Genomic DNA, 43,824 nt, shown 5'->3' with positions numbered 1-43,824 from the left:
CGACTCTTTAAGGGTCCTAAAGGAACGTTTAAGACTAAGACGTTGATAGGTTGGGTGTGTAAGCGTAGCGATACGTTGAGCTAACCAATACTAATGAACCGTGAGGCTTAACCTGACAACACCGAAGGTGTTTTAGAGAGATAAAGTTGATTTTCAATAGCGAGTGAGAAGCCGAAAGGTGAAGGACACAGCAGCTTGTTCAGGATTGATGTTCTGGTTTAAGGATAAAAGACTTAAACGGGAACAAACAGAATTTGTCTGGCGGCAATAGCGCGGTGGTCCCACCTGACCCCATGCCGAACTCAGAAGTGAAACGCCGTAGCGCCGATGGTAGTGTGGGGTCTCCCCATGTGAGAGTAGGGAACTGCCAGACATTAAATTAGCCGAGAAGCCACCCATTGGGTGGCTTTTTTGCGTTGGGTACTTGGTGAAAATTGAAACATAGATTTGTATAAATACAGGTTATTATTAATAAGTCACTCTACTTCCTAAAATTACTCTCGCTATGTTTGATATACTACTCTTGAATTAATTAAACCAATGCTAGAATACAATTGTACTTAGCAACTATGTAGGGATCCGGTACGTGGCAAAAAGAACTTATTCCGTTCGATACATTGCAGGTGAGCCGGCAATGCGTATCCAGCCTATGCCAATACATATGCTAGGCGATTCACTTCCTATCGGTTTACCCCTGTTCCCTGCGGGTGAAACATTGGATGTTGTGACATGGAATATCTATAAACAGCAGCGACCTAATTGGAAAGCGACCTTAGCCGAATTAGTGCAGGGGAAAAAGCTGTTATTGCTGCAAGAAGCACAAATGTCTCCTGAATTAATTTCCTTTGCAGCATCCCACCAATTAATTGCAGATCAAGTTCCTGCCTTACCTTTTTCGCCACATCCTTCAGGTGTGATGACACTGGCTACTTCCCATCCTATCTATTGCTGTCCATTGAGAGAAAAAGAGCCGCTATTACGTTTAGCTAAATCGGCCCTGATCACGGTTTATCCATTGCCTAATGGACGTCACTTAATGGTGGCAAACGTACATGCAATTAATTTCAGTTTTGGTGTTGATGTATATACTAAACAGCTAAATAAATTAGGTTCCCATATTAGTAAGCATGTTGGGCCGGTGATTTTAGCTGGCGATTTTAATGCATGGAGTCGGCAGCGAGTTAACGCATTGAAGCGTTTTATACGCGCGGTCGGTTTAAAAGAAGTATCTTATGATGTTGATTTAAGAACAAAAGCGTTTGGACGACCACTTGATTTTATGTTTTATCGAGGCTTAAAAATAAAAAATAGTCATGTATTACAGACAGATGCTTCCGATCATAATCCAATAATTACTCAATTCTCTCTGACGAAATAAAAAATTTTTAAGACAATATCACCTTATTTATCTCCGCAATTATTGTAGATTTCATCATCAACATATATGGAGATAGCCCTCTTGAAACAATTACTTCCAGTTTTATTCTTATTATTTACTCCCTATAGTATGGGAGTAAATAATCTCACATTAGCAAAACATGCTGAGCAACTTCCTCGTTTAGTGGCTTATGACGCTTCTTATCAGCGGATAGATTACCCTAATGGGGATGTACCTAGCCATTATGGTGTATGTTCAGATGTGGTTATTCGTAGCTATCGAAAAGTTGGTATCGATCTACAAAAATTGCTCCACGAAGATATCAAACAGAATTTCAGTCAGTATCCTAGCCAGAAAATGTGGGGATTACGTAAGCCTGATACAAATATTGATCACCGAAGAGTTCCTAACCTTGAAACTTTTTTCTCTCGAAAGGGGATAGTTAAGCCAATAACTAAAAATAGTGCTGATTATCTTCCTGGAGATATTGTTTCATGGCGTTTAGATAATGGTCGCCCTCATATTGGAATTGTGACCTCGATCAAATCCTCAGATAGTCAATCCTACTTAGTCATGCATAATATTGGTTATGGGCAGGTCCCTGAAGATGTTTTATTTAAATGGAAGATTGTGGGTCATTATTCCTATTAATATATGTTTTTCAATAAATTAGTTAAGGTTTTTCTATAATATAAATAAATGAAATATTACTAAAATGAATTAATAACGTACATTTTTTTAGTTAATATATTAGGGTGATTAGTTTTTTTTATTGTTTTTTAAATTACATGCAATTTATTGTATTAGTAATAATTCTGATTGAACTATATTTATTAAGTGAAACGTATTGCGATGCAAATTTTATTTATCGATTTGTTTCTTAAGGACTTAATGTTATGAAAAATATAGTTATTGTTGGTGGCGGTACTGGTGGAACTATGTTGGCAAATATTTTAGCTAGGAAATTAAATAAAGATATTTTTTCAAAAAAAATTAAAATAACGTTAATAACAGACAATCCTATTCATTATTACAAACCAGCCTTTATGTATGTTGCATTTAATATGTTTTTAAAAGAAGAACTAAGCCGTAACGAGCGAGAATTATTAAGGCCAGAAATTGAGTTAGTGATTGATAAAATTGACTCATTTGATTTTAAAAATAAAGAGTTATATTCAAAGAATAACCAAAAATATCATTATGATTATTTAGTTGTTGCTACAGGCTGCATTCCTAGACCTGAACGTATTGAAGGTTTAAAGGAAATGGGAAATCATTTTTATGCCTACGATGCTTCGCGAAAATTGGCAGATCAATTAGCCAAAATAGAAAAAGGTCGAATATTTATTACAGTATCGTTCCCTGAAACACCAAATGTTCCTCATCAATGTGGCATTGCACCGATGGAAACGACGTTAATGATCGATGAGTTTTTACGAAAACGTCGAGTTCGCGATAATATTGAAATCGTGTATACCTACCCAACTGTCTCCCAATTATTACGTAATTGCCTTTTCATGCAGCAGCCAGTTTGTGAAGTCATTCCTGAAGTCTTTAAAATTAAAGATATTAAAGCTCAGCGTGGATTTACGCTCAGTAAAGTTGACCCTGATAAAAAAGTGGCTTACTCAAAAGAAGGTGATGAACAGCCTTTTGATTTATTGATTAGTACTCCGCCGATAACAGCAGTGGAAGCGGTGATTAATACGGGATTGAGCGAACACAATAATGGGGAAGGATGGCTACCAACTGACCATGAAACCATGCAAGTCTATGGTGTTGATGGCGTTTATGTTATTGGTGATACGGTAGATCTGCCTATCAGTAAAGCCGGAGGAAGTTGCCATAATCAAGCGGCTATTATTGCAGATAATATTTGTGGTGAACTCATTTATGGCTACCCAGCAGCGATTTATGATGGTCGCGTACAAGCAGTTGCACAAATGGGATTAACCGCGGGAATGCCTCTGCAATATGACTATAAACATGATGTGATCCCAACACCACCAACGAAGCTTGGCGGATTACTCAGAAATGGCTTCAATAGAGGTATTTATTGGGCTGCCATTCGCGGTTTAGTTTAATAAGGAGTACAGAATGTCTAATAATGAAACTCAAAGTAAACTTGTTGAACTACTCGCTTCTGAATCAGGTAATCATTTTGCTGAGAAATTAGCGCCGTTATTACAGCTAAATCGACTCGATAATATCGTGGATTTGCTCTCATTAGTTTCCGACTTAGTCGATATTCTCGATAACAGCACAGTAGAAAGATTATCCAATTCCTTTGAAGATACCTTAGTTCCTGTGTGGGAACTTGGTACGGCGTATAACATGGCGAAAATGGAAGCGCTAAATGACAGTAAAAATCCCAATTTCCGCTCTGTTTATAGCTTATTAAAAGACCCAAATACATTACGTGGAATTAGCACCGTTTTGCGAACATTACAAATTGTGGGTTCACGATTATCCCAATCTCAGGGAGAGTAATTTTTCGGAGGTGGTATGAGTTTAAATCAGAAACGTTCTTTTGAAACACGCGCAATACACAGTCACTATAATGCAAGTGAACATTTAGGATCGTTAGCTTCACCTATATATCAAACATCAACTTATGTGTTTAAAGATGTGGAAGAGGGAGCGGATTGTTTTAGCGGTGAAAAAGAGGGCTATATTTATACACGTATTAACAATCCAACGTTAAATTTATTAGAAAATAGAATTGCCTCGCTTGAGGAAGGAGAGGCTGCAATTGTTTTCGCCTCTGGTATGGGGGCTATTACATCGACATTATGGGCATTATTAAACCCTGGTGATGAGTTATTAGTGGATCTCACTGTTTATGGCTGTACATACTCTTTTTTCCATCATGGTTTAGCGCGATTTGGTGTCACGGTTCGTCATATCGACATGAGCGATCCACAAATAGTGGAGCAGTCAATTACAGATAAAACGAGGATGATTTTTTTTGAGTCTCCGGCAAATCCCAATATGCGCTTAGTTGATATTGCTTCCGTCAGTGAAATTGCACATCGGCACAATGTACTTGTTGCCGTAGATAATACCTATTGCACACCTTATATTCAGCAGCCGTTAGTACTAGGGGCTGATATTGTATTGCACTCTTTAACTAAATACATGAATGGTCATGGTGATGCTATGGGAGGGGCTGTTATTGCAACGACTGAATGTGCTAAGCAAATTAGGTTGGTTGGGTTGAAAGATATGACAGGGGCTTGCTTGTCTCCTCATGATGCCAGCTTAATTTTAAGGGGAATGAAAACGTTATCAGTGCGGATGGAGAGAGTAGTCCAAAGTACCCATAAAATTGCGAAATATTTAGAATCTCATCCCCTTGTAGAATCCGTGATGTATCCCGGCTTACCGAGTTTTAAGCAATTTGCATTAGCTCAAAAGCAGATGAAATTAGCAGGGGGAATGATTGCATGTGAGTTAAAAGGTGGGTTGAATGCGGGAAAATATTTTTTAAATCGTCTCAACTTATTTTCTAGAGCAGTCAGCTTGGGGGATTGTGAATCATTAGCCCAGCATCCTGCAAGTATGACACATTCAACTTATTCTCCAGAAGAAAGACAACGATATGGTATTAGTGATGGGCTTATTCGGCTTTCTATAGGCTTAGAAGATGCTAATGAACTGATCGAAGATATCCAACAAGCATTAGAAACATAGCCATAAAAAATGCCCTATATCCATCAGGTATAGGGCATTTTATTGTATTGCCAGTTTCTATTTAACGTTTTTGGTAATAACGCATGGCATAGAAAGCAATACTGAGCAGAGCCACCCAGACAACTCCCACAATCAATGCGACTTGCGTATTTTCAAAGAAGCCTAATAGTGCGATAACAAATACCATGAACGCGATGGTAATCGCTGGTCCGATAGGCCAGAAAGGCATCGGAAACTTGATATTTTTCACTTCTTCCTTGCTCATCTTTAAACGCATAGCGACGTGAGAAAGCAGGATCATCAACCATACCCAAACTGTTGCGAAAGTTGCAATCGACGCAATGATCACAAAGATTTTTTCTGGTAGCAGATAGTTGAGGTAAACACCTAACAGCATAATTACTGACATCACAACAACGGTGACCCAAGGCACACCATTTTTGGTCAATTTAGTGAAGACTTTTGGCGCTTGCCCATCTTGAGCCATACCATACATCATACGACCTGCACCAAAAATATCGCTGTTGATAGCAGAGACGGCCGCCGTGATCACCACGACATTTAAGATATTTGCCGCAGATTGAATCCCAAGGCTATCGAAGATTTGGACGAATGGACTACCATTTTGTCCAATTTGATTCCATGGGTAGATAGACATCAGGATAAACAGTGTTAGCCCATAGAATAATAAAATTCGAATAGGTACTGCGTTGATGGCTTTAGGAATGGTTTTTTCAGGATCTTGCGCTTCACTCGCGGTGATACCGATGACTTCAATACCACCAAATGCGAACATGACAATAGCTAATGAAGCTATCACTCCTTCAATGCCATTTGGCATGAAACCGCCATGTTCCCACAGATTTTGAATGCCTACCGCATGGTCAGTCTCTTGCCCAAAGCCATAGAACATTAAGAAAGCACCACCGATAATCATGGCAATAATCGCACTGACTTTAATAATCGAAAGCCAGAACTCCATCTCACCAAAGATTTTAACGTGGCATAAATTGAGAGCGCCAATAAATAGCACGATACTTAGTACCCAAATCCATTGGTCGACATGGGGAAACCAAAATCCCATATACATCCCAAAGGCGGTAATATCCGCTAAACAGACGACCAGCATTTCAAACACATAGTTCCAGCCGGTTAAGAAACCAGCAAGCGGCCCCATATAATGGCTCGCATAGTGAGAGAAAGATCCAGGAACAGGATGATGGACTGCCATTTCACCAAGTGCGCGCATGACCATAAACACGGCTGCGCCGCCGAGCATATAGGCGATTAATACAGCGGGGCCTGCCGCTTGGATCGCGGAAGCAGAACCATAGAATAGACCGGTACCAATCGCTGACCCTAAAGCCATAAAGCGAATGTGCCGAACACTCAGTCCCTTTCTGAGTTGATTTTGTTCACTACTTTGCATGTCTTTTCCTGTCTTTGTCGTTATCACTAAATATGGTACCGAATATTGTTTCGGTTTCGTTGATTTAATTGACGAACTTTCTTGAGTGCAAGTCGACTAGATTATCACAAAGTGCATTGCCCGTGAGATAGATATCTGCAATATAATGTACGCCTAATGGATCATTTTAGGAGCGATATGAAATACCCAATTAATGAAATCTTTCAAACGTTACAGGGAGAAGGCGTTTTTACCGGTGTTCCTGCGGTATTTATCCGCTTGCAGGGCTGCCCAGTCGGATGTAGCTGGTGTGATACCAAACAGACTTGGGATAAGGAACCCGCAAAGGAATCCACATTGGGTGATATTGCGTTAAAGACACAAGATAATGATTTATGGGCGATGGCAGATGCTGAAGCTTTAATTCAGTTAATGCAGCAAAGTGGTTATACGGCGAAGCATATTGTGATTACGGGGGGAGAACCTTGTATTTACGATTTAAACCCATTAACAGAGACACTAGAAACCAATGGTTTTCAATGCCAAATTGAAACCAGCGGAACTTATCCTATTCTCTGTACGGAAAAAACGTGGGTCACGGTATCGCCAAAAGTAGGGATGAAAGGGGGATTGAAAGTACTGAACCAAGCGGTAGATCGTGCTAATGAAATAAAGCATCCAGTTGCCAGAGAAAAAGACATTGAAGCTCTTGACCAATTATTAGCAAGACGAACAAATAATGCGCCTCTCATCGTAGCATTACAGCCCATTAGCCAAAAAGTATCGGCGACAAAATTATGTATTGATACCTGTATTCAACGTAATTGGCGTTTATCCATTCAAACGCACAAATATTTAAATATTCAATAGCCGAACTGCATTATCTAGCTGTCGGTTTCCCCCACAGCTAGATAAACTTATTGCATATTATTTATCACAATAAATTATTCACCACGATAAACGCAGCCGGCATTACAGGTTTCTTGAACGGTTACTGCGCTTAATAATGGCAGCAGCGGTTTAACTTGTTGCCAAATCCAGCGAGATAATACTTCACTGGTTGGATTTTCTAACCCTTCAATGTCATTCAGATAATGATGATCTAGTCGCTCATAGATAGGTTTAAAGGCACTTTTCACATCAGCGAAGTCGATAATCCATCCCGTATGAGCATCAACGTCTCCGGTAATTTCTAAGCGCACCATGAAAGAATGACCATGTAGGCGGCCACATTTATGACCCGCAGGAACATGTGGAAGTTTGTGGGCGGCTTCGAATTGAAAATCTTTATAGATAGTTGTGCTCATAAGTTTCTCCTTACTCATATTTAGTAGCGTATTCTACTGTTATTTTCATTCAATATGTCGTTATTTATCGATTTCTTATTAACCTTTTTAATAGATATTCATCATCGAATATTTTCTTTAGGATTTTTAGCTATTAGTTATGGCTAGAGTTTCTTATATTCCTGTCAATAGCTGTTATAACCTTTATCAATATATGGAATAGATAAAGGTTTTGATTTTACTTTTAGGCTATTCAATGACGGATCACGTTGGAGTGACAAAATAAATGCAAAACAAGCAACCTCCATTATCGGCATTACCGATTTCTACTGAACAATTGGGACGTTTACAAACTGTCGTGGGGGATTTCTCTACTCATCAACTTGCGTGGTTATCGGGTTATTTATGGGGAATGGTAAATCCAAATAATGGCGTTAGTGAACAAGCTCAAGCTATTATTCCCCCTCAAGAGACCGTGACAATTATCTCGGCATCCCAAACGGGGAATGCTCGCCGTTTAGCTGAACAGCTCAGAGAGCGACTAATCAATGAAAAAATCAATGCCAATCTGGTAAATGCTGGGGATTATAAATTCAAGCAGATTAACCAAGAAAAAGTCTTGATTGTGGTGGCTTCAACCCAAGGTGAAGGGGATCCTGCGGAAGAGGCTGTTGCGTTACATAAATACCTATTTTCGAAAAAAGCCCCGAATCTAGGAACTACCCAGTATGCCGTATTTTCACTCGGTGATTCTTCTTACGAACATTTTTGCCAAGCAGGTAAAGACTTCGATACGCAATTAGCGCAATTGGGTGCTAGTCCATTATTGGCTCGAGTTGACGCAGATGTAGAATATCAAGCGGTAGCAAATTCATGGCTTGATGAACTGACCCACATTCTCAAAGCCAGAGTGCCCGCTCAATCTGAAAGTCAGTTAGTGAGCGCACAGTCTGGCAGTATCAATCAGCTAGATTCCTCCCCTTATACAAAAACGGCGCCACTGACGGCGACCTTATTAAACAACCAAAAAATTACCGGGCGTGGTTCGGATAAAGATGTTCGCCATATTGAAATTGATTTAGGGGATTCAGGGTTACGCTATCAGCCCGGAGATGCGCTGGGCGTTTGGTTCGATAATGACCCAGCCTTAGTCGATGAAGTGATTGAGTTGCTATGGTTGAAAGGAAATGAAGAGGTTTTTATTGGTCAGCAACGTCATTCCTTGCGTGATGCGTTAACGTACCAGTTAGAGCTAACTCAAAACACCCACTTGATTGTGGAAAAATATGCACAACTATCTAAAGATGACAGCTTACTGGCATTAATTAGCGATAAATCCGCGATGATGCAATATGCGCAAACTACACCGATCGCCGATATGCTTCGACAAGCAGCCGCTCAGCCAAAGGCTCAAGAATTTATCGATATTCTGCGCCCATTAACCCCTCGTCTATATTCAATTTCCTCTTCGCAAGCGGAAGTGCCTGATGAAGTACATGCCACGGTGGGGGTTGTTCGTTATGAGATTGATGGTCGTCCAAGAACCGGGGGAGCATCAGGATTCTTAGCTGATCGCCTAAATGAAGGTCACGAACTGCGCGTGTTTATCGAACACAATGATAATTTCCGTTTACCAACCGACCCTAATACGCCCGTTATCATGATTGGCCCAGGAACTGGAATCGCACCATTCCGTGCATTCTTACAGCAGCGAGATAATGACGGCGGTGAAGGCAAAAATTGGCTGTTCTTTGGTAACCCTCATTTTGTGGATGATTTTTTATATCAAGTGGAATGGCAGCGCTACGTTAAAGACGGTTTACTGACGCAGATTTCGTTGGCGTGGTCTCGGGATCAAACACACAAAGTATATGTCCAAGATAAGCTACGTGAACAAGGTCGCGAGGTATGGGATTGGCTACAAGAGGGTGCGCATATTTATGTGTGTGGCGATGCCAATCGCATGGCAAAAGATGTCGAACAAGCGTTATTGGATATCATCAGCGAACACGGTCACATGGATGAAGAGCTGGCGGATGATTTTTTAAGTGAGCTGCGTGTAATGCGCCGTTATCAGAGGGATGTTTATTAATGAGCAATCAATATAAAACAGATGCGTCCAACCCACCGTTAGTGGTTGAGGGAAAACTCGCAGACAGCGAGCGCATGAAACAGCAAAGTAACTATTTGCGAGGCACCATCAAAGAGGACCTGAAAAATGGTTTAACGGGTGGCTTTGAGGGTGACAACTTTTTACTCATTCGCTTTCATGGCATGTATCAGCAAGATGATCGCGATATTCGTGCCGAACGTGCGGAACAAAAATTAGAACCTCGCCATGCCATGATGCTGCGCTGCCGCTTACCGGGGGGAATTATTAGCCCCAAACAGTGGCTCGATATTGATAAATTTGCCACTGAACAAACTCTGTATGGCAGCATTCGCATTACTAACCGGCAGACATTCCAATTTCATGGCATCTTGAAAGGGGATGTGAAACCGGCTCATCAAATGCTCAGTCAGGTTGGATTGGATGCGTTAGCAACGGCAAATGATGTGAACCGTAACGTTCTATGTACCTCAAATCCGGTGCAGTCGGAGTTACATCAGCAAGCCTATGAATGGGCAAAAAAAATCTCAGAGCATTTATTACCGCGAACCACCGCTTATGCTGAAATTTGGCTAGATAAAGAAAAAATCGTCACCACAGATGAAGAGCCCATTCTCGGGGAAACGTATCTGCCAAGAAAATTCAAAACCACGGTTGTGATCCCACCGCTTAATGATGTGGATCTTCACGCCAATGATATGAATTTTGTTGCTATTGCGGATCAGGGGCAATTGGTTGGATTTAATGTGCTGGTGGGTGGCGGTTTAGCCATGACGCATGGGGATACCAATACTTATCCACGTTTAGCCAGTGAATTTGGTTTTATCCCACTGGAGAAAACCTTAGCGATAGCCGAAGCCATTGTGACGACCCAGCGAGATTGGGGAAACCGTACCGAACGGAAAAATGCCAAAACCAAATACACCCTTGAACGTGTTGGTGTCGACGTATTTAAGCAGGAAGTTGAGCGACGTTCAGGGGTAACATTTGAACCGATTCGCCCCTATCAATTTACCCATCGAGGGGATCAAATTGGCTGGTTAAAAGGCATTGATAACCGCTGGCATTTAACCTTATTTGTGGAAAATGGTCGTTTGGTTGATCTGGCGGATAAACCGTTAAAAACGGGGGTTGCTGAGATTGCTAAGATCCACAAAGGTGATTTTCGCTTAACCGCCAATCAAAACTTAATTGTGGCAGGTATCGCCGAAGAAGATAAAGTAGTGATTGAGCAGATAGCCCAAGCCCATGGATTAATGAGCCCGTCAGTGACTCGCCAGCGGGAAAATTCAATGGCATGTGTTTCTTTCCCAACGTGCCCATTAGCCATGGCAGAAGCTGAACGCTTTTTACCTGAATTTACGACGCAAATTGACACTATTATGGCGGCGCATCAGGTGGCAGATGAGCATATCGTCTTGCGGATTACGGGATGCCCGAATGGCTGTGGGCGCGCCATGCTAGCGGAAGTCGGGCTGGTGGGTAAAGCCAATGACCGATATAACTTACATCTTGGCGGTAACCGTATTGGAACCCGTATTCCACGGATGTACAAAGAAAATATTACGAGTGCAGAAATTCTCTCAATTTTGGACACCTTAATTGGACGCTGGGCTGTAGAGCGCCAGTCTGGGGAAGGCTTCGGGGATTTTTTAATCCGCGTAGACGTGATCAAGCCGGTGATGAATTCTGCGGTGGATTTCTATGAGGTTAAGGAGGCGGTATGAGCCGACTTCAATTAGCGCAAATTCAAGCGTTAGCACCAGCAGAGCAAACTGCGTATTTAGCTAATTTCAATCAACAGCTGGAATTAATGAATGCCACCCAGAGGATCGAATGGGCGGTAGATCATTTACCGGAAGAATTTGTTTTATCTTCCAGTTTTGGGATTCAGGGGGCGCTCACCTTACATATAGTGACCCAAGTGATACCCAATATTCCGGTGATTTTAACGGATACTGGCTATCTATTCCCTGAAACTTACCAATTTATTGAGCAACTGACTGGGCGGTTAAATTTAAACCTTAAAGTGTATCGCGCTCCACTCACGCCCGCATGGCAAGAAGCGGTCAATGGGCAATTATGGACTCAGGGTGTTGAAGGTATTGAACGCTACAACCAACTCAATAAAGTGGAGCCAATGGAACGAGCATTAAGAGAGTTGCATGCCCAAAGCTGGTTTTCGGGATTGAGACGGGAGCAATCTACGAGCCGCTCATCGTTACCTGTGCTCAATATAGGGCGCGGCATTTTCAAAATTTTACCCGTGATTGATTGGAACAATAAGGATGTTTATCAGTATTTCACCCAGCATAATTTGCCTTATCACCCATTATGGGAAAAAGGGTATTTATCTGTCGGTGATACACATACCAGTCGACCGTGGGAACCCGGAATGAGTGAGGAAGAAACGAGATTCTTTGGCTTAAAGCGCGAATGCGGGCTTCATGAGAATTAAAATCTGTTAATGAAATTTTGAGTATTTCATTAAAATAATTAGTTACTTGCTTTACTAATAAATAGAAATCAAATTTATTTGTGTAATAACAAAGGGATACTTTTATTTAAAACAAAAGTATCCCTTTACTGTTTTTTATTATTAATTATTGGTTTTTTATTATCAAATCATGTTTGTTTTACTGAAAATAAGCCTGATTTACGTGATTTTATCGATTTTATTTAGCTTATGCCTTTCCGTTCCTATTCATGCCTTTTTGTCATTTCAAAGGCGCTCATTCAAGCCATATAGTCAATTTCAATACGCTTATAATTAAAAAGTCAGATGGAAGTGATATATGGATTACTTACCCTTATTTGTGAATTTACGTGATCGCAAAGTCGTGCTAATCGGTGGTGGGCATGTGGCTGAACGCAAAGCTGAGCTTCTACTCAAAGCGCATGCATCGCTGGTGGTGGTTTCCATTGAGTTATGTGAGTCATTGCAAACCGCTTATCAGCAACAGCAGCTGGAATGGTTACAAGCTTCATATCAACCAGAGCATCTTGATGAGGCTTATTTGGTGATTGCCGCAACGGATGATCAGGCTTTGAATGAGAAAGTTTTTCATGATGCGCAGCAACGACGAATTTTTGTCAATGTTGTGGATGATCAGCCGCTGTGTTCATTTATCGTGCCATCAATTATTGATCGTTCGCCAGTGGTCATTGCTATTTCATCCGGTGGCACAGCCCCTGTTTTAGCCAAATTAATTCGAGAAAAACTGGAAGCCATGTTACCGCCATCATTAGGCAAAATGGCAGAAATTGCTGGGCGTTGGCGTCAGCGAGTCAAACAAAGCTTAACAGGGTTAAGAGAGCGCAAGCGTTTCTGGGAGCACAGTTTTAGTGGGCGGTTTGCCTCCCTTGTGGAAAGTGGGCAACTGAGTGAAGCCGAGCTGCAACTTGAGAAACAGCTTTCTGAGGCAGATAGCCAAGGAGAGTTAGTGTTAGTGGGCGCAGGGCCTGGAGATGCGGGATTATTGACATTGAAAGGCTTGAGGGTATTACAAAGTGCCGATGTGGTGCTGTATGACCATTTAGTCAGTGCCGACATTCTCGATTTGGTTCGCCGTGATGCCGATAAAATTTGTGTGGGAAAACGAGCTGGAAATCACAGTGTTTCCCAAGAAGAAACCAACCAATTGATTGTGAAATATGCGCAGCAGGGCAAAAAAGTGGTGCGCTTAAAAGGTGGCGATCCCTTTATTTTTGGGCGGGGTGGTGAAGAGTTACAAGTAGCAGCGCAAGCGGGGATCCCATTCCAAGTCGTTCCCGGAATAACCGCAGCGATTGGTGCCGCGGCTTATGCAGGAATTCCGCTGACTCATCGTGAGCATGCGCAAAGTATTACCTTTATTACAGGGCATTGCCGCAGCGAAGGCGCTGAATTGGACTGGCAAGCATTGGCGCGCAGTAATCAAACGTTGGCGATCTATATGGGAACGGTCACCGCGGCCAATATTCGCCAACAACTTATTCAGTATGGACGCCATCGAGAAACCCCCGTTGCGGTTATTGGTTGTGGTACCCGCCAAGAGCAAAAGGTGGTCACCGGACAATTGCACGAATTGGAGTCCTTAACGTTACAAGCACCGGCTCCCGCTCTCATCGTCATTGGTGAAGTCGCTGCATTACATCAACAGCTTGCGTGGTTTGGTCCGCAATCAGAAACCATCCAATGGCGCTCAGCCGTGCTGGAATTGGCTTAATCGAGGAGTATATTGTGAACGAAAAAACATTAACCCACCTACAGCAATTAGAAGCGGAAAGTATTCATATTATTCGGGAGGTTGCTGCCGAATTTACTAACCCTGTGATGCTGTATTCAATTGGAAAAGACTCTTCGGTCATGCTGCATCTTGCACGCAAAGCATTCTATCCGGGGAAAATTCCATTCCCATTATTGCATGTGGATACCGGATGGAAATTTCGTGAAATGTACCAATTTCGTGATGCAACGGCAGAAAAATACGGTTTTGAACTGTTAATTCATCGAAATCCGGAAGGGGAACGCCTCGGTATAAATCCATTTGTTCATGGTAGCGCCAAGCACACAGACATCATGAAAACAGAAGGATTAAAACAAGCGTTGGATAAATACGGTTTTGATGCAGCTTTTGGTGGTGCAAGGCGCGATGAAGAAAAGTCACGAGCCAAAGAGCGAATTTACTCTTTCCGTGATCGCGCCCACCGTTGGGATCCTAAAAATCAGCGCCCTGAACTGTGGCACAACTACAACGGCCAAATTAATAAAGGGGAAAGTATTCGCGTTTTCCCTCTCTCTAACTGGACGGAACTCGATATTTGGCAATATATCTATTTAGAAAATATCGATATTGTTCCGCTCTATTTTGCAAAAGAACGCCCTGTGCTGGAACGCGATGGCACATTAATCATGGTCGATGATGCGCGTATTGAACTAAAGCCGGGAGAAGTGATCGCTAAGAAGAATGTGCGCTTTAGAACCCTGGGCTGTTGGCCGCTAACGGGGGCGGTGCGTTCGAATGCACAAACACTCCCAGAAATTATTGAAGAGATGTTGCTGTCCACAACCAGTGAGCGCCAAGGGCGTTTAATTGATAGCGACCAATCCGCCTCCATGGAGCAAAAAAAGCGCCAAGGCTATTTTTAATCACAGGGTTAAGGAGCAATATCATGGCTGAACTGGCTTATAACGACACTATCGCCCAGCAGATACAGCAGCAAGGTGGGGTTGAAGCATATTTACTGGCTCAACAGCATAAAGGGCTTTTACGCTTTTTAACCTGTGGCAATGTGGATGATGGGAAAAGTACACTCATCGGGCGTTTACTCCATGACACACAACAGATTTATCAAGATCAACTCTCGGTTTTACAAAGTGACAGTAAACGAATTGGAACACAGGGCGAGAAGCTCGATCTGGCTTTGCTAGTGGATGGTTTAGCGGCTGAGCGAGAGCAGGGGATCACCATCGATGTGGCTTACCGCTATTTCTCCACGGAAAAACGCAAATTTATTATTGCCGATACGCCGGGGCATGAACAATATACCCGCAATATGGCAACCGGAGCCTCAACGTGCTCGCTGTCTATTTTGTTGATCGATGCTCGAAAAGGGGTACAAGAACAAACTCGACGCCACAGTTTTATTAGTACGTTGCTCGGTATTCGTCATTTGATCGTGGCGGTAAATAAAATGGATCTGGTGGATTATAGCCAGCAGGTATTCGATAAAATCCAACAAGATTATCAACATTTTGCCCAGCAACTTCCCGTCGATTTAAACGTCTGGTTTGTCCCGATCTCTGCACTGGATGGGGATAATATTGTTAACCCAAGTCGTCATTTACCTTGGTATCAAGGGGAAACGCTACTTTCGTTACTGGAAAGTGTACAAGTCACTCAAACAGCCGCAGAGCAGCCATTACGTTTCCCTGTTCAATATGTTAATCGCCCAAATTTAGACTTCCGTGGGTACAGTGGAACCCTTTCCTCGGGAATTATCCGCGTCGGACAAAAAGTGAAAGTGTTGCCATCGGGTGTGGTTTCAACGGTGAAACAGATAGTCACTTTCTCCGGGGATCTTGCTAGTGCAGTGCCCGGGGAAGCTATCACGGTAGTACTTAACGATGAAATTGATATCAGCCGTGGCGATTTGATTGTCGCCGAAGATGAAACTCTACAAACCAGCCAGCATGGGTTGGTTGATGTGGTTTGGATGTCAGAGCAGCCTTTAGTGCAAGGCCAACAATTGGATATTAAAATTGCAGGTAAACGCAGTCGCGGTAAAGTCGAAAATATTCAATACCAAGTGGACGTCAATAATTTGACGCAAAAAGTCGCAACCGAGCTGCCGTTGAACGGTATTGGCTTAGTGGAGTTTTCTTTTGATGAGCCTTTATTGTTAGAAAACTACCAAAGTAATGGGGATACTGGTGGAATGATCCTGATTGATCGACTGACAAATGTCACGGTGGGGGCAGGGTTAGTTCGTGAGCCTCAATCTTCTGATCAAGTTTACCCTAGCGAATTTAGTCAGTTTGAAATTGAACTGAATCAGTTGATTCGTCGACATTTCCCACATTGGGGCGCTAGAGATGTGCTAGGTGGGAAATAAAGCCATGAACTCGATTAACCAAATAGTTTGGCATCCACATGTTGTAACCCGTGAATTAAGGGAAAAACACAATGGACATCAAGGGGCTGTTTTATGGTTTACGGGGCTATCAGGCTCAGGAAAATCAACACTAGCGGGAGCGGTTGAAAGTCAGCTAGCCAATCTGGGAGCTAAAACGTATTTATTGGATGGCGATAATATTCGCCATGGATTGTGTCGTGATTTGGGGTTTAGTGACGCGGATCGACAAGAAAATATTCGCCGAATTGGTGAGGTTGCTAAATTAATGGTTGATGCCGGTTTAATTGTTGCGACGGCATTTATTTCCCCTTATCAATCTGACCGTCAAAAGGTGCGTGAATTGTTCCAGCCAGAACAATTTTTTGAACTGTATGTGGATACGCCAATTGCGATTTGCGAGCAACGGGATCCTAAAGGCCTGTATCAACAAGCGCGAGCAGGGAAAATTCAACAATTCACAGGAATCGATTCCCCGTACCAAGCACCAGAAAATCCGGAATTGCATCTCGATGGTCAGCAACCGATTGACACGTTACTGATGCAGGTTTTGAGTCTACTTCAACAGAAAAATATCATTCCAGAGTTAAATTGATTTTACTTAAATATCATCCTTTTCTACATTTAAAGGAGATTTGGATGATATTTAATCTCTTCTAGCGCGAACAATTCTGACTTTTTAAGACAATATATGCATCGCAGTAGCGTCACGCGCTCAGTTATGGGATGATTAGCAAATCATTTCAGGGGGCAGAATGGGTAAATTAACGCTACTATTAATTGCGATATTAGCATGGTTACAATATTCCTTATGGTTAGGTAAAAATGGCATTCATGATTATGTCAAAGTTAAGGATGACGTTGCCGCACAGGAGATTGTCAATTCGCGCTTAAAACAGCGTAATGAGCAGCTATTTGCTGAAATCAATGATTTGAATGATGGTCAGGATGCTATTGAAGAACGCGCACGTAGCGAATTAGGCATGGTAAAACCTGGGGAATCATTCTATCGAATGGTCAAAGAGCGCGCCAACCCACCCTCATCCCAATAATCATCATGTTGGATGGGCGATACCCATGAGCCTGATAATTTCTGATGTAAGATTCGAATAATGACAAATCCAATAAGTTCAAGCGCCACTTCCATTGTGGCACTCATTCCCGCTGCTGGCGTGGGAAGCCGCATGAATGCGGACTGCCCAAAGCAATATCTCACTGTGGCAGGGAAAACCATTATTGAACACACCATTGATACCTTGCTACGTAATCCCCACGTGCAGCGTATTGTGGTTGCATTGAGTGCGGAAGACGATTATTTTCAGCACCTTGAAATCGCTAAAGATCCTCGAGTAATTACCGTTATTGGAGGAAAAGAGCGAGCCAATTCTGTTTTAGCGGGGTTGAACTACCTTGCTAAGCAAGCCGATTGTATGAATGCTTGGGTATTAGTGCATGATGCCGCTCGCCCATGTCTTCACCAAGATGACTTAAACACGATTATCCAGCTAGCAACCCAACGTGATTGTTGTGGTGGAATATTAGCGGTACCTGTCCGCGACACGATGAAACGCGGGGTAAGCGGAGAGAAAAATATTTCTCATACCGTTGAACGAGATGCGCTTTGGCATGCATTAACGCCACAATTTTTCCCATTATTGTTATTACGTGACTGTCTAGATAAAGCCTTGAAAGAGAATGCCGTGATCACCGATGAAGCTTCTGCGCTTGAACATTGTGGTTATCAACCTATGTTAATCGCAGGACGAGCCGATAACTTAAAGGTCACCAGACCTGAAGATTTGGCTCTTGCGGAGTTTTATCTTTCAAGAATGAAATCATAAGGAAAAAAAATGAGAATCGGACACGGTTTTGATGTACATAAATTTGGTGGTGAAGGCCCGATAGTGATCGGTGGTGTAAGAGTTCCTTACGAACAAGGGCTTATCGCTCATTCGGATGGTGACGTAGTATTGCACGCCATTACTGACGCAATTTTAGGCGCAGCAGCATTAGGCGATATCGGTAAATTGTTCCCAGATACCGATCCTGCGTACAAAGGTGCCGATAGCCGTATTTTATTGAGAGAAGCCTTTTGCCAAGTGCGCAAAAAAGGCTATTTGATCGGTAATATCGATGTGACGATTATGGCACAAGCGCCAAAAATGTTACCTCATATCCCGCAAATGCGCGTCAATATTGCAGAAGACCTTGAATGCCATATGGATGACGTCAATGTCAAAGCCACCACCACAGAACAGCTAGGTTTTGTCGGTCGTAAAGAAGGGATTGCTTGCGCAGCGGTCGTTCTACTCATCAAAGATAATAGTAATGAAAGTTATGAATGTTCAGTACCTGCATGGTAAACCTCTCTCTTCAGGGGTTTTAAAAAGTATTCCTGAAGATTTCGTGGTTAAAGAAGAACTCGGTTTTGAGTTAGATGGTGACGGCGAACATGTGATGGTTCGCGTTGAAAAAATTGGATGTAATACACTATTCGTTGCGGAACAATTGGCAAAGTTTGCTAAAATTTCTGCAAGGGCGGTCAGTTATGCGGGATTGAAAGATCGGCATGCCGTTACCGAACAGTGGTTTTGTTTGCAAATGCCGGGGAAAGAAACGCCCAATTTTGCTCTGTGGCAATTGGAAGGTTGTCGCGTATTAGCGGTGACGAGACAGAAACGTAAATTGCGTATTGGCGCCCTGAAAGGGAATCAATTCGAAATCACGTTGCGAGATATTTCGAATTCAGATGATGTGGAACTCAGGCTACAAAAAGTGGCTGAGTTTGGCGTACCCAACTATTTTGGGGAGCAACGTTTTGGCCGTGGTGGACAAAACTTGGTGCAAGCACGTCGTTGGGCAAACCAAGAAATTAATGTGCGAGAAAGAAATAAGCGCAGTTTTTACCTGTCTGCCGCGCGTAGTGCTATGTTTAATGAAGTTGCCAGTGCAAGAATCGAAAGCAACAGCGCTCAGAATGTCATGTTGGGGGATGCACTTCAATTGACTGGGCGTGGAAGTTGGTTTGTCGCAACCGCAGAAGAGTTAGCGGCATTACAGGGAAGAGTTGAATCCTCGGAGCTCAGTGTGACTGCGCCACTACCGGGTGATGGTGAGCTAGGAACTCAAGACGATGCGCTTGCTTTTGAAACTCAATGCTTGGAAAGTTATCAGCCGTTTATGGCATTAATGAAAAGTGAACGCGTTTCGCCAGCAAGAAGAGCGGTGCTTATCAAGCCTCAAAATTTACAATGGCAGTGGCTGGATGCGTCTACCGTGAAATTACAATTTTTTCTTAATTCCGGTAGCTTTGCGACCAGCGTAGTGCGAGAAATTATCAATCAGGATTGTGTTGATGCTGAAAATATTATTGAGTAATGACGATGGTGTTACTGCACCGGGAATTCAAACATTGGCTGCTGAATTGCGCAAATCTTATGATGTGCAAGTGATTGCGCCTGACCGCAATCGTAGTGGTGCCTCAAATGCATTAACATTAGATAAACCTCTGAAAATTCAAACATTAGAGAATGGTGATTTGGCAGTTCAAGAGGGAACACCGACAGACTGTGTTTATATCGGCGTGAATAAAGTCGTGCGTCCACGCCCTGATATTGTGGTTTCCGGTATCAACTGTGGCCCGAATTTAGGGGACGATGTTATTTATTCCGGTACGGTAGCGGCAGCCACAGAAGGACGTCATTTAGGCTTGCCTTCGATTGCGGTTTCTTTAGATGGTGATGTGCATTATGAAACGGCAGCTAAGGTCACTAGCGATGTTCTGAAAATGCTGCAAAAAAATCCACTACGAGCAGGAAATATCTTGAATATCAATGTACCGGATATTCCTTATGATGAAATTAAAGGCATCAGAGTGACCCGCTGTGGTAGCCGTCATGCCGCATCAGAGGTTTATAATCTCGAAGATCCTCGTGGAAACATGCTGTATTGGTTGGGACCTGTAGGTGAAATTCGTGACGCGGGACCGGGAACAGACTTTGAAGCGGTACAAAATGGTTATGTATCAATTACCCCATTGCAGGTAGACCTGACATCCTATAAGGCTCAGTCTGTAGTGGAAGAGTGGTTAGATAAGTCAGGAGTGAAGGTAAAATGAAAATTGGGCTCATGAAAGAACTGCTGGTACAACTTCGCCAACAGGGAATTCACGATGAGCGCCTATTAGACGCTCTCGCGCTCGTTCCACGTGAACGATTCGTTGATGAAGCGCTATCTCATAAAGCCTATGATAATATCCCATTACCGATTGGTCATGGGCAAACCATTTCACAACCTTATATTGTTGCCAAAATGACCGCCTTACTCTCAGTTAAACCAACAGATCATATTCTGGAAATCGGGACAGGGTCGGGATACCAAACGGCGGTGCTTGCTCACCTTGCAGAGCATGTTTATTCAGTCGAAAGGGTGAAAAGCTTACAGTGGACAGCTAAGCGTCGCTTTAAGTTGCTCGATTTACACAACATTTCAACTCGTCACGGTGATGGCTGGGAAGGCTGGCTGTCAAAAGGTCCTTTTGATGGCATCATTGTGACAGCCGCACCTAGCGAAATTCCTTCATTACTGTTGAGCCAATTGAAAGACGGTGGGCGGTTAGTATTACCTGTAGGTGATAAAGATCAGGCGCTGAAATTGATTACTCGTCGCGGTAACGATTATCACACTAATGTCATCGAAAAAGTCCGTTTTGTTCCCCTGATTGCCGGCGATCTAAGCTGATAAATCATTAATTCAAATCTGATGTCTAACAGGCTAGAGTCACCTTGAAAATAAACGTCACCAATAGCCGTTTATTGATGAGTTTATCTAGCCTAATGATATTTGAATTACTCTTAATATGATATTTTACCTATTTAAATGGGATGATTTCGCTCACATGGTTAAGTGATAATCTCAATTTGTTATATTTTTGATACATTTAACTTGTCCATTATTTTATATTTCTGCTTTAATAAGCGAAATATTTTAAGATACCTATATCTATTAGGCATTATTTGCATTTAGTCCTTTAGCTTCAGGTCAGACTTTTCTTCACGGGAGAAGAAATATGAAAATTGTTAGCCCTATAAGTAAAATTCGATGGGCGGTTATCTTTTCATTTAGCGGTGCTTTATTAGCGGGATGTTCTACGCCATATCATCCAGCAGCACCGATTTCGAGTGTGAATGATGGTGGTTCTAGCCAACAATCAGCATCAAGAACTGTACCTAATTCTCCGTCTAATAACGGAATGAGTACGGCGATGCCTTCAGACAGACCTAATTTGTCCTCTAATGGCTCGATGGGGAATTCAGCTTCCCGCACTGTGTCGACTAACGGTGAAGGTCGTATTGTTTATAATCGTGATTATGGAAGTATTCCGAAAGGTAGCTATAACGGGAATACCTATACCGTTCAGCGTGGAGACACATTATTTTATATCGCCTATCTAACGGGTAATGATTTCCGTGAGTTAGCATCGAAAAACAATATTTCGGAGCCTTATAGCTTAAATGTTGGTCAGGTGATAAATATTGGTAACACAAATGTGAACTCGAACACGCAATTGGCATCAAATAGTCAGCAGAGAGCGGTTGATCTTCAACCAACTAGTGGGTATCCTGAAAATAGTAGTGGGCAAAGTTCAGGTAAGATGTTGCCAAATAATAAGAAACCAGTATCAACGGTTTCTACGACAACAACTAGCCCAACTACGACTACAACAACCGCAGCAACTGGAAGTAGCACCAATAACTCGTCGATAAAATGGCGTTGGCCTGCTGATGGGAAGATGATTGAAGGCTTCTCTGATTCACAAGGCGGGAACAAAGGTGTTGATATCGCAGGTACTCGTGGCCAGTCGGTCATAGCGTCTGCTCCAGGTAAAGTTGTATACGCAGGCAACGCACTGCGTGGATATGGAAATCTTATAATAATAAAACATAACGATGACTACTTAAGTGCTTATGCACACAATGATACATTGCTTGTGCGCGACCAACAGGATGTTGCTGAAGGTCAAAAAATAGCCACGATGGGTAGCACCGGTACAAGTTCGGTTCGCTTACATTTTGAAATTCGTTACAAGGGAAAATCAGTAAACCCGTTGCGCTACTTACCGCAGCGATAAACTGGGCGGAGTGCTTTCACATTCCGTCCTCATTATCTTGGGTCGGAGTGACTGATGAGCCAAAGTTCGCTGAAAGTTAACGAGTTGTATAATGACCTCGATGAAAATGCGATGGATGACGCATTTGATGAGAGTCAATTTAAAGAAGAGGATCTAGTTTCCGAGCAGGATGAAGAAACGGACTTACTCCAAAGCACGAGTCAACGTGTTTTGGACGCAACCCAAATTTATCTCAGTGAAATTGGATTCTCTCCGCTCCTCACAGCAGAGGAAGAAGTTTTCTATGCTCGTCGAGCGCTTCGTGGTGATATCGCATCGCGTCAGCGTATGATAGAAAGCAACCTTCGTTTAGTCGTAAAAATTTCTCGTCGTTATAATAATCGAGGACTAGCCTTACTCGATCTGATAGAGGAAGGAAATCTAGGTTTGATTCGTGCAGTAGAAAAATTTGATCCCGAGAAGGGATTCCGTTTTTCAACTTACGCAACATGGTGGATCCGTCAAACTATTGAACGCGCCATAATGAACCAAACCCGTACTATTCGCCTTCCGATTCATATCGTTAAAGAACTCAATATCTACCTTCGTACGGCACGTGAATTAGCCCAAAAGCTGGATCATGAACCAAGCCCAGAAGAGATAGCTGAGCAATTAGATAAACCTGTTGAAGATGTCAGCCGAATGTTGCGCCTAAATGAGCGTATTACTTCCGTTGATACGCCGATTGCAGGGGATTCAGAGAAGTCATTGCTTGAAGTATTATCTGATGATAATGATTCAGGACCTGAGAACACGATCCAAGATAACGACTTAAAAGAAAATATTGTTAAGTGGTTATATGAATTAAATCCGAAACAGCGGGAAGTTTTAGCGCGTCGGTTTGGATTATTAGGCTATGAAGCGGAGACTCTGGAAGAAGTTGGGCGCGAAATTGGGCTCACACGTGAAAGAGTTCGTCAAATTCAGGTCGAAGGTTTAAGACGTCTTAAAGATATTTTACAAGGTGAGGAATTAACGCTGGAAGCGTTATTCAATATGTAGAACTGCTGTGTTTGAATCTAAAACCCCTGTTATCATCGATAACAGGGGTTTTTCTATTATAATGTGTGAATCAATTAAACGGGTACACCACTGTGAAACTTGAAATCATCATCAGGGGCTAAGATTAATTGCGCTTCGATTTCTCCGTAGAATTTGACTCGTTCTGAGATATCTGTTTTGCTAACTAATTGAGCTAGCTGAAGATAATCTTGATAATGACGGGCTTCAGAACGTAATAGAGAGGTATAAAAACTCGCTAACTGTTCATCTAAATGAGGCGCTAATTTTGCAAAACGTTCACACGAACGCGCCTCAATATAGGCACCAATAATCAGCTTATCGACGAGAGTTTTAGGGTCACGAGGATCTAAATGGCTGAATAGCCCCTTAGCATAGCGACCTGCGCTGATCCCATCGTAAGGAATATTTCGTTCATGCATAATTTCCAATACTTGGTAGAAATGGTGCAATTCTTCTTTAATCAATAGCACCATTTTATCAATTAAATCTTGGCTATAGGGGGAATTTTTCTTCGCCAAAATATGTTTGGAAACCTGATTTTTATTTTTTAGCGTGTGAACATCACCAATTCGATCATAAGCAAAAGACTCATAAGGCTTAAACCATTCTAAAAGAATGGCGGCACTTTCTTTATCTACGGCATATTTACGGATCAAAAACATGGCACTTTGCGCAGCTTTTAATTCGCACAGTAGATGGTCTTTTAAGATAATGGGCAGATTTTCAGGCTGACTTGCTTTGTGGATCCACGCATTCGGGGTTTCACAATGCAAAAATTGCTTAATCGGTGCCAAAAGTTCTGCGTACTCATCCATATTATTTATCCATTTCCTTCAAGCGATATAACCATTCAAGGGCTTGGCGTGGAGTTAACTTATCAGGGTCGATTTCATTTAACGCCACTAATACGGGGGACGGTTCCTCTTCGACAATGTCAAGGAAGTTTAATTGAGCGCTATCCACATGGCTGGTATTCGCATTATTTGAAATAACCTCAAGCTCTTTAAGCTTCTGTTTTGCGCGCTTGATCACCTCTTTAGGCACACCAGCGAGGGAAGCTACCGCAAGACCATAACTTTTACTCGCTGCTCCTTCTTGAACATTGTGCATAAAGGCGATGGTATCACCATGTTCAATGGCATCGAGATGAATATTTACAGCCCCTTCAAGCTTTTCAGGCAATGTAGTGAGCTCAAAATAGTGAGTGGCAAATAGGGTCATCGCTTTGATGCGATTAACTAAGTTCTCCGCACAAGCCCAAGCGAGTGATAAACCATCATAGGTTGAGGTTCCGCGGCCAATTTCATCCATCAAGACTAAACTGTGTTCCGTTGCGTTATGCAAAATATTAGCAGTTTCCGTCATCTCCACCATAAAGGTTGAGCGCCCAGAAGCGAGGTCATCAGATGCGCCAACACGAGTAAAAATACGGTCAACGGGACCAATTACGGCTTTGCTGGCAGGGACAAAACTCCCAATATAGGCGAGCAATGTAATCAGCGCAGTTTGGCGCATATAGGTACTTTTACCACCCATATTGGGCCCCGTAATAATCAACAAACGGCGCTGTGGAGAAAGGGATAATGGGTTAGAGATAAACGGTTCACTCAGAACGCGCTCTACAACGGGATGACGACCTTCTGTGATCTGAATTCCCGGTTTGTCCGTGAGTTGAGGGCATGCATAACCTAATGTTTCGGCTCGCTCGGCTAGGTTAGCCAGTACATCTAATTCAGCAAGCGCTTCTGCGCTAGTTTGCAGTGCCGCCAAATGTGGCAGCAGCATATCGAACAACTCATCATAGAGCGCTTTTTCGATGGCGAGAGCTTTTCCTTTTGACGTCAGAACTTTGTCTTCATATTCTTTCAGTTCAGGAATAATGTAGCGCTCGGCATTTTTCAGCGTTTGGCGACGAACATAGTGGATCGGTGTTAAATGGCTCTGACCGCGACTCACTTGGATATAGTAGCCATGTACCGCGTTATAGCCGACTTTTAATGTATCGATTCCCAGTTTTTCTCGCTCACGAATTTCTAAGCGGTCAAGATAGTCGGTTGCTCCATCGGCTAATGCGCGCCATTCGTCGAGTTCGCTATGATAGCCAGGGGCAATCACACCACCATCCCTAACTAACACTGGCGGCGCTTCGACAATCGCTTTCTCTAACAGACTTTGCAGTTCATCAAATTGCCCAATGCGTGTTTGTAGTGTTTGTAAATAACCACAGTCAGACTGTTCAAGGATTTGGTGAATATCATGATATTGCTGGAATGCATGACGCATGTGAGTGAGATCACGGGGGCGAGCTGAGCGTAATGCTAAACGTGCAAGAACGCGTTCAAGGTCGCCAATTTGGCGTAGAAATGGCTGCAATTCTAATCCACACTCTTGCAATGCCCCGATGGCTTGTTGGCGATGAGTAAGCACATCAATATTGCGTAGTGGAGTGTGTAACCAGCGTTTCAGCATTCGGCTACCCATAGGGGTCACACACAGGTCTAGGATTGCCGCTAGCGTGTTCTCTGTTCCGCCTGCGAGGTTTTGAGTTAGCTCTAAGTTGCGACGTGTTGCCGCATCTAAAATAACATTATCATTCTGTTTTTCCATGATAATGCTACGAATGTGGGGGAGCGAAGTACGTTGGGTATCTTTAACGTATTGCAGTAAACAACCTGCGGCTCTTAGGGCTTTATGGGCATTTTCAACACCAAAGCCAATCAGATCTTTGGTACCAAATTGCAAGCCTAATTGCTGTTTCGCTGTGTCTAATTCAAACTCCCAGAGTGGGCGACGACGTAAGCCTTTACTGTGTTCAATTAATGGCATGCTGGCAAAATCTTCGGGATAGAGTAATTCCGCAGGTCGAGTACGTTGAAGCTCTGCTTTTAATGACTCTTCATCGTCGATTTCACTGATAATAAATCGCCCGGAAGTGATATCTAAGGTCGCAAAACCGTAGCCCTGAGCATCTTGCCAAACAGCGGCTAATAGGTTGTCTTGGCGCTCATTTAATAACGCTTCATCAGTAATCGTACCCGGAGTTACAATTCGCACAACTTGACGTTCAACGGGACCTTTGCTGGTGGCAGGATCGCCAATTTGCTCACAAATAGCGACGGATTCGCCCATCTGCACTAATCGCGCTAAATAGTTTTCTGCCGCATGGTGAGGAACCCCCGCCATTGGAATGGGTTGCCCAGCAGATTGACCGCGTTTAGTGAGGGAAATATCCAATAATTGAGAGGCTTTTTTGGCATCATCAAAGAATAATTCGTAGAAATCCCCCATACGATAAAACAGCAAAATATCCGGATGTTGAGCTTTAAGTTTTAAATACTGTTGCATCATTGGTGTGTGGGATTCGAAATTTTGTTTTTCTGTCATTTTTTTAACTTGTTGAATATTTGATGTATTTATGGGCTTTTGACTTTCGGCGTAAACGTTATTTTATCTTGTTGTTAGGGTGAATTCGCGGAAAGTTGAAAGGGCATTAGCGACCCTAATAGTAGCCCAGTTAAGGGTAAACTTGTACTGCTAATAACGGGGAATTTACCTCGCAATGTTATTGCGTGGTGAGTTGAGTTACATGAGTTGAAACCGTTATGCCAATTAAGTCGATGCCCGGTCACTGAGCTAAAAGAAGAAAAGCAATATAAAAAGCAGGGTATATGGTATCGTACGCGTCAGAAATACCTTTAAGAGAGCCCTTCACGGTGGAAAAAAAGAAAACCTTCCCGCAGCAGAAAAGCGGCTTGCACCCGCGTAACCGTCATCGCTCGCGCTATGATTTCCCGGCGCTGATCGCCAGTTGCCCTGCACTGGAGCCGTTCGTCAAACCGAACGCCTGGGGCGACATCTCGGTAGATTTTGCCGATCCTGCGGCGGTTAAAATGCTCAACCGTGCGTTGCTGCAACATTTTTATGGCATCGAACACTGGGACATTCCCGCCGGTTATCTGTGCCCGCCGATCCCCGGGCGTGCCGACTATTTACACCATCTAGCTGACCTGCTGGCGACCAGTAACGGCGGTGAGATCCCTCGTGGTAAAAGCGTGGCTATCCTTGATGTGGGCGTTGGCGCCAACTGTATTTATCCGATTATTGGCTTGAATGAATACGGCTGGCGTTTTACTGGTTCGGAGATTGATCCGGTGTCGATCAATACGGCCAAAATGATCGTGGAGATGAATCCAACACTGAGAAACAGCGTGCGTCTGCGTTTGCAAAAACAACCCGAATTTATTTTGAACGGCATCATCGGCGTGGCGGAGAAATTTGATGCCACACTGTGTAATCCACCGTTCCACAGCTCTGAACAGGAAGCGCAAGCCAGCACTCGCCGCAAACTGCACAAGCTGGGTAAAGGCGAGGTAGCCGACACGCCGGTACAGAACTTTGGTGGCAAAAGTAAAGAGCTATGGTGTGAAGGCGGTGAAGAAGCCTTTGTGCGTAAAATGGTAGAGGAGAGCGTTAGCCTGGCGCAAAACTGCCTGTGGTTCACCTCGTTAATTTCTAAAAATACGACCCTGCCTTCGATTTATCACGCGTTGAAGCTGGTAGGGGCGGCCGAAGTCCGTACCATTGAAATGGCGCAGGGGCAAAAAATCAGTCGCTTTGTGGCCTGGACTTTCCACGACGCACAACAGCAGGTCGCCTGGGCGGCAGAACGCTGGCGTTAATTTCCCCGGTGCCGGTTATTTAACTGGCACCGATAAAACTTCGCATTTCCCTTTCAATTTCTGCATGTTGCATTATTCTCAATATGTCTTCCTAAAACAAGCTTGTCTAACTTAAAGGTGCCTATCAAGTCGGCGGCTATTCAGTTGTAACTCATTATAATGGTTCATAATGATGAGGGCATATTCAGCATTTCTAACGCTAACTCGATCCACGCTGTAGCTCGGCGGCTTGGATGGGACCCTTTTAATGTTGCCAGTGCCAGCTCATAGGACAGAATAGGCTCTGTGATTGGAATAATGGAAAGCCCCCCAATATGGTTCTTTTTCCACATACCTTCAGGGAGTAATGTCACACCAACTCCAGCGCGTACCATTGCCATCACAAGATCTATATGCCCACTACGTCCTGCGATAATCGGTTTTTTACCATGAATCCCGCAAGCATTAACAATTAATTCATTAATTCGGAAACTATCTTGAAAGAAGATAAATGGCTCATTCAGAAGTTCTGCAAACTTAACGCTATTTTGGGTGGCTAATGGATGTTGATCATTCACTAATAGCATCAATCGGTCGGTAGCAAATTGGTATAAATGAAATCGTTGTTCATCAAATGGAGACATTACCGCTGCCGTTTCTACATCTCCTTTGAGCATGGCATTCATCATATGGTTTGAACTTAATTCAATGATCTGTAGTTCGACTTGTGGATATTTCTGACTAAATATCATGATGATATCAGCAAAATAGGTCGAAGCGATAACCGGCGGTAAACCGACCTTCAAGACCCCAGTGAGTGGACCTGATTTGTCTTTTAGTGCGTTATTAAGATTGTCGAATTGTGCCAAAATTTGCTGAGCATGGTGAAATAAAATATCACCATCATCGGTAAGTTTCACTCCATCGGTTTCTCGGATCAGTAAAGTCGCTTCAAGCTCTTGTTCTAATTTTTGAATGCTGCGGCTGATTGCTGGTTGGGTGACGCATAATTTATCCGCCGCTCGGCTAAAGTTATTTTGTTGTACTACTTCGACAAAGTAGCGTAATCCTCGAATATCCATCGTGACCTCTATTACATTTTGTTATAGCTGCGATGATTATAAATGATTTCTGTTAATGTAACATTAGGGATAATAATAATAACGGGCTGAATAATCAGTCGAAATTATTATTTGGAGCTACATTATGAAAACAGTTATCGAATATGTTCTTGAGCGTTTACAAACACTGGGTATCAACGAAGTTTTTGGGGTTGCGGGGGACTACGCTTTCCCTATTGAAGATGCAGTCTGTGAAAGTGAAACATTGCGTTGGATCGGTAATTGTAATGAGTTAAATGCTGCTTATGCCGCGGATGGTTATGCAAGAATCAAAGGTGTTGCCGCACTTTCGACAACATTTGGTGTGGGTGAACTCAGTGCGTTAAATGGTCTTGCGGGTTCTTATGCTGAGCATTTACCTATCTTCCATTTGGTGGGAATGCCAGCGAGTGGTGTCCAGGAAAACCATCGTCTTGTTCACCATACTTTAGGTAACGGTGATTTTGATGTGTTTTATCAAATGAGCCAGCATTTGAGCTGTGCCCATACAATATTGACCCCAGAAAATTGCATTGATGAAACTGAGCGATTAATTGCAGCCGCCCTAAAAGAGCGTCGCCCTGTCTATATGGGGTTCCCCTCTGATTACGCGGTGATGCCCATCATTGCTAATGAGAAACATAAAAAAGTTGCACAACAGAAAAGTGATCCACAGTCACTCAATGCCGCAGTGAATGCCATTTTAGATAAACTTAATGCCAGCCAAAAAGCCTGTATTATTCCGGGGATCTTGGCTGCGCGGCTAGGGTATTCGGATGATGTGCAGGCAATTATTGATAAGACAGGGCTACCGTATGCCACGATGTTTATGGATAAAAGCATCGTGAGTGAATCTAACTCGACGTATATGGGAATTTATAATGGCAAATTAATGAATGCCCAAGTAGAAGAGTTTGTTGAAAGTTGCGACTGTATTTTAGGTATTGGTGCGGTATTAACTGATTTTAACTCAGGCAGTTTTACGGCATCTATCTCCCCTGAGCAAGGCATTAATATTTTAGCAGATTATGTGAAAGTGGGTTCTGCGGTTTACCCAAATGTGATGATGAAAGAGGTATTGGACAAACTGCAAATATTAGCACCTTCTTTAAAACATCAAGGTATTGCAGCTCAAGGATTGGGAGAACCTCGACAAGGAGATAATGGCCAAATTACTGCACAATATCTGTATCCGCGCTTAGAAGAAATGTTCATGGATCACGATATTGTGATTGCTGAAACAGGGACAGCATCAATGGGATTGGTTTTTGCTTTACTACCTAAAGAGGTTTCTTTTCAAACTCAATCACTGTGGGGTTCCATTGGTTGGGCAACGCCAGCGGCATTTGGCGCAGCAATTGCAGCACCCAATAAGCGCGTGATCTTAGTGACGGGGGAAGGTTCACATCAATTAACGGCGCAAGAAATTAGTCAGTTTGCGCGTTTTGGATTAAAACCGATTGTTTTTGTGCTTAATAATGATGGTTACTTAATTGAGCGATTATTATGTAAAGAGCCTGAAGCTTATTATAACGATTTACCACAGTGGAATTATGCACAATTGCCAGCGGCATTAGGTTGTACTGATTGGTATTGCCAAAAAGTCACCACTTGCGATGAGTTAGACGCTGCGATTAAACACGCTGAAGTAACAGATTCAGCAGCCTATATTGAGATAGTCATGGATAGATACGCTGCTTCAGATCTGGCACAAAAAGTAGGTAAGTCTGTGGCATCGTTGTATTCGTTTTAACATGATGCTGAGCCCTATTTTTAGTGTTGATTTAAAACGTTAGAAATCTCATCAATAAAAGCAATTTCTGCTAAGTTTAGCACGATATTAAATTTGATATTCATCGCTACATTCTTTATTTTAATAGGTAAATATAATCTTATATTAGCAGGTAAGTAATATTCATTTAATGATGCTCATAATTTCATTCTCTAAAAAAGAATGTATTTAAATGAGATGCGTTATTTTAATAAAAGGTGAGTTTGATGAATAAATTAAAAATAGCATTGGTTTCCTTGTTTTTTTTAAGTCCATTTGCGATGAGTGCAACAGAAATTAATTATGTTCAATCCATGGATATGAAATTAGTTAGTAATATCAATGTGGTAATGAATGCAGCTACAACCACGGATTATGCGAATGCGGTATCTCAAAAAGCCGATGAGGCAGGTGCGAAATATTTCATTATCACTTCAGTAACTTCTGAAGGTGAAGGTAATGATATTGCAATAACCGCTAGCTTATACAATAAATAGTCTATATTTATATTTTATGCGTTGTGATCCACTGCACTTAAGACCGGTCTAAGTGCAGTTTTTTTTACTTTTCATCCCATGACTCCCATCTTATTTTGATAAAATCCCAAACCATTTCAAAAAATAGTGTTTAGCTATGTTAAAATTTTAATGAAAGATATTGGTAATTAAAATTGTGGAAGGCAAATTTTATTTATGGCTGATGAACTTACCCGCTGGCTAATAGAGTATGGTTACTGGGCGGTATTTTTGGGCTCAATGATTGAAGGGGAAACCGCTGCGTTTTTATCGGGAATTGCAGCCCATAAACAATGGCTCTCATATCCTCTTACTATGTTATTTGCAGCATTAGGTGGGGTTGTCAGTGACAACGTTTTATTCTTTGTTGGGCGTTTCGCGGGCGCTCGAATTTTACCGCGATTTCAAAAGCATCAAGCAAAAATAGAGCGGGTACAACAGTTGATCCAGAGCCATGAAAATTGGATTATAATCGGCATTCGCTTTGCTTATGGGATGAGGACGATAGGGCCTATCATTATTGGTGCCAGCAAAGTCAATCCAATTAAATTTTTTATCCTCAATGTGATCGGCGGGATTATTTGGGGATGTAGTATTGTTTCAATAGGCTATTTTATCAGCTCGATAGTCTTTGCTTTACCATTTCACCCTCATTTATCTTGGCTGGTCATTGGACTTGTTATTGTGGGATTAGCCATTCTGATCCGCAAAAAATGGCGTCGCTAAGTCGAATATTAAATGTTGGATTAGCCACCATTATCCGTGGTGGCTTAGGTCTGTTTTTATTGCTCTGCTCGAATAATTTCACCCATTTTTTGCAGAAGTTCTGATGATTCATAGCGATGAGTTATGATTTCAATATAGGCAGCACAATCTTTGGATTCTATTTCCTCTAGTACCATTTCAAGTTCTTCACAAAGCGTGATTTTTTTACAAAGCCAATCGTGGCATCCAAAAGCAGCAGGAAGTTGAGCATAATTCCAGTGAGGGATATCGTTATAAATATACTCAGGATTTTTACAAAATAGACGCTCGATTAAATAGCCATCATTATTGAGAACAAAAATAATCGGTTTTAAACCCCAGCGCACAAACTGGCTGATTTCTTGCACCGTAAGCTGATGTGCTCCGTCACCAGTCGCTAAAATTACCCTGCGATGTGGAGCGGCAATTGCAGCACCTAAAGCTGCGGGAGTTGCCCAGCCAATGGAACCCCACAGTGATTGAGTTTGAAAAGAAACTTCTTTAGGTAACAGCGCAAAGCCTAATCCCATGGAAAATGTACCTGTTTCAGCAATAATAATGTCGTTTTGCTTGAAGAATTTTTCGAGTCTAGGGTACAAATAGGAACGGGTAATTTTCCCTGTTTCATCCGCTTGAGGAACACCCAACCCGTAGGCTTTTAAAGCATTATTCGGAATAAATGTCAGAATATCTTTGAGTTCCGAAAGCAATTCATAAATATAAATATGTGGGTAAATAACTGAGTCAATAATAACGTGATCTGCCAATATCTGAATGTGATTTTCAGGAGAAAGATTTGCGGTAAAGCAACCCGTATTAACATCACTCATTAAAGCACCGATATTTAAAACGCACTCACAGCTTTCAACAAAATTAGCGACCTCAAGGTTCATCAATCTTCCATTATAAACACCGATATATTGGCTATTGGTTTCATTCAAAACACCTTTATCCATAAACATAGTCGCATAAGGAAGATTGGTAACTTTGATAATAGTTTCTACATCTTTGACTAATTCAAAGCGGGAAACCATTGAACCAATAAGTGCGCAAGAACACTCACTGCATGTCAGCCTATTGGCGATTAAATTAATGACTTTTCTCAGAGTATTTGGGCAACTTTCTGGAAGCGATATGGGGACTTTTTTTTGTGGAACGATGGTTTGCTTGGCGTAATCTGCGGGTAGCCCTATATAAACTGGGCGACGCTCAGATAACGCATGGGTGATTAATCTTTCTATTTCATCAATGCAATTTTCGGGGGTAATAATGGTATGGGCACAGGATAGGGATTGAGCGATTCGGTAAAAAACCTCAAAATCACCATTACCTAGCGTATGATGAACGAGATATTTACCATGCTGAATATGACTCGCAGGCATGCCAACTAAATGAAAAATAGGTAGTTGTTCAGCATAAGCCCCTGCAATCCCATTAAGTGCGCTAAGCTCACCAACAGCAAATGTCGTGGCTAATGCAGCGACGTCTTTTATGCGTGCGTAGCCATCTGCAGCATAAGCGGCATTGAGCTCATTGCAGTTTCCTACCCAGCGCAGAGTATTATTTTTACAAATAGCATCATTGATGGGGAAGGCATAATCACCCGCAACACCAAATATATCCGTAATTCCTATGTCTTGTAATCGCGTTAAAATATGTTCAATGACGGTTTTAGTCATATTTACTCTCCGTTCATAAACCAATGTTCACCAACGTATATTCGGATTTAATTTGTTTTTTTAGTTTATTATTTTAATATTTATAGAATTAATAGTAGGTTAAATATACGATAAGGGGAGAATTAAATTTATTAATCGGGGAATGAAAAAAGAAATGGCTAAATAAAAATGGCATTGGAACATTAATTTAAAATATACAAATGCCATTAAGAGAAAGTGAATATTAACGCTGAGCAGCGATCACCATAATTTCGACAAGAACCTGATCTCTTGCCATATTGGCTTCTACTGCTGCACGGGCGGGGCTGAATTCAGCAGGCATCCAAGCTTCCCAAACGTGATTAAATGGTGCGAAGTCACGAGACATATCTTTAATCCAGACTTGTGCCGATAAAATACGTGTTTTATCGCTATGACTTGCGGCTAATAAAGCATCAATTTTATCTAAGACTTCTTGAGTTTGAGCGGTAATATCACCCGATAAATTAGTCGGCACTTGCCCTGATAAATAAACTAATCCAGCATATTCAACGCTATCAGCTAAGCGCGGTTTTGGGTTGTTACGTTTAATGGACATAAATTACCTCGTTAATCCTTCTAAAGAAATGGGTGATTGTTGCTGGGTAATTAATTGGCTTAATATTTCAGCGCTCCCTGCAGCTAATGTAAAACCTAAACTGCCATGACCCACGTTTAACCATAAATTGCGGTATGTTGTTTTGCCTAATATTGGCGGTCCCTTTGGTGTTGACGGACGTAAACCGCACCATGCTTCTGCTTCATCAATTTTTGGTAAGTTCGGGAATGTTTTTCTAATAATATTTTTTAAGGCAGATACTCTATTTTCCCGTAACCCTAATTTGTCGTAGCCAATATCGACCATTGCGGCAATCCGTAATTGGTCATTGAGCTTGGCATATACGATTTTGTTACCGTAATCGGTAACACTCACTTTCGGAACGATATGCTCAGCCTGAGGGTATTCCACGCTTAAGCTATACCCTTTTAACCCTAAAATTGGTACATCGATACCCAGTGGTTTCAGTAATTCACGGCTCCCATTTCCAGCACAGACAATCACATCATCGGCTTGAATTGTTCCTTGAGTCGTTTCAACCGCCGTAATTTGGTTATTCACTTGAATAAAAGATTTCACGGAGTGTTCTAAACATAACTTAAAGGTGGGTTGGGTAGATAAATATGCCAAAATATTTTTGCAGAATAAATAACAGTCTGCGGTTTCATCACTTGGGGCATAGATTGCGCCAACCAATTGTGATTGGATATTTGCCAGAGCAGGTTCTAATTCAATAATCTCTTGGGTTGTGAGTATTTTTTGGAATTCTTTATCAATGGTTTCACTGGCTTTTTTAAAGCTAGACCGCTCGCGGTGGATAATTAATTTTCCTGATTTCTCCCAAGCAAAATCAGCAATATCTCCACTTGTACGCCAAGTATTCATGATATTTTGGCTTAATAAGGACAATCTCAATAAATGATCACCATTGATTTTATTGGTTGCGCGAGTACAAGCTAAGGTAAATTGAGCCAGCCAAGTCAGTTGCTCAAGGGAAAAATTGATCCTCAAATTTAATGGAGAGTCATTTTTCCCCATCCAACGCAAACCCTGTAATGGCACACCTGCATCGGCAAGAGGCGAAACATAGCGATAGCTCAGCTGTCCACCATTGGCAAAACTTGTTTGCATGCCAACATCTGAATCAGATTCAATTAATGTGACTGTCTGACCCGCTTTTATTAAAGCATAGGCGGTACTTAATCCAATAACACCGGCACCAATAACCACCACATGTTTAGCCATAATATTCCGCAACCAATAATAACTAAGGAGTTATCATTTAACGGCGAATAGTCAGACTAAACAATTGAGTTTTCATTACTAGAGTATAACTTTTGGTTAACTACTGCGTTGCGTTTTTCTAGTATTAACGACAAAGTGTTTACATAATTTTGTGCCGCTTTGGTTAATGGTCTGTCTGCTCGATGAAAGACTGATACTGCCAGATGCAAATTTTCTTTGAGTGGGTAAATCATCGATTCTGGCAGCGTATGTTCGGCAGAAAAAATATCAGTAATGCTGCATCCAAGGCCAGCTCGGACAAATTCTGCTGCCATGTGGTAGGTATGCACACTAATATTGGATTCTGCAAATTCATGAACTTGCTGTAATAGCTGAGATAGAGAGTCTGAACCGGGGTGGATCCAACGGTCTTGATCTATATCCATTAATGAAACTGGGGAGTGGGTAGGGGGCTGGCTATCGACATACACTAACGGAATATCTGCAACGGGTAGCACCGTAATACCGCCTTCAATCGCGAGATTGAAAGCAATTCCAATATCCAAATCTTGTTGGGTTAATAATTGCAGAATATCCGTGGTGTGATGAGTTCCAATGGTCAGTTTGATATTCGGATGTTTTTTTATAAATAGCGCAGTGACTTCAGGGACTAAGTTTAACCCTAGGCTAGGAAGACAACCAATCGCGAGTTTACCTTGTGGATTACGCGATAAATTTTGCGCCAAAATTCTGAGCCTATCTAGATTTTGATAAACCTCTTTTGCCTCTTCAAATAATAAATTAGCTTCGTCAGTAGGGATTAATTTCCCTCGGATCCGCTGAAATAATACTAAACCGAGTTGTTGTTCTGCATGTTTTAATGCTTTGCTGGCTGCGGGTTGGGAGATATGTAAAACCTCTGCAGCACGAGTGAGTGAGCCACAGGTCATAACGGCATAAAAAATATCAAGGTGCCTTAACTTCATTATCAGTAACCTAAACAGTACTTTGCATTTATTCCTATTTTACCGGAAAAAAAGTCATCAATCCGATATTGGGGTCACTTATAGATAAGGAAAATAGGGATTAAAGGGGAAATAATGAGGAAAAAATATCAAAAATAAAAACACTGGCTCATATACTTTTGGTTATGAGCCAGTATCTTGTAAGTGAGGTTTATCCGATACTGACGCCCAGCTCGATAAATAATTTAATGACGATACTGTTAGTAATATCGACGAGGAATGCGCCAACCATTGGTACGACTAAGAATGCTTTATGTGATGGGCTGAATGCTCGGGTAATGGTTTGCATGTTAGCGATAGCGGTTGGTGTTGCCCCCATCCCAAAACCACAGTGCCCCGCACTGATGACCACGGCATCATAATCACTCCCCATCATCTTAAAGGTGACAAAGCAAGCGAACAATACCATGACGACAGTCTGAACCGCGATGATGATGAGAACAGGGCCTGCCATACTGGCTAATTGACCAAATTTCAAAGACATCAGTGCGATAGCGAGGAACAGTGATAAAGCCACACTGCCTAAGACATCGACGGTTGGTTCAAAAACTTCGTGTTTAAAGATATGTGTCAGTACGTTGCGGATAATAATACCGACAAACAGACACCAAACGAAAGTCGGCAAGTGAAGTGGTGTGTCTTTCACTAATTCGCTGATATAGCTACCTGCCACGATACAGATAATCAGCATAGAGATCGTTTCAATGATGTTATTGGCATTGATCTTTCTCTTGACGCTCGGCTGCTCAAAGGCTTCTAAAATTGTCTCTTTTTCTTGTTCTGTCGCTTTTGGAATGGCGACTTTTTTCAGTAAGTGTCTGGCGACTGGTCCCCCGACAAGACCACCTAATACCAGCCCCATGGTTGCACATGCCATGGCAAGTTCAACAGCGCCAGTTACGCCATATTTGTCTGCCAAGATTGGTCCCCATGCTCCAGCGTTACCATGACCACCAGTTAAGGTAATTGAGCCGGCAATCAGACCAATAAACGGACTTTCATTGAGCATCACAGCCATGCCCATACCGACGGCATTTTGAATAACAATTAAAATAGTGACGGCTAACGTTAAAATAACTAGCGGTTTTCCGCCTTTTATCAGCCGAGCAAAATCTGAGCTCAAGCCAATTGATGAAAAGAATGCAATCATCAATGTGCTCTGTAGAGAGGTATCAAATGAGAAACTGTAACCCGCGGTTTTATCAACAATCAACAATACGATGGCAACAATAAAACCGCCGACTACTGCATCGGGAATATGATTTTTCTGTAAAAAGGGGGTGAATTTAACAAAAATCATCCCAATAAGCAGCGCTAAGCATGCAAATAATAGCGTATAACTGGCATCTAGAATCATTATTTTACCTCACATTAGTTTACCAGAATGTGCATTTTTGCGATTTAACATTAGTTTTAAATTAAATTACTTTGCTTAACTTTTGTTTAACAATGAGTTTTGTTTGGGGTGCTATAACTTTTAGTTAACTAAATGGTTTAGAAAAATACGTTTTATCGATAGATTTAAATTTGATTTTGAATGTTATTTAAACAAAGTATTAGGAGGGGGTGTTTTAATTATTTGATTTTTATGTTTTTACTTTTAAATCACGAAAAGAGAATTGCTTATAAGAAATTATCTCTGAGCGAGATAAACACGTTGGGAAATCGAGTCGCGTCAATTGCGAGAAATGTGATGAGTAACTAATTCATAAAATATTCTATTAACAAATGTGGTTGGGGGAGATAGCCAATATTGTTATTTTTTACGTTAATAACGAAGGGTAATAACATAAATGCCAATATTATGAGATAACTCAGCCTATTTATATGGATTAAATCTTAATCCATGGTGTTTTTTCCCATTTTATTTCTATCATCGAAACATGATGAATTTCTAATGATTTGTTTTATATATAAATAATAAGAATAATTATTTATTCGGTGAGCTTTTCACTATTGTTGGCGAAATGTTTTTCATTTAGGGGATTGGTTATGATGAGGGCATTATCCACCTATCTTGATTAGGGTATTTTTATATGAAGAAAACCATTCGCCAAGTAACCTTTGACCTATTACGTGAGCTAGATATCACGACAATTTTTGGTAACCCGGGCTCGACGGAAGAGACATTTTTAAAAGATTTTCCGAGTGATTTTCGTTATATTCAGACATTACACGAAGCCTCAGCGGTAGCTGCTGCGGATGGTTACGCCCAAGGCATGCGCAAAGTCGCAATGGTCAATTTGCACACCTCGGCGGGATTAAGTAATGGGATGAGTAATATTTTAACGGCATATATGAACCGTACGCCTTTAATTATTACGGCAGGAAACCAAACCCGTGAAATGTTACTTATGGAACCTTGGTTAACCAACATAGAGCCAGAAAATTTACCCAAGCCATGGGTCAAATGGAGTTATCAACCAGCACGAGCTGAAGATGTCCCTGCCGCATTTATGCGTGCTTATGCGATGGCATTACAGCCACCTGCGGGGCCTGTATTTCTTTCAATTCCTCTTGATGATTGGGATAAACCTGCCGAGAAGGACGCTGCTGTTGTTCGTACCGTTTCTGAGCGTATAGGGTATGATCCTATCCGTTTAAAATCCTTTGCTGATGTCTTATCACAGGCTAAGAATCCGGTATTAATCTACGGTTCTGCTATTGCTAGGGGGCAGGGGTGGGATGCCGGTATTGCTCTGGCAGAAAAATTGAATATCCCTGTTTGGGCGGCACCCGCATCAGAGCGCCCTCCATTCCCAGAAACACATCCGCTCTATGCTGGTGGCTTACCTTTTGCGATCCAACCTTTAGCAGATAAGTTAAAAGGACATGATTTAGCGCTCATTATTGGCGCGCCTGTTTTCCGTTATTACCCTTATGTCGCGGGTGAATATTTACCGGACGGGCTGCGCCTGTTGCATATTACGGATGATCCAATAGAGGTAGGAAGAGCGCCTGTTGGGGACAGCATGCTAAGTGACGCAGTATTAGCTGTTGAAGGGTTAACTCAGTTGGTGTCAGCGAGAGCGGCTTCTCAAGCTAAGGTGGTGAAACAGCCACATGGTATGGCGCCATATCCAGCCGCGCCAGAGACCGTAAATAACGCAACCACCTTGAGTGCGGCTCAATTATTCCGTGCATTGCGAGAAGTTTCTCCGAAAGAAACGGTTTTAGTTGAGGAATCACCATCCAACTTAGGGGAGCTACATCGTGAATGGCCTATTGAACATCCTGATTCTTTCTATACCTTTGCCAGCGGTTCATTAGGCTGGAATTTACCTGCAAGTGTGGGTATTGCATTAGCAGAAAGGGATAGCGGTAGAAATCGCCCTGTATTATCGATTATCGGCGATGGTTCGATGCAATATTCCATTCAGGGTTTATGGAGCGCAGCACAACATAATTTACCCATTGTGTTTGTGATCCCGCGAAATAGCGAGTACGCGATTTTAAAATCTTTCGCTGTTTTAGAAGAAACGCCAGGTGTACCGGGTTTGGATATTCCTAACTTAGATATTGTCGCGCTGGGTAAAGGTTATGGCTGTACCGCAGTGAAAGCCACGACGGTTGAGGAAGTTCAGCAAGCTTGCAAAGAGGCTTATAAGCGCCAAGGACCTACGGTCATTGAAGTGCCTATCTTACCCCAAATTCCACCATTGATTTGATTCATGACTCTAAATTCTAAAGTCCCCCGGTAATTATCTAATTACCGGAGGACTGGTATGGTATTTGCCTCACATTGACGCCTGATGGTGTACAGTGTACACTTTTTGTGTACGGGTCATCACAGAGGGAACATCGTGAGCCATGGAATAAAATTTATCGAAACATCTATTTTTACGCGACAAATTAAGCAGATAGCTACCGATGAGGAATTAAGGATATTACAAAATGAACTCATAGGTAGACCTGAAAAAGGCGATATAATACAAGGGACTGGTGGAATAAGAAAAATGAGGATGGCAATAGGTAGCCAAGGTAAAAGCGGCAGCGCTAGGGTTATTTACTTTTTAGCTACCAAGGAAATTATCTACCTGATAATGGCTTATCCAAAGAATATGAAAGATAGTTTAACGGATGAAGAAAAAATCGCATTGAAAAAGGTAACAAAAATACTAAAAGGTGAGGTGTAACATGAGTTTCTTTAATGAACTAAAAACATCTTTGGAAGAAGCCGTTGAGATTAAAAATGGTGAGAAAGCAGCATCAAAAATTACCTATTATGAAGTTGCTGATGTTAAAGCGATTAGAGAACAGCTTAATGTTTCACAAAGTGAATTAGCGAATGCATTAGGAACCAGTATTGATACGATTAAAAGTTGGGAACTAAAAAGACGAAATCCAACAGGGCTGGCGGCTAAAGTCTTAATTGCAATAAAAAACAATCCAGCTTTATTTAAAATATTAGCAACTAGCTGATTATTTCTTTGTAGACTTTCTTTTGAGTCTTTTTTATAAAACCCCTAGGTTAGTTAATAGCTTACGTAGGGGTTTTCTTATTTTGAATGGAAGCCTAGTGCTTCACTAGCGTCGAGAAGTAATACACGAGTGGGATGGCGAGGATCCACAAGCTAATTGGGATTTCGCGCCATTTTCCTGCAACGGCTTTAATTAAGATATAGAACAGTAACCCGCCGGCGATCCCTGTACCAAAGCTATTGGCAATAAGCGTAATCATCACCATCATCAGAACGGGCAAGCCGTCAGTGAAATTCCCTAAATCCACTTTACGTAATCCGCTAAACATATTTAAGCCGATAAGAATTAAGGCCGGTGCAGTTGCTTGTGCTGGGATCATTAATGCCACTGGGGTAAATAATAACATTAACAGGAACATAAACGCTGCCGCTAAGGCGGTCATGCCTGTTTTACCGCCAGCTTCAGCCGCAGCTGAAGATTCAATTAATGCAGTTGCTGCAGGAATCCCCACTAATGGTCCCAGTGCCGCTGCGATAGAATCAACAATAAACGGGCGGTTGATATTTGGCATATTGCCTTCTTTATCTAATAGACCGGCTTCACCACCAACGGCTAATGTCGTACCCATCGTGGAGAAAAATTCCGCAGCAAAGAATACAAATAAAAACGGTAGGAATGCAATATTTAAGGCGCCAATTAAATCGACTTGCCCCAGTACCGGAGCCACAGAATGTGGGATCCCGATAAAGCTCTCGGGTAATTTAGTGACGCCAAATGGGATACCTAAAATAGTGGCAAATAATATCGCCCAGAGAATGCTACCCGGAATACGACGAGCTTGTAAGGCGATGGCGACAAAGAATCCAGACAGTGCGACTAATGCTCCCGGAGACATAAAATCTCCCAGCATTAATGCGTTAGTTTTCGGATTGGCTAATACTAAACCCGCATTACGAAAACCGAGAATGGCAACAAATAAGCCAATCGATGCAGTTAATCCAAGTTTAATCGATTGTGGTACAGAGCGAGTGACAACCTCACGCAGCCCAAATTTGGTGAGCAAGAAAAATAGAATTCCTGACCAACATGCTATTCCTAAACCAATTTGCCAATCAATTCCTTCGCTACCCGCAAGGGTGATCCCGACCAAAACGGAGCCGCCGATTCCGGGGCCGACAATAAAAGGTAAGTTTGCATAGAACGCCATGAGTAGGCTAGCGAGAACAAATACAATGATGGTTCCCGTGGTAGCCGCACCTTTATCCATGCCACCAACTGCCAGTAAACCCGGAATGACGACTAGCAAATAAGCGGCAGCAAGAAAGCCGGTTATGCCTGCTAAACATTCTGTTTTCACGGAACTTCCACGCTCACGTAAAGCAAAACGTTTTTCCAACCAACTCCCTGATGTTGGCTGATGAGAATGATTAGCCATTAATTGGCGCTCCTATCATTATTATTGGTATTTTGGGTTTGTTCGTGACGTTGTAAAACGGCATCAACAATTTGACGTGTCGTGCCGCATGTTAGTCCTAAATCGGTTAAATGAGGACCTGCATTACAAGCAAGGCAAGTGCCTTCAATCGCTTTAAAGACTCGATAAGGTGGCTCCCAATCGGCAATTTGATGGCTTAATTCCCGTAACCGGCGAAATTGAGCCGCTAATTCTGGGGCAGGTAAATCGGATAGCATACCTGCAATGGGCATAGCCACATGTGCTAGAATTTTGCCATTTTGCACTAAAGCCATACCGCCACCACTTTCGATAAGCAAGTTGGCTGCGATTGCCATATCTTCGGGATCGCGTCCTAGTACAACAAGGTTATGAGAATCATGAGAATAGCTGGTGGCAATCGCACCACGTAATTCTCCCCAACCTTTGAGTAAGGCCATTTGAGGCTCAGATTGATGGCGACCATGACGATGCTGAACGCGAATTAAACTGAACTCATCAGGAAGTTGTACGATGCCATTCTCAATTTGAACGTCAACTTCTCCCCATTGAGTAAATCGAGCGCCACTAATATGGCGTAGGCGTGCGGTACCATTGTTAATATCAGTGAGCCGTAATTGGCAATCTTGGGTGCGAATTGGAGATAGATGCATAGTATCTCGTGGCGGTAAGACATCGCTAGGGACGGCGAGAGGATCGATTAATTGCCCTTTTTGAGCGATCATTTTTCCGGCTACATAGACTCGGTGAGCTTCTAAGGTATTGAGTGAATCGAGTACCACTAAGTTGGCACGGCGTCCTGCTGCAATTAACCCAAGATCGTTGCGTTGTAAGCGAATAGCGCCATTTAGAGTTGCAAAACGTAAAACATCTGTGGCTTTCATTCCATGCTCAATCAGCAAGTTTAACAGTGCAATGATCCCTCCTTTCTCGATCAGAATATCAGGAGGAACATCATCGGTGCAGACAGTAAT

At 42.2% G+C, this 43,824-nt stretch carries 40 protein-coding genes and 1 rRNA gene (1 of these 41 cut by a window edge); 29 read left to right on the top strand and 12 right to left on the bottom strand.

Features of this window, described 5'->3' with window-relative positions:
- Positions 1-257: 257 nt before the first annotated feature.
- From rrf to megL, 6 genes are all read left to right on the top strand, one after another.
- Positions 258-373 (top strand): 5S ribosomal RNA (gene rrf / locus PROVRUST_RS12720).
- A 213-nt stretch (positions 374-586) separates the two neighbouring features.
- Positions 587-1,378 (top strand): endonuclease/exonuclease/phosphatase family protein, encoded by a 792-nt coding sequence (locus tag PROVRUST_RS12715; RefSeq protein ID WP_006815250.1) that lies wholly within the window; start codon positions 587-589, stop codon positions 1,376-1,378.
- A 66-nt stretch (positions 1,379-1,444) separates the two neighbouring features.
- Positions 1,445-2,029, top strand: a complete 585-nt coding sequence (locus tag PROVRUST_RS12710) for a DUF1287 domain-containing protein (protein WP_006815249.1) — start codon at positions 1,445-1,447, stop codon at positions 2,027-2,029.
- A 245-nt stretch (positions 2,030-2,274) separates the two neighbouring features.
- Positions 2,275-3,462: an NAD(P)/FAD-dependent oxidoreductase gene (locus tag PROVRUST_RS12705; protein ID WP_006815247.1), complete on the top strand. Its 1,188-nt coding sequence runs from the start codon at positions 2,275-2,277 to the stop codon at positions 3,460-3,462.
- Positions 3,463-3,475: 13 nt separating this feature from the next.
- Positions 3,476-3,868, top strand: a complete 393-nt coding sequence (locus PROVRUST_RS12700) for a helical membrane plugin domain-containing protein (RefSeq protein ID WP_006815246.1) — start codon at positions 3,476-3,478, stop codon at positions 3,866-3,868.
- A gap of 15 nt (positions 3,869-3,883) precedes the next feature.
- The gene (gene megL, locus PROVRUST_RS12695; protein ID WP_006815245.1) at positions 3,884-5,071 is read left to right on the top strand and encodes a methionine gamma-lyase; all 1,188 of its coding nucleotides are present in this window, start codon (positions 3,884-3,886) and stop codon (positions 5,069-5,071) included.
- Between the two features lie 61 nt (positions 5,072-5,132).
- On the opposite strand, the gene PROVRUST_RS12690 is transcribed toward megL, so the two are convergent.
- A complete protein-coding gene (locus tag PROVRUST_RS12690) occupies positions 5,133-6,500 on the bottom strand; it encodes an amino acid permease (protein WP_039855206.1) in 1,368 nt (455 codons plus the stop codon).
- Positions 6,501-6,677: 177 nt separating this feature from the next.
- Between PROVRUST_RS12690 and queE the strand changes: the two genes are divergently transcribed.
- The gene (gene queE / locus PROVRUST_RS12685) at positions 6,678-7,349 is read left to right on the top strand and encodes a 7-carboxy-7-deazaguanine synthase QueE (protein ID WP_039855204.1); all 672 of its coding nucleotides are present in this window, start codon (positions 6,678-6,680) and stop codon (positions 7,347-7,349) included.
- Between the two features lie 74 nt (positions 7,350-7,423).
- Here the strand turns inward: queE and queD are convergent, their stop codons facing one another.
- Complete coding sequence (gene queD / locus PROVRUST_RS12680) at positions 7,424-7,786, bottom strand: 6-carboxytetrahydropterin synthase QueD (RefSeq protein WP_039855201.1); 363 nt, start codon at positions 7,784-7,786, stop codon at positions 7,424-7,426.
- A 265-nt stretch (positions 7,787-8,051) separates the two neighbouring features.
- Here queD and cysJ point away from each other — a divergent pair, with 265 nt between their 5' ends.
- The 15 genes from cysJ to rpoS all read left to right on the top strand — a co-directional run bounded on the left by cysJ (position 8,052) and on the right by rpoS (position 23,661).
- Entirely contained in the window at positions 8,052-9,857 is a 1,806-nt protein-coding gene (cysJ, locus tag PROVRUST_RS12675) for an NADPH-dependent assimilatory sulfite reductase flavoprotein subunit (protein WP_006815240.1), read from the top strand.
- The gene (gene cysI / locus PROVRUST_RS12670; RefSeq protein WP_006815239.1) at positions 9,857-11,602 is read left to right on the top strand and encodes an assimilatory sulfite reductase (NADPH) hemoprotein subunit; all 1,746 of its coding nucleotides are present in this window, start codon (positions 9,857-9,859) and stop codon (positions 11,600-11,602) included. The genes cysJ and cysI overlap by 1 nt, the downstream gene beginning before the upstream one ends.
- Positions 11,599-12,333: a phosphoadenylyl-sulfate reductase gene (locus tag PROVRUST_RS12665; protein ID WP_006815237.1), complete on the top strand. Its 735-nt coding sequence runs from the start codon at positions 11,599-11,601 to the stop codon at positions 12,331-12,333. Before cysI ends, PROVRUST_RS12665 begins: the two co-directional genes overlap by 4 nt.
- A gap of 337 nt (positions 12,334-12,670) precedes the next feature.
- Entirely contained in the window at positions 12,671-14,083 is a 1,413-nt protein-coding gene (gene cysG / locus PROVRUST_RS12660; protein WP_006815235.1) for a siroheme synthase CysG, read from the top strand.
- Between the two features lie 14 nt (positions 14,084-14,097).
- Positions 14,098-15,006, top strand: coding sequence for a sulfate adenylyltransferase subunit CysD (gene cysD, locus PROVRUST_RS12655; protein ID WP_039855456.1), 909 nt, complete (start codon positions 14,098-14,100; stop codon positions 15,004-15,006).
- A 23-nt stretch (positions 15,007-15,029) separates the two neighbouring features.
- Positions 15,030-16,472, top strand: coding sequence for a sulfate adenylyltransferase subunit CysN (cysN, locus tag PROVRUST_RS12650; protein ID WP_006815233.1), 1,443 nt, complete (start codon positions 15,030-15,032; stop codon positions 16,470-16,472).
- Between the two features lie 4 nt (positions 16,473-16,476).
- Positions 16,477-17,085 carry an adenylyl-sulfate kinase gene (gene cysC, locus PROVRUST_RS12645; protein WP_039855454.1) on the top strand — a complete coding sequence of 203 codons (609 nt, stop codon included), beginning with the start codon at positions 16,477-16,479 and terminating at the stop codon, positions 17,083-17,085.
- Between the two features lie 160 nt (positions 17,086-17,245).
- Positions 17,246-17,542 (top strand): cell division protein FtsB, encoded by a 297-nt coding sequence (ftsB, locus tag PROVRUST_RS12640; protein WP_006815231.1) that lies wholly within the window; start codon positions 17,246-17,248, stop codon positions 17,540-17,542.
- A 60-nt stretch (positions 17,543-17,602) separates the two neighbouring features.
- Positions 17,603-18,331: a 2-C-methyl-D-erythritol 4-phosphate cytidylyltransferase gene (gene ispD / locus PROVRUST_RS12635; protein ID WP_006815230.1), complete on the top strand. Its 729-nt coding sequence runs from the start codon at positions 17,603-17,605 to the stop codon at positions 18,329-18,331.
- Between the two features lie 9 nt (positions 18,332-18,340).
- Positions 18,341-18,853, top strand: a complete 513-nt coding sequence (gene ispF, locus PROVRUST_RS12630; protein ID WP_006815229.1) for a 2-C-methyl-D-erythritol 2,4-cyclodiphosphate synthase — start codon at positions 18,341-18,343, stop codon at positions 18,851-18,853.
- Positions 18,819-19,868 (top strand): tRNA pseudouridine(13) synthase TruD, encoded by a 1,050-nt coding sequence (truD, locus tag PROVRUST_RS12625; protein WP_006815228.1) that lies wholly within the window; start codon positions 18,819-18,821, stop codon positions 19,866-19,868. The genes ispF and truD overlap by 35 nt, the downstream gene beginning before the upstream one ends.
- Positions 19,846-20,607, top strand: coding sequence for a 5'/3'-nucleotidase SurE (surE, locus tag PROVRUST_RS12620; RefSeq protein WP_006815227.1), 762 nt, complete (start codon positions 19,846-19,848; stop codon positions 20,605-20,607). The genes truD and surE overlap by 23 nt, the downstream gene beginning before the upstream one ends.
- Positions 20,604-21,230 carry a protein-L-isoaspartate(D-aspartate) O-methyltransferase gene (locus PROVRUST_RS12615; RefSeq protein WP_006815226.1) on the top strand — a complete coding sequence of 209 codons (627 nt, stop codon included), beginning with the start codon at positions 20,604-20,606 and terminating at the stop codon, positions 21,228-21,230. The genes surE and PROVRUST_RS12615 overlap by 4 nt, the downstream gene beginning before the upstream one ends.
- A gap of 328 nt (positions 21,231-21,558) precedes the next feature.
- A complete protein-coding gene (gene nlpD / locus PROVRUST_RS12610) occupies positions 21,559-22,620 on the top strand; it encodes a murein hydrolase activator NlpD (protein WP_039855197.1) in 1,062 nt (353 codons plus the stop codon).
- 54 nt (positions 22,621-22,674) lie between these two features.
- Entirely contained in the window at positions 22,675-23,661 is a 987-nt protein-coding gene (gene rpoS, locus PROVRUST_RS12605) for an RNA polymerase sigma factor RpoS (protein ID WP_006815223.1), read from the top strand.
- Positions 23,662-23,735: 74 nt separating this feature from the next.
- On the opposite strand, the gene miaE is transcribed toward rpoS, so the two are convergent.
- Positions 23,736-24,497, bottom strand: coding sequence for a tRNA isopentenyl-2-thiomethyl-A-37 hydroxylase MiaE (miaE, locus tag PROVRUST_RS12600; RefSeq protein ID WP_006815222.1), 762 nt, complete (start codon positions 24,495-24,497; stop codon positions 23,736-23,738).
- Between the two features lies 1 nt (position 24,498).
- Positions 24,499-27,066 (bottom strand): DNA mismatch repair protein MutS, encoded by a 2,568-nt coding sequence (mutS, locus tag PROVRUST_RS12595; protein WP_006815221.1) that lies wholly within the window; start codon positions 27,064-27,066, stop codon positions 24,499-24,501.
- A 329-nt stretch (positions 27,067-27,395) separates the two neighbouring features.
- Between mutS and rlmF the strand changes: the two genes are divergently transcribed.
- Complete coding sequence (gene rlmF, locus PROVRUST_RS12590) at positions 27,396-28,361, top strand: 23S rRNA (adenine(1618)-N(6))-methyltransferase RlmF (RefSeq protein WP_166806852.1); 966 nt, start codon at positions 27,396-27,398, stop codon at positions 28,359-28,361.
- A 164-nt stretch (positions 28,362-28,525) separates the two neighbouring features.
- On the opposite strand, the gene PROVRUST_RS12585 is transcribed toward rlmF, so the two are convergent.
- Positions 28,526-29,422: a LysR family transcriptional regulator gene (locus tag PROVRUST_RS12585; protein WP_006815219.1), complete on the bottom strand. Its 897-nt coding sequence runs from the start codon at positions 29,420-29,422 to the stop codon at positions 28,526-28,528.
- A 124-nt stretch (positions 29,423-29,546) separates the two neighbouring features.
- Between PROVRUST_RS12585 and PROVRUST_RS12580 the strand changes: the two genes are divergently transcribed.
- From PROVRUST_RS12580 to PROVRUST_RS12570, 3 genes are all read left to right on the top strand, one after another.
- Entirely contained in the window at positions 29,547-31,193 is a 1,647-nt protein-coding gene (locus PROVRUST_RS12580; protein ID WP_006815218.1) for an alpha-keto acid decarboxylase family protein, read from the top strand.
- A 245-nt stretch (positions 31,194-31,438) separates the two neighbouring features.
- Positions 31,439-31,708, top strand: coding sequence for a YdgH/BhsA/McbA family protein (locus tag PROVRUST_RS12575; protein WP_006815217.1), 270 nt, complete (start codon positions 31,439-31,441; stop codon positions 31,706-31,708).
- 195 nt (positions 31,709-31,903) lie between these two features.
- Positions 31,904-32,452 (top strand): DedA family protein, encoded by a 549-nt coding sequence (locus PROVRUST_RS12570; RefSeq protein WP_006815216.1) that lies wholly within the window; start codon positions 31,904-31,906, stop codon positions 32,450-32,452.
- 56 nt (positions 32,453-32,508) lie between these two features.
- On the opposite strand, the gene PROVRUST_RS12565 is transcribed toward PROVRUST_RS12570, so the two are convergent.
- The 5 genes from PROVRUST_RS12565 to gltS all read right to left on the bottom strand — a co-directional run bounded on the left by PROVRUST_RS12565 (position 32,509) and on the right by gltS (position 38,332).
- Positions 32,509-34,149: an alpha-keto acid decarboxylase family protein gene (locus tag PROVRUST_RS12565; RefSeq protein ID WP_006815215.1), complete on the bottom strand. Its 1,641-nt coding sequence runs from the start codon at positions 34,147-34,149 to the stop codon at positions 32,509-32,511.
- A gap of 223 nt (positions 34,150-34,372) precedes the next feature.
- Positions 34,373-34,726 carry a RidA family protein gene (locus PROVRUST_RS12560; protein WP_006815214.1) on the bottom strand — a complete coding sequence of 118 codons (354 nt, stop codon included), beginning with the start codon at positions 34,724-34,726 and terminating at the stop codon, positions 34,373-34,375.
- 3 nt (positions 34,727-34,729) lie between these two features.
- Positions 34,730-35,971 (bottom strand): D-amino acid dehydrogenase, encoded by a 1,242-nt coding sequence (locus tag PROVRUST_RS12555; RefSeq protein ID WP_006815213.1) that lies wholly within the window; start codon positions 35,969-35,971, stop codon positions 34,730-34,732.
- Positions 35,972-36,027: 56 nt separating this feature from the next.
- A complete protein-coding gene (locus tag PROVRUST_RS12550) occupies positions 36,028-36,936 on the bottom strand; it encodes a LysR family transcriptional regulator (protein WP_006815212.1) in 909 nt (302 codons plus the stop codon).
- Positions 36,937-37,126: 190 nt separating this feature from the next.
- Entirely contained in the window at positions 37,127-38,332 is a 1,206-nt protein-coding gene (gene gltS / locus PROVRUST_RS12545) for a sodium/glutamate symporter (RefSeq protein WP_006815211.1), read from the bottom strand.
- 679 nt (positions 38,333-39,011) lie between these two features.
- Between gltS and mdlC the strand changes: the two genes are divergently transcribed.
- The 3 genes from mdlC (at position 39,012) to nadS (ending at position 41,397) form a co-directional block, all read left to right on the top strand.
- Complete coding sequence (gene mdlC / locus PROVRUST_RS12540; RefSeq protein ID WP_006815210.1) at positions 39,012-40,643, top strand: benzoylformate decarboxylase; 1,632 nt, start codon at positions 39,012-39,014, stop codon at positions 40,641-40,643.
- A gap of 135 nt (positions 40,644-40,778) precedes the next feature.
- The gene (locus PROVRUST_RS12535; protein ID WP_039855194.1) at positions 40,779-41,111 is read left to right on the top strand and encodes a type II toxin-antitoxin system RelE/ParE family toxin; all 333 of its coding nucleotides are present in this window, start codon (positions 40,779-40,781) and stop codon (positions 41,109-41,111) included.
- Position 41,112: 1 nt separating this feature from the next.
- A complete protein-coding gene (gene nadS, locus PROVRUST_RS12530; protein ID WP_006815208.1) occupies positions 41,113-41,397 on the top strand; it encodes a NadS family protein in 285 nt (94 codons plus the stop codon).
- A 94-nt stretch (positions 41,398-41,491) separates the two neighbouring features.
- Here nadS and PROVRUST_RS12525 read toward each other — a convergent pair whose 3' ends face one another.
- The gene (locus tag PROVRUST_RS12525) at positions 41,492-42,832 is read right to left on the bottom strand and encodes an NCS2 family permease (protein WP_006815207.1); all 1,341 of its coding nucleotides are present in this window, start codon (positions 42,830-42,832) and stop codon (positions 41,492-41,494) included.
- Positions 42,832-43,824: the 3' portion of an adenine deaminase gene (locus PROVRUST_RS12520; RefSeq protein WP_006815206.1), read on the bottom strand. The gene runs 816 nt beyond the window's last position; 993 of the gene's 1,809 nt are visible here — the last part of the coding sequence; the start codon falls outside the window, past its right edge; it ends in the stop codon at positions 42,832-42,834. The genes PROVRUST_RS12525 and PROVRUST_RS12520 overlap by 1 nt, the downstream gene beginning before the upstream one ends.

Origin of the sequence: Providencia rustigianii DSM 4541, from assembly GCF_000156395.1 — a bacterium.
GTDB lineage: Bacteria > Pseudomonadota > Gammaproteobacteria > Enterobacterales > Enterobacteriaceae > Providencia > Providencia rustigianii.
The sequence above is the reverse complement of the archived record's forward strand: the minus strand, read 5'-3'. Positions and strand labels throughout refer to the sequence as shown.

Excerpts from the sequence above, each read along its gene's own strand:
- PROVRUST_RS12710 (WP_006815249.1), top strand. The coding sequence starts at position 1,445 with ATGGAGATAGCCCTCTTGAAACAATTACTTCCAGTTTTATTCTTATTA.
- PROVRUST_RS12565 (WP_006815215.1), bottom strand. The coding sequence starts at position 34,149 with ATGACTAAAACCGTCATTGAACATATTTTAACGCGATTACAAGACATA.
- nlpD (WP_039855197.1), top strand. The coding sequence starts at position 21,559 with ATGAAAATTGTTAGCCCTATAAGTAAAATTCGATGGGCGGTTATCTTT.
- mdlC (WP_006815210.1), top strand. The coding sequence starts at position 39,012 with ATGAAGAAAACCATTCGCCAAGTAACCTTTGACCTATTACGTGAGCTA.
- PROVRUST_RS12690 (WP_039855206.1), bottom strand. The coding sequence starts at position 6,500 with ATGCAAAGTAGTGAACAAAATCAACTCAGAAAGGGACTGAGTGTTCGG.
- PROVRUST_RS12550 (WP_006815212.1), bottom strand. The coding sequence starts at position 36,936 with ATGAAGTTAAGGCACCTTGATATTTTTTATGCCGTTATGACCTGTGGC.
- miaE (WP_006815222.1), bottom strand. The coding sequence starts at position 24,497 with ATGGATGAGTACGCAGAACTTTTGGCACCGATTAAGCAATTTTTGCAT.
- nadS (WP_006815208.1), top strand. The coding sequence starts at position 41,113 with ATGAGTTTCTTTAATGAACTAAAAACATCTTTGGAAGAAGCCGTTGAG.
- truD (WP_006815228.1), top strand. The coding sequence starts at position 18,819 with ATGAAAGTTATGAATGTTCAGTACCTGCATGGTAAACCTCTCTCTTCA.
- rpoS (WP_006815223.1), top strand. The coding sequence starts at position 22,675 with ATGAGCCAAAGTTCGCTGAAAGTTAACGAGTTGTATAATGACCTCGAT.
- cysI (WP_006815239.1), top strand. The coding sequence starts at position 9,857 with ATGAGCAATCAATATAAAACAGATGCGTCCAACCCACCGTTAGTGGTT.
- PROVRUST_RS12585 (WP_006815219.1), bottom strand. The coding sequence starts at position 29,422 with ATGGATATTCGAGGATTACGCTACTTTGTCGAAGTAGTACAACAAAAT.
- PROVRUST_RS12560 (WP_006815214.1), bottom strand. The coding sequence starts at position 34,726 with ATGTCCATTAAACGTAACAACCCAAAACCGCGCTTAGCTGATAGCGTT.
- megL (WP_006815245.1), top strand. The coding sequence starts at position 3,884 with ATGAGTTTAAATCAGAAACGTTCTTTTGAAACACGCGCAATACACAGT.
- ispF (WP_006815229.1), top strand. The coding sequence starts at position 18,341 with ATGAGAATCGGACACGGTTTTGATGTACATAAATTTGGTGGTGAAGGC.
- cysJ (WP_006815240.1), top strand. The coding sequence starts at position 8,052 with ATGCAAAACAAGCAACCTCCATTATCGGCATTACCGATTTCTACTGAA.
- surE (WP_006815227.1), top strand. The coding sequence starts at position 19,846 with ATGCTGAAAATATTATTGAGTAATGACGATGGTGTTACTGCACCGGGA.
- queE (WP_039855204.1), top strand. The coding sequence starts at position 6,678 with ATGAAATACCCAATTAATGAAATCTTTCAAACGTTACAGGGAGAAGGC.
- gltS (WP_006815211.1), bottom strand. The coding sequence starts at position 38,332 with ATGATTCTAGATGCCAGTTATACGCTATTATTTGCATGCTTAGCGCTG.
- PROVRUST_RS12615 (WP_006815226.1), top strand. The coding sequence starts at position 20,604 with ATGAAAATTGGGCTCATGAAAGAACTGCTGGTACAACTTCGCCAACAG.
- cysG (WP_006815235.1), top strand. The coding sequence starts at position 12,671 with ATGGATTACTTACCCTTATTTGTGAATTTACGTGATCGCAAAGTCGTG.
- PROVRUST_RS12665 (WP_006815237.1), top strand. The coding sequence starts at position 11,599 with ATGAGCCGACTTCAATTAGCGCAAATTCAAGCGTTAGCACCAGCAGAG.
- PROVRUST_RS12700 (WP_006815246.1), top strand. The coding sequence starts at position 3,476 with ATGTCTAATAATGAAACTCAAAGTAAACTTGTTGAACTACTCGCTTCT.
- cysC (WP_039855454.1), top strand. The coding sequence starts at position 16,477 with ATGAACTCGATTAACCAAATAGTTTGGCATCCACATGTTGTAACCCGT.
- ftsB (WP_006815231.1), top strand. The coding sequence starts at position 17,246 with ATGGGTAAATTAACGCTACTATTAATTGCGATATTAGCATGGTTACAA.
- PROVRUST_RS12570 (WP_006815216.1), top strand. The coding sequence starts at position 31,904 with ATGGCTGATGAACTTACCCGCTGGCTAATAGAGTATGGTTACTGGGCG.
- PROVRUST_RS12555 (WP_006815213.1), bottom strand. The coding sequence starts at position 35,971 with ATGGCTAAACATGTGGTGGTTATTGGTGCCGGTGTTATTGGATTAAGT.
- PROVRUST_RS12525 (WP_006815207.1), bottom strand. The coding sequence starts at position 42,832 with ATGGCTAATCATTCTCATCAGCCAACATCAGGGAGTTGGTTGGAAAAA.
- PROVRUST_RS12580 (WP_006815218.1), top strand. The coding sequence starts at position 29,547 with ATGAAAACAGTTATCGAATATGTTCTTGAGCGTTTACAAACACTGGGT.
- mutS (WP_006815221.1), bottom strand. The coding sequence starts at position 27,066 with ATGACAGAAAAACAAAATTTCGAATCCCACACACCAATGATGCAACAG.
- queD (WP_039855201.1), bottom strand. The coding sequence starts at position 7,786 with ATGAGCACAACTATCTATAAAGATTTTCAATTCGAAGCCGCCCACAAA.
- cysN (WP_006815233.1), top strand. The coding sequence starts at position 15,030 with ATGGCTGAACTGGCTTATAACGACACTATCGCCCAGCAGATACAGCAG.
- ispD (WP_006815230.1), top strand. The coding sequence starts at position 17,603 with ATGACAAATCCAATAAGTTCAAGCGCCACTTCCATTGTGGCACTCATT.
- PROVRUST_RS12575 (WP_006815217.1), top strand. The coding sequence starts at position 31,439 with ATGAATAAATTAAAAATAGCATTGGTTTCCTTGTTTTTTTTAAGTCCA.
- PROVRUST_RS12705 (WP_006815247.1), top strand. The coding sequence starts at position 2,275 with ATGAAAAATATAGTTATTGTTGGTGGCGGTACTGGTGGAACTATGTTG.